Source organism: Pseudomonas sp. JAI111, from assembly GCF_024809425.1.
In the GTDB taxonomy this organism is placed as follows: Bacteria; Pseudomonadota; Gammaproteobacteria; order Pseudomonadales; family Pseudomonadaceae; genus Aquipseudomonas.
In genome coordinates, this window is record NZ_JANUCB010000004.1 from 58,496 (window position 1) to 113,751 (window position 55,256).

General features: G+C 60.5%; 58 protein-coding genes (2 of these 58 running past the window's edge). 24 read left to right on the top strand and 34 right to left on the bottom strand.

Features of this window, described 5'->3' with window-relative positions; translation table 11 throughout:
* The 3 genes from HNR03_RS14290 to HNR03_RS14300 all read right to left on the bottom strand — a co-directional run.
* Positions 1-300: the 5' end (the start) of a VOC family protein gene (locus HNR03_RS14290; RefSeq protein WP_259154224.1), read on the bottom strand. 1,077 nt of this gene lie to the left of the window's left edge; the window shows 300 of its 1,377 coding nt (coding positions 1-300); the start codon lies at positions 298-300; its stop codon lies off the left edge, out of view.
* Positions 301-444: 144 nt separating this feature from the next.
* Complete coding sequence (locus tag HNR03_RS14295; RefSeq protein ID WP_259154226.1) at positions 445-1,392, bottom strand: alpha/beta fold hydrolase; 948 nt, start codon at positions 1,390-1,392, stop codon at positions 445-447.
* A gap of 22 nt (positions 1,393-1,414) precedes the next feature.
* Positions 1,415-2,869: an NAD(P)/FAD-dependent oxidoreductase gene (locus tag HNR03_RS14300; RefSeq protein WP_259154227.1), complete on the bottom strand. Its 1,455-nt coding sequence runs from the start codon at positions 2,867-2,869 to the stop codon at positions 1,415-1,417.
* Between the two features lie 182 nt (positions 2,870-3,051).
* Between HNR03_RS14300 and HNR03_RS14305 the strand changes: the two genes are divergently transcribed.
* From HNR03_RS14305 to HNR03_RS14315, 3 genes are all read left to right on the top strand, one after another.
* Positions 3,052-4,125, top strand: a complete 1,074-nt coding sequence (locus HNR03_RS14305) for a diguanylate cyclase (protein ID WP_259154228.1) — start codon at positions 3,052-3,054, stop codon at positions 4,123-4,125.
* A 216-nt stretch (positions 4,126-4,341) separates the two neighbouring features.
* Complete coding sequence (locus HNR03_RS14310) at positions 4,342-5,583, top strand: M20/M25/M40 family metallo-hydrolase (protein ID WP_222585975.1); 1,242 nt, start codon at positions 4,342-4,344, stop codon at positions 5,581-5,583.
* 666 nt (positions 5,584-6,249) lie between these two features.
* Complete coding sequence (locus HNR03_RS14315) at positions 6,250-6,552, top strand: hypothetical protein (protein ID WP_259154229.1); 303 nt, start codon at positions 6,250-6,252, stop codon at positions 6,550-6,552.
* Between the two features lie 150 nt (positions 6,553-6,702).
* On the opposite strand, the gene HNR03_RS14320 is transcribed toward HNR03_RS14315, so the two are convergent.
* The 11 genes from HNR03_RS14320 to HNR03_RS14370 form a co-directional block, all read right to left on the bottom strand.
* A complete protein-coding gene (locus HNR03_RS14320) occupies positions 6,703-7,572 on the bottom strand; it encodes an oxaloacetate decarboxylase (protein ID WP_222585976.1) in 870 nt (289 codons plus the stop codon).
* 207 nt (positions 7,573-7,779) lie between these two features.
* Positions 7,780-7,956, bottom strand: coding sequence for a hypothetical protein (locus HNR03_RS14325; RefSeq protein WP_222585977.1), 177 nt, complete (start codon positions 7,954-7,956; stop codon positions 7,780-7,782).
* A 37-nt stretch (positions 7,957-7,993) separates the two neighbouring features.
* Complete coding sequence (locus tag HNR03_RS14330) at positions 7,994-8,632, bottom strand: transposase (RefSeq protein ID WP_259154230.1); 639 nt, start codon at positions 8,630-8,632, stop codon at positions 7,994-7,996.
* Positions 8,629-9,405: a hypothetical protein gene (locus HNR03_RS14335; protein ID WP_259154231.1), complete on the bottom strand. Its 777-nt coding sequence runs from the start codon at positions 9,403-9,405 to the stop codon at positions 8,629-8,631. The genes HNR03_RS14330 and HNR03_RS14335 overlap by 4 nt, the downstream gene beginning before the upstream one ends.
* Before the next feature lie 300 nt (positions 9,406-9,705).
* Positions 9,706-10,740 carry an arginine N-succinyltransferase gene (astA, locus tag HNR03_RS14340; protein ID WP_259154232.1) on the bottom strand — a complete coding sequence of 345 codons (1,035 nt, stop codon included), beginning with the start codon at positions 10,738-10,740 and terminating at the stop codon, positions 9,706-9,708.
* 61 nt (positions 10,741-10,801) lie between these two features.
* Positions 10,802-11,818 (bottom strand): arginine N-succinyltransferase, encoded by a 1,017-nt coding sequence (locus HNR03_RS14345; protein WP_259154233.1) that lies wholly within the window; start codon positions 11,816-11,818, stop codon positions 10,802-10,804.
* Positions 11,819-11,937: 119 nt separating this feature from the next.
* Positions 11,938-13,287 carry an APC family permease gene (locus HNR03_RS14350; RefSeq protein ID WP_259154234.1) on the bottom strand — a complete coding sequence of 450 codons (1,350 nt, stop codon included), beginning with the start codon at positions 13,285-13,287 and terminating at the stop codon, positions 11,938-11,940.
* A gap of 57 nt (positions 13,288-13,344) precedes the next feature.
* Positions 13,345-14,097, bottom strand: a complete 753-nt coding sequence (locus HNR03_RS14355) for an N-formylglutamate amidohydrolase (RefSeq protein ID WP_259154236.1) — start codon at positions 14,095-14,097, stop codon at positions 13,345-13,347.
* Positions 14,081-15,412: a glutamine synthetase family protein gene (locus tag HNR03_RS14360; RefSeq protein WP_259154237.1), complete on the bottom strand. Its 1,332-nt coding sequence runs from the start codon at positions 15,410-15,412 to the stop codon at positions 14,081-14,083. The genes HNR03_RS14355 and HNR03_RS14360 overlap by 17 nt, the downstream gene beginning before the upstream one ends.
* Complete coding sequence (locus tag HNR03_RS14365; RefSeq protein WP_222585984.1) at positions 15,409-16,053, bottom strand: isochorismatase family cysteine hydrolase; 645 nt, start codon at positions 16,051-16,053, stop codon at positions 15,409-15,411. The genes HNR03_RS14360 and HNR03_RS14365 overlap by 4 nt, the downstream gene beginning before the upstream one ends.
* Before the next feature lie 2 nt (positions 16,054-16,055).
* Positions 16,056-16,910 (bottom strand): MurR/RpiR family transcriptional regulator, encoded by an 855-nt coding sequence (locus HNR03_RS14370; protein ID WP_259154239.1) that lies wholly within the window; start codon positions 16,908-16,910, stop codon positions 16,056-16,058.
* A gap of 341 nt (positions 16,911-17,251) precedes the next feature.
* On the opposite strand from HNR03_RS14370, the gene HNR03_RS14375 reads away from it, so the two are divergent.
* Both HNR03_RS14375 and cobF read left to right on the top strand, forming a co-directional pair.
* Entirely contained in the window at positions 17,252-17,824 is a 573-nt protein-coding gene (locus HNR03_RS14375) for a histidine phosphatase family protein (protein WP_259154241.1), read from the top strand.
* Positions 17,824-18,579: a precorrin-6A synthase (deacetylating) gene (cobF, locus tag HNR03_RS14380; protein ID WP_259154242.1), complete on the top strand. Its 756-nt coding sequence runs from the start codon at positions 17,824-17,826 to the stop codon at positions 18,577-18,579. The genes HNR03_RS14375 and cobF overlap by 1 nt, the downstream gene beginning before the upstream one ends.
* A gap of 41 nt (positions 18,580-18,620) precedes the next feature.
* Here cobF and ftrA read toward each other — a convergent pair whose 3' ends face one another.
* Positions 18,621-19,595: a transcriptional regulator FtrA gene (ftrA, locus tag HNR03_RS14385; protein ID WP_259154244.1), complete on the bottom strand. Its 975-nt coding sequence runs from the start codon at positions 19,593-19,595 to the stop codon at positions 18,621-18,623.
* A gap of 101 nt (positions 19,596-19,696) precedes the next feature.
* On the opposite strand from ftrA, the gene HNR03_RS14390 reads away from it, so the two are divergent.
* Positions 19,697-20,131: a rhodanese-like domain-containing protein gene (locus HNR03_RS14390; RefSeq protein ID WP_259154246.1), complete on the top strand. Its 435-nt coding sequence runs from the start codon at positions 19,697-19,699 to the stop codon at positions 20,129-20,131.
* Here HNR03_RS14390 and HNR03_RS14395 read toward each other — a convergent pair whose 3' ends face one another.
* Positions 20,132-20,782: a type 1 glutamine amidotransferase gene (locus tag HNR03_RS14395; protein WP_259154248.1), complete on the bottom strand. Its 651-nt coding sequence runs from the start codon at positions 20,780-20,782 to the stop codon at positions 20,132-20,134. It lies immediately after the preceding gene.
* A 247-nt stretch (positions 20,783-21,029) separates the two neighbouring features.
* Between HNR03_RS14395 and HNR03_RS14400 the strand changes: the two genes are divergently transcribed.
* The 3 genes from HNR03_RS14400 (at position 21,030) to HNR03_RS14410 (ending at position 24,021) form a co-directional block, all read left to right on the top strand.
* Positions 21,030-21,809 carry an ABC transporter substrate-binding protein gene (locus HNR03_RS14400; protein WP_208667786.1) on the top strand — a complete coding sequence of 260 codons (780 nt, stop codon included), beginning with the start codon at positions 21,030-21,032 and terminating at the stop codon, positions 21,807-21,809.
* A 202-nt stretch (positions 21,810-22,011) separates the two neighbouring features.
* Positions 22,012-23,124 carry a succinylglutamate desuccinylase/aspartoacylase family protein gene (locus tag HNR03_RS14405; RefSeq protein WP_259154251.1) on the top strand — a complete coding sequence of 371 codons (1,113 nt, stop codon included), beginning with the start codon at positions 22,012-22,014 and terminating at the stop codon, positions 23,122-23,124.
* Positions 23,125-23,304: 180 nt separating this feature from the next.
* Positions 23,305-24,021: an alpha/beta hydrolase gene (locus tag HNR03_RS14410; protein WP_259154252.1), complete on the top strand. Its 717-nt coding sequence runs from the start codon at positions 23,305-23,307 to the stop codon at positions 24,019-24,021.
* 2 nt (positions 24,022-24,023) lie between these two features.
* Here HNR03_RS14410 and HNR03_RS14415 read toward each other — a convergent pair whose 3' ends face one another.
* The 3 genes from HNR03_RS14415 to HNR03_RS14425 all read right to left on the bottom strand — a co-directional run bounded on the left by HNR03_RS14415 (position 24,024) and on the right by HNR03_RS14425 (position 26,476).
* Positions 24,024-24,611, bottom strand: a complete 588-nt coding sequence (locus tag HNR03_RS14415) for a hypothetical protein (protein ID WP_090182818.1) — start codon at positions 24,609-24,611, stop codon at positions 24,024-24,026.
* A 90-nt stretch (positions 24,612-24,701) separates the two neighbouring features.
* Complete coding sequence (locus HNR03_RS14420) at positions 24,702-25,625, bottom strand: DMT family transporter (protein WP_259154253.1); 924 nt, start codon at positions 25,623-25,625, stop codon at positions 24,702-24,704.
* 56 nt (positions 25,626-25,681) lie between these two features.
* Positions 25,682-26,476 carry a hypothetical protein gene (locus HNR03_RS14425; protein ID WP_259154254.1) on the bottom strand — a complete coding sequence of 265 codons (795 nt, stop codon included), beginning with the start codon at positions 26,474-26,476 and terminating at the stop codon, positions 25,682-25,684.
* 157 nt (positions 26,477-26,633) lie between these two features.
* Between HNR03_RS14425 and HNR03_RS14430 the strand changes: the two genes are divergently transcribed.
* Positions 26,634-27,953: an Nramp family divalent metal transporter gene (locus tag HNR03_RS14430; RefSeq protein WP_259154255.1), complete on the top strand. Its 1,320-nt coding sequence runs from the start codon at positions 26,634-26,636 to the stop codon at positions 27,951-27,953.
* 205 nt (positions 27,954-28,158) lie between these two features.
* Here the strand turns inward: HNR03_RS14430 and HNR03_RS14435 are convergent, their stop codons facing one another.
* From HNR03_RS14435 to HNR03_RS14445, 3 genes are read right to left on the bottom strand one after another with little or no spacing between them, the layout of a single operon-like run.
* Positions 28,159-29,340: an acetyl-CoA C-acetyltransferase gene (locus tag HNR03_RS14435; protein WP_222585996.1), complete on the bottom strand. Its 1,182-nt coding sequence runs from the start codon at positions 29,338-29,340 to the stop codon at positions 28,159-28,161.
* Positions 29,341-29,351: 11 nt separating this feature from the next.
* Positions 29,352-30,017 carry a CoA transferase subunit B gene (locus tag HNR03_RS14440; protein ID WP_090182831.1) on the bottom strand — a complete coding sequence of 222 codons (666 nt, stop codon included), beginning with the start codon at positions 30,015-30,017 and terminating at the stop codon, positions 29,352-29,354.
* 36 nt (positions 30,018-30,053) lie between these two features.
* Positions 30,054-30,752 (bottom strand): CoA transferase subunit A, encoded by a 699-nt coding sequence (locus tag HNR03_RS14445; RefSeq protein ID WP_017338017.1) that lies wholly within the window; start codon positions 30,750-30,752, stop codon positions 30,054-30,056.
* 177 nt (positions 30,753-30,929) lie between these two features.
* Here HNR03_RS14445 and HNR03_RS14450 point away from each other — a divergent pair, with 177 nt between their 5' ends.
* Entirely contained in the window at positions 30,930-31,823 is an 894-nt protein-coding gene (locus HNR03_RS14450) for a LysR family transcriptional regulator (RefSeq protein ID WP_259154259.1), read from the top strand.
* A 123-nt stretch (positions 31,824-31,946) separates the two neighbouring features.
* Here HNR03_RS14450 and HNR03_RS14455 read toward each other — a convergent pair whose 3' ends face one another.
* Together HNR03_RS14455 and HNR03_RS14460 are read right to left on the bottom strand one after the other, a co-directional pair.
* On the bottom strand, positions 31,947-32,789 hold the full coding sequence (locus HNR03_RS14455; RefSeq protein WP_259154260.1) for an NAD-dependent protein deacetylase: 843 nt from the start codon (positions 32,787-32,789) through the stop codon (positions 31,947-31,949).
* Positions 32,790-32,880: 91 nt separating this feature from the next.
* On the bottom strand, positions 32,881-33,927 hold the full coding sequence (locus HNR03_RS14460; RefSeq protein ID WP_259154263.1) for a class I SAM-dependent methyltransferase: 1,047 nt from the start codon (positions 33,925-33,927) through the stop codon (positions 32,881-32,883).
* A gap of 510 nt (positions 33,928-34,437) precedes the next feature.
* Between HNR03_RS14460 and HNR03_RS14465 the strand changes: the two genes are divergently transcribed.
* The 3 genes from HNR03_RS14465 (at position 34,438) to HNR03_RS14475 (ending at position 37,501) form a co-directional block, all read left to right on the top strand.
* Positions 34,438-35,766, top strand: coding sequence for an acetamidase/formamidase family protein (locus tag HNR03_RS14465; protein WP_259154264.1), 1,329 nt, complete (start codon positions 34,438-34,440; stop codon positions 35,764-35,766).
* A 144-nt stretch (positions 35,767-35,910) separates the two neighbouring features.
* Entirely contained in the window at positions 35,911-36,750 is an 840-nt protein-coding gene (locus tag HNR03_RS14470) for a DUF692 domain-containing protein (protein ID WP_259154265.1), read from the top strand.
* A complete protein-coding gene (locus HNR03_RS14475; RefSeq protein ID WP_259154266.1) occupies positions 36,743-37,501 on the top strand; it encodes a DUF2063 domain-containing protein in 759 nt (252 codons plus the stop codon). The genes HNR03_RS14470 and HNR03_RS14475 overlap by 8 nt, the downstream gene beginning before the upstream one ends.
* Before the next feature lie 142 nt (positions 37,502-37,643).
* Here the strand turns inward: HNR03_RS14475 and HNR03_RS14480 are convergent, their stop codons facing one another.
* The 5 genes from HNR03_RS14480 to HNR03_RS14500 form a co-directional block, all read right to left on the bottom strand.
* Complete coding sequence (locus HNR03_RS14480) at positions 37,644-38,591, bottom strand: phosphatidate cytidylyltransferase (protein ID WP_222586003.1); 948 nt, start codon at positions 38,589-38,591, stop codon at positions 37,644-37,646.
* Positions 38,588-39,187, bottom strand: a complete 600-nt coding sequence (locus tag HNR03_RS14485; protein ID WP_259154267.1) for a 1-acyl-sn-glycerol-3-phosphate acyltransferase — start codon at positions 39,185-39,187, stop codon at positions 38,588-38,590. The genes HNR03_RS14480 and HNR03_RS14485 overlap by 4 nt, the downstream gene beginning before the upstream one ends.
* Positions 39,174-39,806: a CDP-alcohol phosphatidyltransferase family protein gene (locus HNR03_RS14490; RefSeq protein ID WP_310504505.1), complete on the bottom strand. Its 633-nt coding sequence runs from the start codon at positions 39,804-39,806 to the stop codon at positions 39,174-39,176. Before HNR03_RS14490 ends, HNR03_RS14485 begins: the two co-directional genes overlap by 14 nt.
* Positions 39,807-39,911: 105 nt before the next feature.
* Positions 39,912-41,222, bottom strand: a complete 1,311-nt coding sequence (locus HNR03_RS14495; protein ID WP_222586006.1) for a HAMP domain-containing sensor histidine kinase — start codon at positions 41,220-41,222, stop codon at positions 39,912-39,914.
* Positions 41,219-41,959, bottom strand: a complete 741-nt coding sequence (locus HNR03_RS14500) for a response regulator (protein ID WP_222586007.1) — start codon at positions 41,957-41,959, stop codon at positions 41,219-41,221. The genes HNR03_RS14495 and HNR03_RS14500 overlap by 4 nt, the downstream gene beginning before the upstream one ends.
* 306 nt (positions 41,960-42,265) lie before the next feature.
* On the opposite strand from HNR03_RS14500, the gene HNR03_RS14505 reads away from it, so the two are divergent.
* The 3 genes from HNR03_RS14505 (at position 42,266) to HNR03_RS14515 (ending at position 44,166) form a co-directional block, all read left to right on the top strand.
* Positions 42,266-42,532, top strand: a complete 267-nt coding sequence (locus tag HNR03_RS14505; protein ID WP_222586008.1) for a DUF2790 domain-containing protein — start codon at positions 42,266-42,268, stop codon at positions 42,530-42,532.
* Positions 42,533-42,569: 37 nt separating this feature from the next.
* A complete protein-coding gene (locus HNR03_RS14510) occupies positions 42,570-42,782 on the top strand; it encodes a hypothetical protein (RefSeq protein ID WP_259154269.1) in 213 nt (70 codons plus the stop codon).
* A gap of 172 nt (positions 42,783-42,954) precedes the next feature.
* Positions 42,955-44,166 carry a cytochrome c biogenesis protein DipZ gene (locus HNR03_RS14515; protein ID WP_259154270.1) on the top strand — a complete coding sequence of 404 codons (1,212 nt, stop codon included), beginning with the start codon at positions 42,955-42,957 and terminating at the stop codon, positions 44,164-44,166.
* Between the two features lie 9 nt (positions 44,167-44,175).
* On the opposite strand, the gene HNR03_RS14520 is transcribed toward HNR03_RS14515, so the two are convergent.
* On the bottom strand, positions 44,176-45,168 hold the full coding sequence (locus tag HNR03_RS14520) for an AraC family transcriptional regulator (RefSeq protein ID WP_259154271.1): 993 nt from the start codon (positions 45,166-45,168) through the stop codon (positions 44,176-44,178).
* 181 nt (positions 45,169-45,349) lie between these two features.
* Here HNR03_RS14520 and HNR03_RS14525 point away from each other — a divergent pair, with 181 nt between their 5' ends.
* On the top strand, positions 45,350-45,619 hold the full coding sequence (locus HNR03_RS14525) for a DUF4242 domain-containing protein (protein ID WP_222586012.1): 270 nt from the start codon (positions 45,350-45,352) through the stop codon (positions 45,617-45,619).
* Positions 45,620-45,649: 30 nt separating this feature from the next.
* Complete coding sequence (locus HNR03_RS14530; protein ID WP_259154273.1) at positions 45,650-46,462, top strand: class I SAM-dependent methyltransferase; 813 nt, start codon at positions 45,650-45,652, stop codon at positions 46,460-46,462.
* Between the two features lie 1,017 nt (positions 46,463-47,479).
* On the opposite strand, the gene HNR03_RS14535 is transcribed toward HNR03_RS14530, so the two are convergent.
* The 3 genes from HNR03_RS14535 to pcsA all read right to left on the bottom strand — a co-directional run bounded on the left by HNR03_RS14535 (position 47,480) and on the right by pcsA (position 49,749).
* Positions 47,480-48,406 (bottom strand): universal stress protein, encoded by a 927-nt coding sequence (locus HNR03_RS14535; RefSeq protein ID WP_259154275.1) that lies wholly within the window; start codon positions 48,404-48,406, stop codon positions 47,480-47,482.
* 229 nt (positions 48,407-48,635) lie between these two features.
* Entirely contained in the window at positions 48,636-49,022 is a 387-nt protein-coding gene (locus HNR03_RS14540) for a DUF488 domain-containing protein (protein ID WP_259154276.1), read from the bottom strand.
* Positions 49,023-49,026: 4 nt separating this feature from the next.
* Positions 49,027-49,749: a phosphatidylcholine synthase gene (gene pcsA, locus HNR03_RS14545; protein WP_259154277.1), complete on the bottom strand. Its 723-nt coding sequence runs from the start codon at positions 49,747-49,749 to the stop codon at positions 49,027-49,029.
* Between the two features lie 297 nt (positions 49,750-50,046).
* Between pcsA and HNR03_RS14550 the strand changes: the two genes are divergently transcribed.
* Positions 50,047-50,763 (top strand): tellurite resistance TerB family protein, encoded by a 717-nt coding sequence (locus HNR03_RS14550; RefSeq protein ID WP_259154278.1) that lies wholly within the window; start codon positions 50,047-50,049, stop codon positions 50,761-50,763.
* A gap of 114 nt (positions 50,764-50,877) precedes the next feature.
* Positions 50,878-51,321 (top strand): hypothetical protein, encoded by a 444-nt coding sequence (locus tag HNR03_RS14555; RefSeq protein ID WP_259154279.1) that lies wholly within the window; start codon positions 50,878-50,880, stop codon positions 51,319-51,321.
* A 33-nt stretch (positions 51,322-51,354) separates the two neighbouring features.
* On the opposite strand, the gene HNR03_RS14560 is transcribed toward HNR03_RS14555, so the two are convergent.
* Positions 51,355-51,801 carry a cupin domain-containing protein gene (locus tag HNR03_RS14560; RefSeq protein ID WP_259154280.1) on the bottom strand — a complete coding sequence of 149 codons (447 nt, stop codon included), beginning with the start codon at positions 51,799-51,801 and terminating at the stop codon, positions 51,355-51,357.
* A 195-nt stretch (positions 51,802-51,996) separates the two neighbouring features.
* Between HNR03_RS14560 and HNR03_RS14565 the strand changes: the two genes are divergently transcribed.
* The 3 genes in view from HNR03_RS14565 to ligD are tightly spaced (at most 10 nt apart) and all read left to right on the top strand, a layout consistent with a single transcriptional unit that may run on beyond the window.
* Positions 51,997-53,382 carry an iron-containing redox enzyme family protein gene (locus HNR03_RS14565; RefSeq protein WP_259154281.1) on the top strand — a complete coding sequence of 462 codons (1,386 nt, stop codon included), beginning with the start codon at positions 51,997-51,999 and terminating at the stop codon, positions 53,380-53,382.
* A 10-nt stretch (positions 53,383-53,392) separates the two neighbouring features.
* Positions 53,393-54,385, top strand: a complete 993-nt coding sequence (locus tag HNR03_RS14570) for a class I SAM-dependent methyltransferase (RefSeq protein WP_259154282.1) — start codon at positions 53,393-53,395, stop codon at positions 54,383-54,385.
* On the top strand, positions 54,382-55,256 hold the start of the coding sequence (gene ligD, locus HNR03_RS14575) for a DNA ligase D (protein WP_259154283.1). Its footprint extends 1,705 nt past the window's final position; 875 of the gene's 2,580 nt are visible here — the first part of the coding sequence; the start codon lies at positions 54,382-54,384; the stop codon falls past the right edge of the window. Before HNR03_RS14570 ends, ligD begins: the two co-directional genes overlap by 4 nt.

Here is a 55,256-nt window from a genome sequence, read left to right on the forward strand (position 1 = left end):
GTCGTAGTAACCGACAGGTTGCATGCCCATCACCGCGAACAGGCGGGCGAGGGTGGCCAGTTCACCGGCGGTGCCGACGCGGATGGCGCCGTGTCGCTCAAGGTCCAATCGCTCGATTTCGCCGGTGCTGTTCAATTGCCGGGCGATCTGCGGATCGCTGTCCAGCACGTGGCGGTTGGTCTGCTCTACCAATTCCATCAGCGCGCCGTATAGCGGCACTTCTTCGCGGTACATGTCGGACATCGCTTTGGAGAAGCGTTGGCGGATCAGGTCAGGGCTGACGAAGCTTGGGTGGCTCATGAAAAAAATTCCTGGCGCGGTGACGTGAAGGATGTGGGAAAAGATCGCAGCCTTCTGCGGCGCCGACAAACGAAGAATCTTACGGACTTCATTCTGCCAAGGACTGCATGCACCCGTCCGGTGTAGCCGCTACCGAGCCAGTGGTTACAGGTGAGAACGGCTTTCCGAACGCAGCGATCCCAAGAACTCTCGGTACAAGCGCGCGGTATTGCTCGGCTGTTCGACCATTGGCATATGGCCGCTGTGGTCCCAGATGACCACTCGCAAATCAGCGATGCCTTTACTCCACACGGCCACGCTGCTGACATCGATCAAGCGGTCCTTGTGGCCCCATAGCAACAGGGCCGGGCATTTGATGTCGGGCAGTTTGGGCTCCATCGGCGGGCTGGCACGGAAATCGTTGAAGATTTCCTCCAGCTCCTCGCGACTCTGTTCATAGCGCTGCGCAATGGCGTCCAGCACCACGCCCGGCACCCACGGTGGTTCGGCCATGGTCATGGCGTAGAAGCGTCGGAATTCTTCCCGCGAATGAATCAGGAACGGGTTATGTCCCTTGGCCAGGTGTCGCTCCAGGTCGCTGGCTTCGGGGGCGGTCACGCCGGCCGGATCGATCAGCGCGACCGAGGCAATCCGCTCCGGATACGTCGCCGCCAGCCACGCCGCCATGTAGCCGCCCATCGAGTTGCCGATCACATGGACCTTGTCGACCCCGCAGACGTCCAGCAGCTGGATCATTCGTTTGGCCTGCAGGGGGATGTCGTAGCCGCCCCCGGCCTTGAAGCCGGTTTCGCCATGACCGGCGATGTCGGGGATGATCACGCGATAGTTGCCGACAAAATGCCGGGCGAAACGTAGCCAGATGTTCTTGTCGGCGCTGAAGCCATGCAGCATCAGTACGCTGCTGGACGCTTCGTAGGGCCCGCCTTGCCAGGTCGACACGGTCATTTCGGCGATCGGCACAACGATCTTATGCAGCCGATACAGCTTGGCCTCCAGGGCGGTGTCCAAGTCATACAGCCAGTAACCGATGGCCGGGTAGCTCAACCAGCTCCAGGCTACGAAAACGGCGATCGCGACAACTAAAACAAGCATCAGGCGTTTTCCTTGGCAGTGATCAGGACAAAATGTGGTCGGCGGGTTTCAGTGCCCGCGTCAACCGGTGATAGCTGAAACTGAACCCCGGAAACATGGCAACGACGTGACCGCTCCTGCTTTGATACCAACTGTGGCAGCCGCCGGACTTCCAGACGGTGCGTTCCATTTCCCGGTGGATCATCTCAGTGTAGGTACGTTCTGCCTCGGGGCGAACTTCGATGCTGCGCAAACCGCGTTCTTTGAGCGTGCGGATGCAGTCGAGGATGTAGTTCATCTGCGATTCGATGATGAACAGCGCCGAGGTGTGGCCGATGCCGGTGTTGGGGCCGGTGACGATAAACAGGTTGGGAAAGTCCGGCAGGCTGGTGCCCAGGTACGCCCGTGGATACTGCGCCCAGACGTCTTTGAGCCGGGTGCCGTGCTTGCCGGTGACCGGGTAGGAAATCACCCCGTCGGTGGCGTCGTACCCGGTGGACCAGACGATCAGGTCCAGATCGATGTGCTGGCCGTCCTGGGTGACGATGCCGGTTTCGTCGATGGACGCGATGCCTTGCTCGCGGCTATGCAGCGTCACGTTGCTGCGCCCCAGCGCCGGGTACAGGGTGCTTGAGATAATCACGCGCTTGCAGCCGATGGTGAAGTCCGGGGTCAACTTGCGGCGCAATTCGGGGTCGGGCACCTGGCGCTTGAGGAAACGCAAGGCATGTTGCTGGACCATGCGAATCGCCGGTTTTGAGTATTTGAAGGCAATCACTCGGGTTTCGAACTGCCAGTAGAGCCTCCAGCGCAGCAGCTTGTACGCCGGTTTGAAGCCCAGTAACCAACGCTGGAAGGGGCCGAAGGCGCGGTCGGCGCGTGGCAGTACCCAGTGCGGCGTGCGCTGGAACACATGCAGGTGCTCGACGTCGGGAGCAATCGTCGGGATGACCTGAGCGGCACTGGCGCCGCTGCCGACGATGGCAACGCGTTTGTGCCGGTAGTCGAAGGCGTGATCCCAATTGTTGGTGTGAAAGGTCTTGCCTTGAAAACGTTCCTGGCCTTCGAAATGCGGGATGACCGGTTGGCTCAACGGCCCCGTGGCATTGATCAGGAACTGCGCGTAAAAAGTGCCTTTGGTGCCGGTGTGGACGGCCCAGCGCTGATTATCGGCGTCCCATTCGACGGATTCGACATTGGCTTGCAACTCGACCCTGTCCCGCAGGCCGAAGAGGTCCACCACGTACTCGGTGTAGTGGTGCAGTTCAGCCTGTTCGGCGAACATTTGCGTCCAGCGGTAAGGGGCGAAGGACAATGAATAAAGCGGCGAGGGCACGTCGACGGCGGCGCCGGGGTAGGTGTTCTGGCACCAGGTGCCGCCGAAAAAGTCCCGTCGTTCCAACAGGCGAAAATCGTCGATGCCTGCCTTGAGCAAATTGATCGCCGCGCACTGACCGCCAAAACCGCTGCCGATGATCAACACCTGAAAGGTCTGCATGGGCCTCCTTGGTAATGGTTGCTGACCGAACCCTCTCTTCATGTATAGCCAAACATTGGCCGGTCGACCTGCATAAACCGGGTTGCCCACCGGTGATGGCTATTTAACGTTGCCCTGATAGACTCCCAGCACACCCGCTACCCTGGTGTTATCCGCTTTCGTTCAGTGGCGCAGAGGCCCTTATGGGAAAAACGGGAGGAAAAGGGCTTTCTCTGGCCAGGAGGCTCTACACATCGCGAACCCTGGGCCTGGTGCTTGGGTTGTTGTGCGTCGGCGCGGCGATGTATCCACTCGATCCGGCGCCGTGGGTGTGGGGGCTGATGGTATTCAATGGCGTGCTTTGGCCGCATGTCGCCTATCAATGGGCGCGTCGGGCGAAGGTTCCCTTTCACGCCGAACATCGCAACATCCTGGTCGACGCCTGCCTGGGCGGATTCTGGGTCGCGGCGATGCACTTCAATCCACTGGCGAGCGCAGCGACTCTTTCGATGATGGCCATGAATAACGTGGCCATTGGCGGATTGCGTTTCCTGCTGGTGGGAACGGTCGCGCAGATTCTCGGCATCGGTGTCGGCATGCTGGTGTTCACACCGACCTTCATCGCGCAAACCAGTCCGTTGCAGCTTTATGCCTGTTTGCCTCTGCTGATCGTGTACCCACTGGCGCTGGGCTGGATCTGCTTTCGGCAGGCCACCACCCTCGGCCGGCACAAACGTGAACTGCTGGCCCTGAGCCGCACCGACAGCCTCACCGGCCTGCTGAACCACGGGGCCTGGAAGGATCAGCTGGAAGTTGAATTCCAGCGTTGCCAGCGCCAGCAACAGGGCGGCGCGATTGCGCTGATCGACATCGATCATTTCAAAGCCATCAATGACACCTACGGCCACGTCGCCGGGGATATTGTGTTGCGTCAGCTGAGCAAAATGCTCAAGCAGAACTTGCGGGCAACTGACGTGGCGGGGCGTTATGGCGGTGATGAATTCTGCGTTTTACTGCCGGACTTGCCCCTCGACAGCGCCGCGGCCGCCATGGATGCCTTGCGTGATCGCTTCGTCACGTTAGGTTACGAGCAGACCCCGGCGCTCAACGTCAGCCTGAGCATTGGTCTTGCAGCATTCAGCCCGGCCCACACCGACGCTACCCTGTGGCTCAAAGACGCCGATCAAGCGCTCTACGAAGCCAAGACCACCGGCCGCAACCGCGTGATCTGCCGCATTGGCGGCCAGTCCGAGCACGAACTGCTCGACCCGGTCTGATATTCACCGTAGATCCCCCTGTGGGAGCGAGCCTGCTCGCGATGGCGGCAGTTCATTCAATATCAATGCAAGCTGACCCACCGTCATCGCGAGCAGGCTCACTCCCACAAGGGGATTGCGGCGTGGCAGGTCTATGGGTGTCGCATTCGGTCTAGAGCCTTGCGCCGTAGTCAGGTAGGGTGTTTTTGACCCCCGACACGAAACAAGGACCGATTCATGACGCTCAAGCTCCCTCGCTCTCTGCTGGCCACTAGCCTTGGCCTGACCCTCGCCCTCGGCGTTTTGGCCCCTGCAGCCTTCGCCGAACCGCACAAACAAGTCCTCGCCGATTCCGAGCAATACAAGGCTGAAGCCCTGAAACTCCTGGAACGGCTGGTGAACATCGACTCCGGTTCCGGCTATGAGCCCGGCCTGACACAAGTGCGCGACATCGCCATCGATGAGCTGAAAAAGCTCGGTGCCACCATCGAACTCGTGCCGAACACGCCGGACAAGAGCAGCCATGTGATCGCCACGCTCAAAGGCACCGGCAAGGCAAAAATCCTGCTGATGGCGCACATGGACACCGTGTTCAAGGAAGGCTCGGCCGCCGAGCGCCCGTTCCACATCAAGGATGGCCGCGCCTATGGGCCGGGCGTGATGGATGACAAGGGCGGCATCGTTGCCGGGATCTATGCGCTGAAAGTTCTGAAGAATCTCGACTTCAAGGACTATGCGCAGATCACTTTCCTGCTCGACGCCAGTGAGGAGACCGGCTCGGACATCGCCACCGACCTGATCAAGAAAACCGCCAAGACCCACGACGTAACCCTCAACCTTGAACCGGGCCGCCCGGCGGATGGCCTGGTGGTGTGGCGCAAAGGCAGCGCCACCGCCGTGGTCGAAGTCAAAGGCAAAGCGGCTCATGCCGGTGTCGCGCCGGAGCTGGGGCGCAACGCGGCGATGGAAGCCGCGCACCAGATTTTGCAGCTCGGCAAACTGGGCGACGAAGCGAAGAAAACCACCATCAACTTCACCGTGCTCAAGGCCGGCGACCGCACAAACGTGATTCCAGACCAGGCCACCGCCAAGGCGGACGTGCGGGCGGCGGTGCCGGAAGAGTTTGACCGGATCGAGAAGGACCTGGCGCGGGTGTCCCAGGACAAGCTGATTGCGGATACCCAAGTCACGACCACGCTCCAACGCGGCCTGCCACCGATGCCGCAGACGGCGGAATCGGATCGACTGATGGCAATGGCGCAAGGGATTTACGGTGAGATCGGTCGCAAGTTGACCGAAGAAGGCAGTGGCGGGGCGGCGGACGCCAGTCTATCGGCCGGTGTGGGCACGCCGACGCTGGACGGGTTCGGAATTGTGGGCGGCAATATCCATACGCCCGAGGAGTACGCGGAGGTCGAAAGCGTGGCTCCGCGGATTTATCTGTTGTCGCGGATGATTATGGAGTTGGCCAAGCACTGATTCATGCCGCTGATCGTTCCCACGTCGAGGCGTCGAACCGTCTGCGTGGGAATGCAGCCCGGGACGCTCCGCGTCCCTTCCAAAGCCGAACGCGGAGCGTCCGTTGAGGCATTCCCACGCAGAGCGTGGGAACGATCATTTATCTCCATACGGCCGAAGGATTACGCGGAGGTCGACGGATTTACCTGTAGTCGAGGACGATTATGGAGTTGGCCAGCACTGATTCACGCCACTGATCGTTCCCACGCTCTGCGTGGGAATGCAGCCCGGGACGCTCCGCGTCCCTTCCAGAGCCGAACGCGGAGCGTCCGTTGAGGCATTCCCACGCAGACGGTTCGACGCCTCGACGTGGGAACGATCGACTTGTGGCGCACAACTTTCCAAGACGTTTCCTACAACGTACCCTGTTGCCGCGTTTCGGTATCGACCCCTATAGTTCGGGCTCGCGGAAAACTCTGCGAACGACCTTGGCCGGTCGGATACAGGAACGCCAGCTACCAAATACCGTTCAGGCGATTTATGTCTGAAAAATCGTGTTATGGCGGCTGTGCGTGGGACACCTCCGGGTGTGCCGGATTCCTGTGACCGGTCGGCCAACCCGCGTACGGCTGCCACCTTTTCGCTTGGCCGCGAATGGTGGTTGCTTTAACTACAGGAGTTTCATCTATGTTCGACCAAGTCATGCCGCGCTACCTCCCCATCGACACCTACGACGCCGAAAACCCGGTGCTCTTCATCAATACCCACAAAGAACTCAGCGACCTCGCCGCCTGCGCGGCGCATCGTTTCACCGTTGTTCGCGATCTGGCGGACACCTTGTCCACTCTGGGTCTCAAAGGCATTTCCGACTGTGATTTGACGCGAGTGACGAGCGCCGTGCATCTGTTGATGCGCGAGGGCTGTGCGATTCTGGATGTGATTCAGGCGCGGGCGTTGCAGCGGGAGGAGGGGTTCAAAGCCGCCGTTTAGCGGTGTGACATCTGGCCCCATCGCGGGCAAGCCCGCTCCCACAGGGGATTTTTAGTGGACACATTATTTGTGTACGCCATCGATCAATGTGGGAGCGGGCTTGCCCGCGAAGGGGCCATTGCAATCACTACAACAATACCTGCTAAACCGTTATTCCTTCACACTCATAAACTCTTCCGCCCAACGAATATATTCCTCGGGCTGCGTATAAGTATGAGTCAGCTCGGTGGCGCTCAAATCCGCCGCCTGTGTGAAGATCTGCCGCTGCTCGCGCAAGCTGTCGTAAGTCGCCTTGATCGCCGCAAAGTACGCACCGTGACCGTCGATGGTCACCCGCACACCCAGTTCAGCCAGGCGTTTGTCATCGCGCAGCGCCGGGTTGCCGTAAGTGACCAGCATCAACGGTACGCTCAGGTGCTCGGCAATTTGTTCGAGGTGATCGAAGTCACGCACGCCGACCATGCAAATACCGTCGGCACCGGCTTTCTGGTACTGCTGGGTGCGGCTGATGACTTCCTGTACAGGCAGTATCCCGGCATTGGTGCGCGCAATGATTGCCATCTCTGTATCGACCCGCGCTTCCAAGGCTGCGCGAATCTTGCCGACGCCTTCCGCGACCCCGATCAGGTCGGTGGATTTGCGGCCGAATTGTGCCGGCAGCAGGGTGTCTTCGATGGTCAGCGCAGCGATGCCGGCGCGTTCGAGTTCGACGATGGTACGCATCACGTTGAGTGCGTTGCCGTAGCCGTGGTCGGCGTCGGCGATCACCGGTAATTGCGCCACACGGCCAATGCGCGTGGCCTGTTCGGCGAACTCGCTGAGGGTGATCAAGGCGAAGTCAGGGGCGCCCAGCACCTGCAATGACGCAACCGATCCCCCCAGGATGCCCACTTCAAAACCCAGGTCAGCGGCAATGCGGGCCGACATCGGGTCGAAGACCGACGCCGTGTGATAGCAAGCGTTGGACGCAAACAGCTCGCGAAAGCTACGGCGCAAATCTTGATGAGAGAGCCTGGACATATGAGTTCCACCAATACAAAGGAATGGAAAGGCTTGAGCAAAGGTGTCAACGCCGAAGGAACAAAAGGCTATCACGCGGGGGAGGTGAAGATGATGACGAATTTTGCACTGACTTGAGTCAATTGATCAGCGCCTTAACGTCGAAGCCAAAAAAGGCCGCAGACCTTGTCAGTCTGCAGCCTCGGTGGAGCGTTTAACGAAAGCGATTTAGCCGTGTGCTGGCACGCTCCAGATTTTCTTGATTTCGTGGATATTGCCTACGTTATAGCGAGGCATGAAACTGGCGCACGGAGATAGTGCAGTGGTCTTGACCGGTGTATTGATCACGTTGGTGGCAGCGTGCATCAGAGGAGTTTGGTTCCATTGGGTCATAGGCTTGTTCATACGGTTGTTCCTTTTTTATTTATGGGTGCAGGTATAACTACCCGCGTTCGAGCATTGACAGTGTTTCTTCATAGAAAGCTGTTTCGTGCATGGCAATGCCGGGATAAGTCGGCACATAGTTCTCGTCGAAGCACCAGGCTTCTTCTGTTTTAACGGACCGTTGAGGATGAATAAGCAAACTCAACGAGGCGGACATCGTTTTAGGTGGAAGCTGCTTATGCACGTCGTACAGTGGGCGCATGTGCAGGATTTCCCCTGGCGCCAGTTTGAGTACTCTTTCTTCGCCAAGAAGTGGTCTTCTTCCGACTCTGATGGGGGCATCAAGGATTTCTCGTGTAACAGTCGTATACCCGTCTCCGCTGTAACCCACTGCATAAATTTCAAAGTCGTGGGTGTGGTTCAGGTCATAGATGAACGTTTCACTTTCATCTTTCGATGAGACCGGAGACCAAAACCCCAATCGGACAGTAAACAGGTCGTTGTAATGCAATACAAAGGCATAAGCGTTGTAGAGACTGTTTCGCGTGCTGAAACCTTCTTGTTGAATAACGGTGTAAAGATGTTCACTCAATAATGTACGGTTAGTCGCGAGTTGGCGCAGGTCTTCCATGATCTTGGGCTTGTCTCGGTCCAGATCGTAAGACGTCATGCGCTCAATAAACGTATTGAGTTTCATGCTGCTTCACTCTGTTGGTCGAGCAAGACGTTCAGGTGGTTGTTTTGCAGGTTTCTCAGCAAAGGCACGTAATCCAGTGCGGCCTGCTGGTCCGTTTGCTGAATGGTCTGAAAGGCCTTCCAGGCAACAGCGGGGTGGTAGTGATAAATCAATTCTTCGGCCACCTTACGTGCCTCTGGATCCTGTGCAGTCTCCAGCAACTCAAGGCTTTCCAGATAGCGTGCGGCGCTATCGTCGTGGGGGAACCAGGCGATCTTGTCCAATGAGGCGCGGTCAAACACGCCTATGTCTGCGCTTCGGTCTGGCAGGTTGATGCTGCCGATGAACGCCTCATGTCCATGGCCTGTCGGATTGCTGTCGAACAGGACCTTTGTGCCGTCGATGAACAGCGGATTGTCGGCGTCGACGATGATCCATTGTCCCAGCGTCAACTTGTCGTCCTGTATTTCATAAAGCTGGACCGGGAATGACTGATTATTGATAGCGAAAAGAATACTGTTTCCCGGAACGGTATAAAGCAGTTCCGAGGCACCGGCGTTGTCAGGTGCCTTGAGGCCGATATTGCCATCGCCATTACAGTGCAATATCAGTGTTCTGGTATGGATGTTTGTTGACTTCATGATCTCTGCACTTCTAGAGGTTTGCTGAGTGTGTGCAGTGTTTTTGTTCAACTGATTGGCGAGCCTTTCGATGTGTCTGGTGATGTCCAGGGCTTCAAGGCTTTTTATGATTTGGCTTGGCGATAGGCCTTTGTCTAAAAGTGTCTCGATCATGAAGTGGCCTGCTTTGCTGGATTTTAAAGTGGGACGTATCAAGAAATAGAGTGGTTCAACTATGCCAGTTATTTGTGGGCTGTCGCATGGTTGATTCTGTGGGTGTAGTTGTTGTGTGTTTTAAGTATGGTGATGACAGTGATTGAAGGCAAATCGTTAGTTGTTAGTTGATGTTGTGAGTTGTTATTGGATGTTTTGGAAGGGTGTAACAAGTCACGCAGAACACTTCGATAGTTAATGGAAGTGCCCAGCGATCAGGTTAGCGAGTGCCACGCGGCCATGCCTTCAAACCGGGTTGAATCACGCTGCAACAGCCTGCTGCTGTTGCTTGCGCAGCAACACGGCACGTACCGAGTCGCCGGGTTGCAGTTGCAGGCGTTTGGCCGTGAGGCGGTCGACGATCAGGCTGTTGCCCACCCGTCTGGCCTGGGCGGCGGTGATGCGGCAGTTTTCCAGGCGACGATTGTGGATCAGCCACACCGGCGCCTGCTCGTCCGGCGTACCGATGGTCAACAGCAGTGGCTGGCTGTCGCGTACGGTGCGGATTTTCGCGATCGGGGCTTCGATCACCGGGCCGGCATCGAAGATGTCGATGTACCCCTGGTGGGCAAACCCTTCGGCGCAGAGGATCTTCATCGCCGGTTCGGTGTTGGGGTGCGCCTTGCCAATGACGGCCTGGGCCTGTTCGGTGAGCAGGCAGGTGTAGAGCGGTTGGCGGGGCATCAGTTCGGCGATGAACGATTTGCTGCCCAGGCCCGACAGATGATCGGCGTGGCTGAAATCCATCTTGAAGAAATGCCGGCCCAGGCTGTCCCAGAACGGGGAGCAGCCATGTTCATCGGCGCTGCCACGCAGTTCGGCGATGAGCTTGTCACCGAACAGGTGTGGGAACTCGGCAACAAACAGCAAGCGTGCCAGCGATAGCAATCGGCCGTTACTGCCGTGGCGTTGATCGTGTCGCAGGAACAGCGAGCAGATTTCCGATTGGCCGGTCATTTCGTTGTTCAGGAACAGCGTCGGAATCTGCCGCTGGATACCCAGGTCCGGCGACGAACTGACCGTCAGCCCGACCCGATAGTTGTACCAGGGCTCACGCAGGCCGACGGCGCCGGCCAAGGCGCTGATACCGACCACTTGCTGATCGTCGTCTTCAAGGACGAACAAATAATCGGCATCCGCACGCTCGACCTGTTCGGCGAAGGTCCGTTGGGCCCAGCGGACCCGATGCGCCAGGCGTTCCTCGTTGGCCGGCAGGGTGGTGAACCCGGGGCCGGCCTGTTGCACCAGATCCATCAAGGCGGGCAGGTCGGTGACGCGAACCGGGCGGACGATCATGATGCAGCTCCTTCTTCGCGCCTGCTCGGGCGCTGTCGTTGGCCACGCGGGCGAGTGAGGCTCACAGGGCGATCAGCCGGATCGGGCTGCCCTCGGTCACGTTCAGCGCGGCGCACATCGGCGCGCTCAATTGCACCGGTTGTCCGGCCAGGACATCCAGCTCGGCGACGATGGCCCGATAGTCCTTCAGCGAATCGTTGCTCACCAGATAACTGCCGCGTGCATCAACATTCGAACCGGTTTGCACCACGCCGGTCTGGCTCTGGGCGATGGAAAGGACGTTCGAGGTGCGCGCATACAGGGTCGGGCCACCGTCGAAAAGATCGATGTAGCTGTTGGTTTCAAAGCCTTCGCGCTCAAGGATATCGAAGGCTTCCTGGCCATCGGGGTGGATGCGGCCAATGCACGCCTGCGCTGCTTGCGGCAGCATTGGCACGTAGATCGGGTATTGCGGCATCAACTCGGCAAGAAAGGTCCGGCTCTCCAGACCGCAAAGCCGTTCGGCCTCGGCATAAGGCAGGTCAAAGAAGTGCTTGCCCACCGCATCCCAGAACGGCGATTGCCCTTCATCGGTGCTGAAGCCGACAATTTCGGTGATCACTGTGTCGGCAAAGCGCTGCGCATGGGCGGCAATGAACAGCAGTCGGGCCCGCGACAGCAACTCTGAAAAAGCGGTTCGCACCAGCGCGGCGTCGATGTGAAAGCCGCGCAGCAACGTGTGGCCGTTGAGGTCGTGACATAACGACAGCGCCGGCACGCCATGCTCGATGTTCAGTTCCCGGGAAGCGCTGGTGAAGTGGCGATTGCGCAGGCTGTAGAACGGCTCGTTAAAACCGGCGGTGGCCAGGATTTCCGAGCAGCCCACCAGCCGTTGGGCCTGCAGATCCTCGAGCACGAAGAAATAATTCTCCGGGCCATGTGCCGCAATGTCTTTGTCGAACGAGGCGCAGGAATCGAGAATCCTCATGCGCAGGCGTTCGGTGTCGTCCGGCAGGGACGTGACGCCGACCAGGCTGTCGCGCGCCAGTTGCTGCAACTGGGGCAGGTCGGTTAGTTCGACTGGGCGTAAGACCAGCATGGACGCACTCCTGTATCAAAGGGTTCAGCGGTTGGCACCGAACCTGACTATCACTGTCAATTTCCACGCGTTAAAGCGGCGATCGCCTGAATTCTTGTCAGACGCCGCCCTTTTTCTTGTCAGCCGTTGCTCGGATCAGGCAACGCTGTGTTGACGCCGAGCTTGTTCAGGAAAAACAGGTACACCAGACCCAAGGCAATCCAGATCAAGCCGAGTTTTTGTGCATCGACGCCCATGTTGTACATGATGGCCGCGACGATGATGAAGCCAACGACCGGGCAGATCAGGTGGCGAATCACCTGACCAGACTTTTGCCGACGCCAGTAATAATTGATGACGGTCAGGTGCAGCAACATGAATCCGCTCAGTGCGCCAAAGTTCACCAGCGAGGTGAGGGTGTCCACTGCGTTGATGAACAGGTAGCAGATCACCAGCGACAACAGCGCCACCAGATAGATACTCAGGTAAGGGGTGTTGTGTTTGGGATGGACCCTGGCCAGTACTTTCGGCAGCTTGCCGTCTCGGGCCATACCGAATAACAGGCGCGAAACCGCCGCTTGCGAAGTGATTGCCACTGCTACACCCCAGGCCAGGGCCGTGGCCACGCCGGTCAGGGTCGCCAGCCAACTGCCGGCAGCCAGTTCGGCGATTTCATAGAACGCGGTGTCCGCCGAGGTGAAGCCCATGCCGGCGGCCAGGTCCGTGGCAATCCAGGTCTGCACGATAAAGATCACGCCCATCACGAACAGCGTGATCAACGCAGCCTTGCCGACGCTGCGGCCCGGGTCAGTCTTGATTTCTTCAGCGAGGGTGGAGATCGCATCGAATCCGAGGAACGACAGCACCGCAATCGACACGGCTTGCATCAGCAGGGCGAATTTGAACGTCTCGGGGTTGTACACCGGCGCCAGGGTCAACTGGCCGTGGCCGCCGTCGTTGTGCAGGGCATTCCAGGCGTAGAACAGGAAAATCCCCAGCACCACGAGTTGCGCGAGCAGAAAGAGGATGTTTAGGCGCGCGGTGAAGGTGATGCCGCGCAGGTTGACGAAGGTCGCACTGACCAGAAAGGCGAGGATGAAGCCAACCTTGGGAATGTCCGGGTAAAGATGATTCAGTGCCATGGCCGCGTAAACGTAGAGCAGCGGCGGAATCAGCAGGTAATCGAGCAACATCAGCCAGCCGGCGATAAACCCGACGTGCGGGTTAAGGCCGCGTTGTGCGTAGGAATACACCGAGCCGGCTACCGGAAAGGCCCGCGCCATGCTGCCGTAACTCAGCGCCGTGAACAGCATCGCCAACATGCCGATGAGGTAGGCCAGCGGCACCATCCCCGGTGCTTCGGCGTTGACGTAGCCATACACGCCAAAGGGCGCGATGGGGATCATGAAGATCATCCCGTACACCACCAGGTCGGTCAGCGTCAGGCTACGTTTCAACTCTTGCTTGTAGCCGAATTCTTCTATTTCCATAAGACCCTTCTCCTTGGGATGAACGCAGCTGCACGCTGCGGGTTTGACGCTATTCCTTTACAACAACGGCCGCAGGTAATCGGCCCATCGATCGATGGCTTCTGGTGTGCGCAGCAGGTCGTTGCGCACCTCGATCAGCACCGCTTCCAGTCCTCTTGCATCGCCGTGGACCGGCACGGTCATGTCGCCCAGCGGGTTGATCTTGTACGGCTCATTACCGGCCACCTTCAAGGGATGTTGGCTCAGTCCGTCAAGCAATCGTTGGGCGTAGCCCGTGGCTTCGCCAAACAGCACGCCAGCTTCCAGCGTGCGCGGCTGGCCGTGGTAAACCGGGGTGAAGCTGTGGATGCCCACGATTCGAACCGGCCGGCGTTGGGCCAGACGCTGGTCGATCAGGATTTGCAGCCGGTCATGAAAGGGTTTGAACAGGCATTCGCGACGATATTCGCGGGTCGCTTCATCCAGATCTTGATTGCCTGGAATGTGATAAATCTCGCTCTTCGCCGGAATACTATCCGGGGCACCGAGAGGCCGGTTCAGGTCGATCAGCAGTCGCGAGTAATTGGCGGCCAGCAAGGTGGCGCCCAGCGCTTCGGACAAGCGCTCGGCCAGCGCCAGGGCACCGATGTCCCAGGCGATATGCTCACGAGCCGCTTCGTGACTCAGGCCAAGGTCCGTTAACCCGGACGGGATGAAACGACTGGCGTGTTCGCACACCAGCAACAGCGGGTGCTCGGAGGCTTCCCGATGCAGGGTGTAGGCGGGCTCGGTAAACAGACCGAGTTCAGCGGATTCAGTAGAGGCGCGCATAGTGCTCACAGCATTCGGCGGGCGACAGCTGTTCCGTCAGCGTCAGCTCCTGGGTTTTTAGGGCGAACCAGGTGTCCAGTAACGCGTTCGGCAGGTTTTCGATCAGTGCCTCGCTGTTGCGCAGGCAGTCCAGTGCCTGGGCAAGGGACGCGGGCAGGGCGACGATGCCGCGAGCGTGGCGTTGTTCTTCGTTGAGGGAGTCGGGCACTTCATCGGTGATCGCATTCAGGGCCAGGCGCTGCTCGATGCCCAGGCGGCCGGCGATCAGTAGCGCGGCCATCGCCAGGTGCGGCGAAGCCGTGGCGTCCATTGCGCGAAATTCCAGGTTGAATTGCGCCGCCGGCGATTTACCGCCGAGGCTGACGGTCGGGCAAATCCGCAGCGCCGCTTCGCGGTTTTGCTGGCCGAGGCAAGCGTACGACGCGCTCCAGTGATGCGGCTGTAAACGCTGGTAAGACACCGGCGTCGGCGCGGTAAAGGCGCAAAGTGCCGGCAAATAATGCAGGACGCCGGCGGCCCAGTGCTGGCCGAGGGTCGACAGGCCGTTGGTGGTGCCGGCGTCGTACAAGAGCGGTTGGCCGTCCAGGTCCAGCAGGCTGACATGCAGGTGTACGCCGTTGCACACTGCCTGCTCTGACGTCTTGGGGGCGAAGCTCACGTCCAGGCCCATCTGCCGGGCGATCTCGCGGGTGATTTCACGCACGTTTACCGCGCGGTCGGCGGCGGCCACGCCGAGGGTCGGGCGGCAGGTGATTTCGTATTGATGCTTGCCGTATTCGGGCAGGAACATTTCCGGTTCGACGCCGCCTGCGCGCAAGGCACTGAGCAGCCAGCCACCGAACTCGGCGCCTTGACGCTGGGCCTCAAGGGAGAATGCCAAGTGTTCAGCCGCGCCTGTGTCCAGGTTGAATTCATGTTCGAACGCGGCGTTGACCTGCACGCCCAGCTCGGCGCGATAACGTTCCACTTCATTGCGCAACACGGTCCGTGGGCAGGCGCCCCACGGACGCCCATCGGTTTCGCGAAGGTCGCCGTGGATGAAATCCAGCGCCGGGGCCCTGGCATCCGGGCCATTGTTGACTGTCACGCGGCTGCTCAAATCGGGAATCAGCCGCAAGTCGCCATACGCGCCCCACGGGTTGGTGGCGGCGATGATGTCTTGCGGGGTCAGGGCGCTGTTGGCCGGCACCCAGCCGCAGCCCGCCACCCGGTAGTGTTCAAGTTCGTCGGTGGGAAACGAGCGACCGCGCGTCACGCCGATCAGGTCGGTGGTGACGAGGGTGGTCATCGGCAGCGGCGACAGGCGTTCGCTCATGGTTGCAGCTCCTGCAACCGGCCGAGCACGGTCTGGGTGTCGGTGATCCAGCAGTAACCCTTGATTGCGTTCAGGCAGGCTTGATGCCGTTGTGGCGTGTAGGTCGCGCAGGCATCTTCCACCAGCGTTACCAGGTAGCCACGGTCCGCGGCGTCACGCACGGCCATGTCCACGCATTGGTCGGTGACGATGCCGGCGATGATCAGGTGCCGGGTTTCGAGATTGCGCAGCACGTAATCGATGTTGGTGGAGTTGAAGACCCCGGATGAGGTCTTGGGCAGGACGATTTCGTTCTCGGTCGGTGTCAGGTCTTCGATGATGCGCGCTTGCTCGCTGCCCTTGGGCAAGTGCATGTCCGAGAGCTTGTGGTCGAGCGAGCGATCGCGGCCATCGGCGGTCAGGCTCTCGATGATCGTGTGCAGCACGTTTTGCCGTGCGCAGCGAAAGGCGCTGAGCAGCCGGCGTTGGTTGGGCACCACCTGCATGTGCGTGCGCGTCAGGAAATATTCAGCGTCCGGCCCGTTGAGGTGCGGGTCGAACTGCGGCTCGAGCCAGGCCCGCTGCATGTCCACCAGTAACAGTGCGGTGTGGTCGGCAGTGAACGGCAAGTCCCTGGGTGAATGGTGGGGGAGCGTAAACATCCTTATTTTTCCTCCAGCAAGTGGGTGTCGAATTCGCTGCGCAGCGCGTCGATGCCTTCCAGACGATCGGCCAGGTCCGGGCTGCGCAAGGTCAGGCAGGCGATCAGCGCCTCGACCTGAGCCAGTGCCGGGACGAAGGTGTCAAACGCTGACACTGATTCCACCGGCGCACTGATGATCAGGTCCGCCATCTCGCGCAAGGGTGAAGCATAGATGTCGGTGAACAGCACCACTCGCGCATAGCGATTCTTGGCGGCGCTCGCCACCCGCAGCGCTTGAGACTCGTAGCGGCGATAGTCGAACACCAGCACCACGTCCTGACGCTGCACGTCGAACAGTCGGTCCGGCAACTGCGCGTTGTCTTCCAGGGCGAAACAGCCGGGTCGCAGCAGGCGTAAATGGTTGAGCAGGTATTGGGCGAGGAAACTGCTGAAACGCCCGCCGAAGCAATGCACTTGATGACGAGTGTCGAGCAGCCACTCCAGCAGAATCCGTACATCTTCGGGCTGGGTCAGCGCATGGGTTTCCACCAGCGCCCGATGGCTGTCCGCCAGATACTGGCTCCAGACGTCGCCTTTTTGCAGATGAGAACGCGGCTGTAACTGTGCGCTGGGAGACCGCAAGCGATGGTCCATGTCGCTGAGCAATGCCTCCTGGAAATCGGCATAACCGCTGAACCCGAGTTTTTTCACCAGCCGCACGATGGTCGGATCGCTGACACCGGCATGTTCGGCCAGGCGCGACATCGGGCCGAGCCCATTACGCGGATACTGGTCCAGCAAGGCACGGATGACCTTGCGTTCCGATGGCGTCAGTTCCAGGCCAGGATCGGTGATCAGGTCTCTAAGAGAGGGCATCCGGGCTCCTTGCTGGATGAGGTGTCGGTTTCGTTTCATAAATTGCTAAAACAGTATTTATGTAGCGCTCTCTACATGTCTAGTGAATTTTCCCGTGGTTTTTTAACGCCCCGAAATGGGGCGAAAACCGCGTGCGCCGTGGGCTACACGGAAGTCGACTGAGTGTGTAGTCCATCGCCCTTAAAGTTGTCAGAGATTGCCGAAATGCAACGATCAGCTCAGGCGGTGAGTGTGCGGCGCCGGACGAAACGAAACGCCCTGGATCGCACGTCTTGCGGCACAATTGAACAAATACCCACGGCGTCGAGCCGTTCTTCGTTACATCGACAGGGTGATTATCCGTGCAGGCGACCCGTTTGACCCTGATGTGCCACGCTCGAACCGTCGCACAAAAATTAGCGATCTTTCCTACGAACGAACCCCTGGAAACGGAGTGGATATCGGCGAGGGGAACGCGCTGTCGCTCGTTCAAGGGAACGCCGCGTCTGCTCTGTGCGCCGGAGTTGCGGACGCAGCAGACGGCCGAGCTGTTTGGCGACAACGTTGAAATTGTCCCGGCGCTGAGGGATTGCGACTTCGGACGCTGGAAAGGTGTACGGATTGACGACCTGCAAAAAACCGAACCCGAGGCACTTGAAGCGTGGCTCGATGACCCGGCCTCGGCACCGCATGGCGGTGAGTCGGTGGCGCAACTCGGTACGCGTGTGGCGCAGTGGCTCCAGTCCCTGGAGGCCACACCGGGGCATATCGTTGCGATCACCCATCCCTTTGTCATTCGCGCGGCATTGACGCAAGTGCTGCAGGCAGCGGCCTTCAACCTGATCGACGTTGAACCGTTGTCGACCGTCGAGTTGCGGTTCACCGGCCGCTGGCGATTGCGCTTGCTCGGCACAGATACCGAAGGAGCACGTTGATGAAAAAGCTGCTGGTCATCGGCATCGGCGCCGGCAACCCCGACTACATCACGATGCAGGCCGTGAAGGCGCTGAACCTGGTCGACGTGTTTTTCCTGATGGACAAGGGCCCGGCCAAAGACAAACTGATCGACCTGCGTCGGGAGATCTGCGAGCGCTACATCACTGACCGCGACTACCGTTTCGTCGAAGCCCTCAGCCCGGAGCGCGAGCTTGGGGAAGTGGACTACACGAGCAGCGTGGACGATCTGAATCTTGCCAAGCAAATGACCTTCGAACGGCTGATCAATGAGCAAATGGCCGACGATCAGTGTGCAGGTTTCCTGGTGTGGGGCGATCCAGCGCTGTACGACAGCACGATTCGGATATTGCAGGCGATTCTGGCCTCGGGCCGTTGCGTATTCGAGTTTGAAGTGATCCCCGGCATCACCAGCGTTCAGGCGCTGGCGGCGCAGCATAAAGTGCCGCTCAATCGCATTGGCCAATCGATTGAAGTCACCACCGGCCGGCGGCTTGCGGCAGGGCAGGTGAGCGATGCCGACAGCCTGGTGGTGATGCTCGATGCACAGGATGCCTACCATCAGGTGGCCGATCAGGAGACCGAGATTTACTGGGGAGCTTACTTGGGGACGCCGGATGAGATCTTGATCAGTGGCAAGCTCAAGGATGTGGCGGATGAGATTGAACGGGTGCGCAAGGCAGCGCGGCTGGCCAATGGCTGGATTATGGATACCTATCTTTTGCGCAAGCCTTGAAGGTGTTGGTGTCTGCTCGCGATGAGGGCCTCAAAAACGCCTCAAAAAACGGCCTTGCCCCCACGCCCAAACCGCTCCCGATACACCGACGGCGGCACGCCCACCACCCCGCGAAACGCCACCCGAAAACTTTCCACCGACCGATACCCGCACTGCTCGGCAATCTGATCGGTGTTCTGCCCGGTGCTCTCCAGCAACTCCCGCGCCCGCGCCAGCCGCTCATGCTGCAGCCACGCTTTGGGCGGCATGCCCGTGGCTTCAGTAAACCGGCGCAGAAAGGTGCGTTCGCTCATCGCCGCCTCGCTGGCCAGTTCGCGAACTTCCAGCGGTTCGTGCAAACGCTCGCGTGCCCATTGCATGACGCGTGACAAATCGCTGCGCGGCGTCGGGCTGACCGGTGTGGGAATGAATTGCGCCTGACCGCCGGTACGCTGCGGCGACATCACCAGTCGCCGAGCCACCGAGTTCGCCACCTGCGTGCCGAAATCCCGCGCAACCAGGTGCAGGCACGCATCAATCCCCGCCGCGCTGCCGGCCGAGGTGATCAGTTGACCGGAATCGACGTAAAGCACGTCCGGGTCCACCAGGATGTTTGGAAAACGCTCGGCCAGCTCCGTGGTGTAACGCCAATGCGTGGTGGCGCTGTGGCCGTCGAGCAAACCGGTCGCCGCCAGCACAAACACGCCAGAGCAGATCGACAGCAACCGCGCCCCGCGTGCGTGGGCCTGGCGCAGGGCCACGAGCACGTGTTCAGGCACCGCTGCCTGGCGGTCGCGCCAACCGGGAATGATGATCGTGCGGGCGTCTTCGAGCAGTTCCATGCCGCCATCGGCCAGCACCTGAATGCCGCCCATGGCGCGCATCGGGCCCTGGTCCACGGCGACGATACGGTGCTCGTACCAAGGAAAATCAAACTCCGGCCGCGCCAGGCCAAAGATCTCCACGGCGATGCCGAATTCGAACGTACAGAGGCCGTCGTAGGCCAGAATCGCGACCAATCCAGGGGCAGGCAGCATTTGGCGGAAAGTTCCCGGTGAGTGTCTTGTGCGCCACTGTAGCGGCAAGTGTCGGGCGGATAAAGTCCTCTCACACCCACTGAGACTTTGGAGTACAGCCCATGACCAGCCTGGTCCGCGAGATCCCCGCCGCCCCGTCGGCCATTGCCCTGATGCATTTCAGCAACCGCCTGACCTTTGAAACCGATTGTTCCGACGTCTTTGCGAGCCAGCAGGCCGGCGAGGTGGATTTTGTCCTTGTGGACGTGCGCGGACCGCTGGCGTTCGAGCGTGGGCATGTGCCAGGCGCGATCAACATTGCGGGACGATTGCTGACCGCCGAGCGCCTGGCGGATTACCCGAAATCCACTTTGTTTGTGGTCTATTGCGCCGGGCCGCACTGTAACGGTGTCCACAAGGCCGCGGTGAAACTGGCGGCGTTGGGTTACCCGGTCAAGGAAATGATCGGCGGCGTGACCGGGTGGCTGGATGAAGGGTTGGCGTTGAGCGTTGCGGTACAACGCCTGGCCACCGAAGCCGTGAAGTGTGAGTGCTGATCAACCGTGACGAGTCGCTGACGAAGCCGCCCACCACCCATCCAGCGTCGCCTGCAACCACTCGAACACGGCTGCATGGGCGGCGCTGTCCTGTGTTTCCCGAGGCAGCGGCGATTCATCGCCAAAATGCGCATTGAGCGTCGTTACCGACTCGGCATTCCACTCAGGATGAAACTGCAACCCCACCCGGGTCTGACCCACGCGATACATCTGCTGCACGCATCGATCGCTGCTGGCCAGCAATTGTGCGTCGGGCGGCAGGTCGATCGCATCTTCGTGCCACTCCAGCACCTTCAGCACCTGGCCATCGATGAACGTCACCGGCGTCCAGCCAGTCTCGCTGCGGTCCATGCGCCGCACGTCCCCGCCCAGACTCAGCGCCAACAACTGCGCTCCCAGGCAAATCGCGAACACTGCCGCGCCCTGATCCAGGCTCGCCATTAGCCACTGGCGCTCGGCCTCCAGCCATGCCGGCCCGGCGTTGGATTCATAAGGCCCGCCCAGCACAATCACGGGCGCCGCACTCGCCGGCGGCAGTTCCCCCAAGTCGGCGCGGAATACCTTGAGCAGGATGTCCCGGGACTTGGCCCAGTCGGCAATGGCACCGGGGCCTTCGGCGGGGTGGTGCTGGATCAGATTCAACGTGGGCATCAGCGCTCTCTGTGGTTTTTGTGTGTGGCTTTTGTCTGAAACAAAGGTTTGTCCTACAGTCTTTGCACCGCCTTAGCGCAGGCTTCAAGTGACATGAATCCAGGCGCTGTTTTTCTGTAAGTATTTGTCGCTTAAACACAATTTGCCCGCGCGAAGCCACTCTAGACTGCCGGCCACTTCGGTTTTCACTGACCGAAAGATGCTAATCGAACGCTGCCAATAAAGTCTCCGCACACAGGAGTTATAAATGAAGAAGCTAGTGATGTTCGGTGCCCTGGCACTGTCGATGTTGTCCCTGACCGCTGTGGCCGAAGACGCCAAGCCGATCCGCATCGGTATTGAAGCCGGTTACCCGCCATTCTCGATGAAAACCCCTGACGGCAAACTCACCGGTTTCGACGTGGATATCGGCGACGCGCTGTGTGAGCAGATGAAAGTGAAGTGCACCTGGGTCGAGCAAGAATTCGACGGTCTGATCCCGGCGCTGAAAGTGAAGAAAATCGACGCGATCCTGTCGTCCATGACCATCACTGACGACCGCAAGAAGAACGTCGATTTCACCATCAAGTACTACCACACCCCGGCGCGCTTCGTGATGAAGGCCGGCACCGACATCAAAGACCCGCTGACCGAGCTCAAAGGCAAGAAAGTCGGCGTGCTGCGTGCCAGTACCCACGACCGTTTCGCCACCGAAGTACTGGTGCCGGCCGGCATCGAGCTGGTGCGTTATGGCTCACAGCAGGAAGCCAACCTGGACATGGTCTCTGGCCGCGTTGACGCGCTGCTGGCCGACTCGGTCAACCTGGACGACGGTTTCCTGAAAACCGACGCCGGTAAAGGCTTTGCCTTCGTTGGCCCGACCTACGAAGACGCCAAGTACTTCGGCGGCGGCGCCGGTATTGCGGTGCGTAAAGGTGATAAAGAACTGGCGGACAAATTCAACACCGCCATCACCGAAATCCGCGCCAACGGCAAGTACAAGCAAGTGCAGGACAAGTACTTCGCGTTTGACGTTTACGGCCAGTAATCACACCGTTTGAAAAAGTGGCAACCGTTGACGCGGTTGCCACTTTTTTTCGCTTTCACTATTGAAATGAGATCCCTGTGGGAGTGAGCCTGCTCGCGATAGCGGAGTATCAGTCAAGCATTCATTGTCTGATACTCCGCTATCGCGAGCAGGCTCACTCCCACAGGTGATTTTCGTCGTTCAGGCTATTCAGGAGTTCCCCATGCAACGCATCGACCATTCATTGCCCTGGAGCCACCTGGGCACCGAGCGCACCCTCAGCGTGTTTCGTTACGGCGCGGGCGCTCGCAAGGTCTACATCCAGGCCAGCCTGCACGCCGATGAACTGCCGGGCATGCGCACGGCATGGGAGCTGAAAAAGCGCCTGACCGAACTCGAAGCCCAGGGCCAGTTGCAGGGCGTGATCGAACTGGTGCCGGTGGCCAATCCGATTGGCCTCGATCAGCATCTGCAAGGCAGCCACATGGGCCGCTTTGAACTGGGCAGCGGCAAGAACTTCAACCGCTCCTTCGTGGAACTCAGCGGCCCAGTGGCGGCGTTGATCGGCGATCAGTTGGGGCACGATGCGCAAGCCAACATTGCGTTGATTCGCCAAGCCATGGGTCAGGTCCTTGACGGCTTGCCAGCACCGGCCTCGCAACTGGAAGCCATGCACCGCTTGCTGCTGCGTCACGCGTGCGATGCCGACATCACCCTGGATCTGCATTGCGATTTCGATGCGGCAATTCACCTCTATGCCTTGCCGCAACACTGGCCGCAGTGGCAGTCCCTGGCGGCGCGTCTGAAGGCCAGCGTGGCGTTGCTCTGTGAAGATTCCGGCGGCAGTTCATTCGATGAGTCCTGTTCCTCGCCGTGGTTGCGCCTGGCGCGGGTCTTTCCCGAGGCGAACATTCCGCCGGCGAACCTGGCGACCACGCTGGAACTGGGCAGTATGGGCGACACCCAGGTCGATCAGGCCCAGGCCAATTGCGAGGCGATTCTCGGTTTCCTCGCCGAGCAGGGTTTCATCCAGGGCGCCTGGCCGGCGGCACCGAGCGAATGCTGTGAGGGCATGCCGTTCGAGGGCACTGAGTACCTGTTCGCGCCGCATCACGGGGTGGTGAGTTTCCTGCGTGATTCGGGTGAATGGGTAGAGCAGGGCGATGCGCTGTTTGAAGTGGTCGATCCGCTGAATGATCGCGTGACCACCGTGCGCGCCGGCACCAGTGGCGTGTTGTTCGCGATTGATCGTGGACGGTATACGCAGCCGGGGACGTGGCAGGCGAAAGTGGCGGGGCGGGAGCCGATTCGGGTTGGCAAGTTGATTAACGACTGATTCGATCGTTCCCACGCTCTGCGTGGGAATGCCTCAACGGACGCTCCGCGTTCGGCTTCTGGGACGCGGAGCGTCCCGGGCTGCATTCCCACGCAGAGCGTGGGAACGATCATCAAACACCTGACATCCTTCACGGTGTTAGGCTCTGCCCCGAATCCTGCGCGCTGTGAAGGAAGGTTTATGTTGAAGATTCTCGCTCTGCTGACGCTGCTGGCATCCGCCACCGTCCAGGCTCAAACCCCGCTGCTCAACGATCTGCCGCTCAAGTACCTGGAGCAGGCCAACCCCGAATCCCGCCATCAGCCCCTGGTGATTTTTCTCCACGGTTACGGCAGTAACGAGCAGGACCTGTTCGGCATAAAGGATGAGTTGCCGGCACAGTACAACTTTCTGTCGGTTCAGGCGCCAGTGAGGCTGGATGAAGACAGTTATCAGTGGTTTCGCAAGAAAGGCGAAGGCGCCTACAACGGTGAAACCGATGACTTGAAGACCAGCGCCAAGGTGCTGCTGGATTTCATCGCCCAGGCGGCGAAGAAATATCAGACCGAACCCGACAAGGTGTTCCTCGTCGGTTTCAGTCAGGGGGCAATCATGTCCTATGAGCTGGCGTTGCGTCATCCCGAGGCCGTGGGCGGGATTGCCGCGCTGAGCGGGCGGATTCTGCCGGTGCTCAAATCCGAGCTCAAACCGGATGAAAAACGCCAGAAGCTGGCGATTTTCATTGGTCATGGCACCGCGGACAAACGCCTGCCCTACAAAGACGGCACCGACGCCGACAGCCTGTTGCAGCGCCTGTCACTCAAGCCTGAGTTCCATGGCTACGAAGGTCTCGGCCACAATATCAATGAGGCCGAGCTTGCAGATTTGAACTCATGGTTAAAGCGTCTCAACCCCTGACCTTACTTGCCGGAGACGATCTGCTTGACCAGCGTTTCGTGGCCGGCATTGTCGCTCAGACGGGAAATCACCTGAACGATTGCCATGCGGGTGTTGGACGCGGCCATCACCGTGGTGTCGAGGGTCTTGCCGCCGCCTTGGGTGGCGGTGCTGTCGATCTGCCGCAGACCCAACCCGGTGCCTTTCTGGGTCAGGCTTTTTTCGCTGAGCTTGGTGAAGTCCGGCAGCGCATGGGCTTGCTCGGTGGCGAAGTCGGACGCGGCGGAGTCGAGAAACTGACTGTCGTTGTCTTTGACATTGGCGCCGCCGGGGATGGTGTTTTCAGCGGCGATCACCACGGTTTTCGTGGCCTGGTTGGTGTACATGGTGCCGGTGGCCCCAGCGGTCCCGGCGGCTGCATCGCCGGCGGGCAGCGGGTTGGCGATGAAACCCTTGGGCAGGCTGAACTTGAACTTGCCGCCGAGCATCGAGACCTCTTGGGCAGGCGCTTTATCGCTGGCGGTGGCCTTGGCGGCATGGGCATTCAACGCCCCAAGGCTGGCGGCCGCGGTCAACAACAGGACAACGGCTTTTTTACTCAACAATGACATTCGAAAACTCCAGGGATGGTCGCGCTTAGCCGGCGATCATCCCATGGAGGCTGTTATGCATTCCACTCCCTGCGGTCAGGTGGGGTAGCTTTACTCGTTCGGAATGATCGAACGTGTTGCGCTGACCTTTTCTGTTGATCGCGTCGTGGCGATCACCGCCCCGGCGATAATCAATATCGCCGGAACGATCAGGATCGGTCCGGCCTGGCTGCGGCCTGTGGCGATCAGCAATAAGGTCGAGATCAGCGGCGCCAGGTAGGACAGCGCTCCCAGCGTCGCCAGACTGCCGTGTTTGGTGGCGTGGTCCCAGGCAAGAAATGCCATGCCCACCGGCCCGAGGCCAAGCACAACGATGGCGGCCCATTGGTTGAAATCGGGCCTTACCGTGGTTTCGAACGCCAGGTGACAGATCAGGCCGCAGACTGCCGACAAGCCGCAAATCCCGCCGATGATGCTGCTCGGCACTTCGCTGAACCGTCGATTGATCACCGAATACCCGGCCCAGATCAGCGCACAGCCAAACGCTGCGAGGTAACCGGCCACCGGCATCGCCGCCCCCGTCACCGGGGTGTGTTGTTGCATGATGAACGCGGTGCCGGCCAGACCGAGCAGGGCGCCGAGCATTTGCCGCTTTTGCAGCTTTTCTCCAGCGGCGAACGCCGAGAGCAACACCAGCAACAGCGGCCACAGATAATTGATCAGGCTGGCTTCGGCGGCGGGCGCGGCTTTGAGTGCGAAAAAATACAGCCCGTGATAAACGAAAATGCCGACGAAACCGGTTGCCCACACGGCCCACGGTTGTCGCCAGCTACTGAAACCGGCGATGCCGCGTCGACCGAGGATCACCAGGCTTGCCGCAAACGCTATCCCGAAACTCAGCGTCAGCAGTTCAAACGGTGGAATGCCTTCGGTGAGGGTGGTCAACAGCGCCAGGCAGGACCAGAGCGCTATCGCGATCACGCCAATGGTTGTGGCGGTTTGGGAACGGCGGGCGAGGGGCGTTGCGCAGCTCATGTCTGTTCCTTCAGCACGTAGCGGGCAACATCCTGGCCCTTTGGGTGTGAAGGAGCTTAGCGTTTGATTGCTGAACGTCCAGCCGCGACGGTCGGATTGACCGGTCGTGCGAGCAAACGTCGAGTGATGCCCAGCATTCCCACGGACACCGCCACCCCCGGGGCAAATGCATTCATGCCCATAGTGGGCAAGGCCAGCGCCAACACCAGGCAAAACGCCGCGAAGGAATACATGCCGGTGGCGGTAGCGCGCAGCAGGGCGGCCGTAAATGCCGGGCCGCGGGTCTGCTGGGAAAATACCGCCATCACGCTGCCCAACACCGGGAACACCGCGAGCAGACCGCTCCAGCCTTCGCCGACTGTGCGGGCCAGCAGCGTGACCGCCAGTGTCAGCAAGGCGCCGGCAATCATGCGCAGCAGCAGTTTGTCGGATTTGGGCGCAGGACCCGACACGATGGGCTGTACCTTTGGAAACAGGTACGGCGCCGCCAACAGTGCGGTGCTGGCCGCGATCACCGAAAACAGCAGCGACGGCGGAACCTGCGAGAGCACCACCGCCACGCCGGCCCAGACCAGTAGTGAAATCGTCAGCGCCCACGGCCAGCCCTTCTGTTGAGCGACCTGGGCATAGGTCACGCAGAAGGCAATCATCGCGAACATCGCGGATAACGCCGCCATCGCGGACTGAGCGGCGAATGCCTCGCCTTGTTCAATGGCGAGGAAGAACAGAATCGGCCCCACCACCACCGGCAATCCCGACAGCCAACCGGCCACGCTGGGGCCCCAGCGTTTGCCCGCGAGGGAAATCAGCAAGAGAAATCCGGGAATCACCAGCAGTTTGAGCATCAGCACGCACGCGTCTCCGACCTGAGTGAGGCGGCAACGTTAGCATTGCGGGCGACAGATTGCTCTATAGATTGTCGTATTTTGTATACAAAGTTGCTGGCCCTTGGGTGTGTCGGGCGAAACGTCTAAGCTGCTTGCCTCCCACCTGTTTCTGGATGTTTGTGTGAAATTCAGTTTGCCCAAAGTCGCCACCGCGCCGTTTTGCCCGCCGGAAGTGGCCGGCAGCGTTGCGGTTGACCCGAACGCGTCATTCTTTAAACGGGTCCTGCGCTTTGCCGGGCCTGGCTTGCTGGTGTCCATCGGCTACATGGACCCGGGCAACTGGGCCACGGCCATCGAGGCCGGCTCGCGATTTGGCTACAGCCTGTTGTTCGTGGTGCTGCTGGCGAGTCTGGCGGGGATGGTGGTGCAGTGTTTGTGCTCGCGCCTGGGCATCGCCACCGGTCGAGATCTGGCGCAACTGTGCCGCGAGCGCTACAGCACGCGCACGGCGCGGACTCAATGGCTGTTGGCGGAAATCTCGATCATCGCCACCGACCTGGCCGAAGTGCTCGGCTGCGCGCTGGCGTTCCATCTGCTGCTGGGCTGTTCGCTGACCTTCGGCATCGCGCTCACCGCGTTTGACACGCTACTGGTGCTGGCCCTGCAAAACCGTGGTTTCCGTCGCCTGGAGGCGATCATGCTGGTGCTGGTGAGCACCATCGGCGTGTGTTTCTTCGTCGAGTTGCTGCTGATCAAGCCGTACTGGCCGGACGTCGCCCGTGGCTTTACGCCGTCACTGTCGGCCATTGCCGACGCTGCGCCGCTGTACCTGGCCATCGGCATTCTCGGCGCCACGGTGATGCCGCATAACTTGTACCTGCACACCTCGATCGTGCAGACCCGAATGATCGGCAAGGACCTGGCCAGCAAGCAGGACGCGGTCAAACTGGCGCGCATTGACACCATCGGTTCGCTGGCGTTGGCGCTGCTGGTGAATGCGGCGATTCTGATCCTGGCGGCGGCCGCGTTTCACCAGAGCGGGCACACCGATGTGGTGGACATTCAGGACGCCTATCACTTGCTCGATCCGTTGGTGGGTGGGGCGCTGGCCAGCGTGTTGTTCGGCGTGGCGTTGCTGGCGTCGGGGCAGAGTTCGACCTTTACCGGGACCATCGCCGGGCAGGTGATCATGGAGGGGTTTCTGAACCTGCGGATTCCCTGCTATCAGCGCCGGCTGATTACCCGGGGACTGGCACTGATCCCGGCGTTTATCGGCGTCTGGCTGATGGGCGATAACGCAATCGGCAAGCTGCTGGTGTTGAGTCAGGTGGTGTTGAGTCTGCAGTTGCCATTTGCGCTGTATCCGCTGATACGCATGACCAACGACCACAAGCTCATGGGGCCGTTGGTGAATCAATGGCCGACGCGGGTGTTGTCGTGGGGGTTGTTCGTTGTGATCAGCGGGGCGAACAGCTGGTTGATCCTGCAGTTTTTGGCTTGACCGAACGGGCCTGCCCCGGCAATGGATCTAAATGCCAAACAAAAAAACCGATGCGAGGTGAATCGCACCGATCATTCCCACGCTCTGCGTGGGAATGCCTCAACGGACGCTCCGCGTTCGGCTGTAAAGGGGACGCGGAGCGTCCCGGGCGGCATTCCCACGCGGAGCGTGGGAACGATCTGGCGCTGTCACCCGATCAAAAGGCTTACGCTCTTTCAATCGCCAGGGCCACGCCCTGACCACCGCCGATGCACAGTGTGGCGAGGCCTTTCTTGGCGTCGCGCTTGATCATTTCATGCAGCAGGGTCACCAGCACCCGGCAACCCGATGCACCAATCGGATGGCCCAAAGCGATGGCGCCGCCGTTGACGTTGACCTTGTTCAAGTCCCATTCCAGGTCCTTGGCCACGGCCAGCGATTGCGCGGCGAACGCTTCGTTGGCTTCGATCAGGTCCAGTTGGTCGATGGACCAGCCGGCCTTGCTCAGGCAGCGGCGAGTGGCCGACACCGGGCCGATGCCCATGATCGCCGGGTCAACGCCCGCGTTGGCGTAAGCGGCGATTTTCGCCAGCACCGGCAGGCCGAGTGCCTTGGCTTTTTCCGCGCTCATCAGGATCACGGCGGCGGCGCCGTCATTCAGCGACGAAGCGTTACCGGCGGTCACCGAACCGTCCTTCTTGAAGGCCGGTTTCAGTTTGCCCAGCGCTTCGGCCGTGGTGCCGGCGCGTGGTTGTTCATCGGTGGCGAAGGACAGCGGATCGCCCTTGCGCTGCGGGATCAGGATCGGCGTGATTTCATCAACAAAACGCCCGGCTTCGATGGCGGCCGTGGCTTTCTGCTGCGAGGCCGCGGCGAAGGCGTCCTGTTGCTCGCGCGTCAGGCTGTACTTCTCGGCCAGGTTCTCGGCGGTGATGCCCATGTGGTAATCGTTGAACGCATCCCACAGGCCGTCGCTGATCATGGTGTCGACGATTTGCGCATTACCCATGCGCAGGCCGGTGCGTGCGCCGGGCATAACGTAATTGGACAGGCTCATGTTTTCCTGGCCGCCGGCAATGATCACGTCAGCGTCGCCGCAGCGAATCGCCTGAGTGGCCAGGTGCAGCGCCTTGAGGCCCGAACCGCAGACCTTGTTCAGGGTCATGGCCGGTACGGTGAACGGCAGGCCGGCCTTGATCGCGGACTGGCGTGCAGGGTTTTGCCCGGCACCGGCGGTCAACACCTGGCCCATGATCACTTCATCGACTTGCGCCGGGTCGAGCCCGGTCTGCGCCAGCAACTGACGGATCACCGCAGCGCCCAGGTCAACGGCGGACACACCGGCCAGCGAACCCTGGAAACTACCGATGGCGGTACGGGTGGCGGCAACAATAACGACGTCTTGCATGGAATGATTCCTCACTGGGCAGCGAACTGCATTTCCGGAACGTGATCCGGCACGATCAGTTTACCGGCAGTCTTGGCGACGATCTCTTCAACGCTGACACCCGGTGCACGTTCCTTGAGAATGAACGCGCCGTCCTTGATTTCAAGGTAAGCCAGGTCGGTCAGCACACGTTTGATGCAGCCGGCGCCGGTCAGTGGCAGGCTGCATTTGGACAAGAGCTTGGATTCACCGTCTTTCGAGGCGTGGGTCATGATGACGATGATGTTGTCCGCGCCGGCCACCAGGTCCATGGCGCCGCCCATGCCCTTGACCAGCTTGCCGGGGATCATCCACGAGGCGATGTTGCCTTCGACGTCTACTTCGAAGGCGCCCAGCACGGTCAGGTCGACATGACCACCGCGAATCATCGCGAAGGATTCGGCCGAGGAAAAGATCGACGCGCCAATGCGTGCGGTCACGGTTTGTTTGCCGGCGTTGATCATGTCGGCATCGATGGTTTCTTCAGTCGGGAACGGACCCATGCCGAGCAGGCCGTTTTCCGACTGCAGCATGACTTCCATGCCTTCGGGAATGTAGTTGGCGACCAGGGTCGGAATGCCGATGCCCAGGTTCACGTAGAAGCCGTCCTGCATTTCGCGGGCGACGCGTTGAGCCATTTGTTCGCGGGAAAGTGCCATTGTTGTTATTCCTTCATTCGGTCCGGGGGCAGGGGATCACTTACGCACGGTGCGCTGTTCGATGCGCTTCTCGAACGTGCCGCAAATGACCCGATCGACGTAGATGCCAGGGGTATGGATCTGCGACGGCTCCAGCTCGCCGGGTTCGACGATTTCTTCGACTTCGACCACGGTGATCTTGCCGGCGGTGGCGGCCAGCGGGTTGAAGTTTTGGGCGGTGTGGCGGTAGATGACGTTGCCGAAATGGTCGGCTTTCCAGCCTTTGACGATGGCGAAGTCACCGGTGATGGATTCTTCCATCAGGTACTTGCGGCCATGGAATTCGCGCACTTCCTTGCCTTCGGCGACCGGGGTGCCGACGCCGGTGGCGGTGAAGAACGCCGGGATGCCGGCACCGCCTGCGCGCATTTTTTCGGCCAGGGTGCCTTGCGGGGTCAAGACGACTTCAATTTCGCCTTTGAGCAGTTGGTCTTCGAACAGTTTGTTCTCGCCGACGTAGGAGGCCACCACTTTGCGGATCTGCCGGTCTTCCAGCAGCACACCGAGGCCGAAACCGTCGACGCCGCAGTTGTTGGAAACCACGGTGAGGTCACGGGTGCCCTTGCGCTTGATCTCGGCGATCAGGTTTTCCGGAATGCCGCACAGGCCGAAGCCGCCAGCGATCACGGTCATGCCGTCTTCAAGACCTGCCAGAGCTTCCTCGTAGGAACTCACGCGCTTGTCGAAACCTGCCATATGCACCTCTTTTATTCTTGATGGGCGGCTGGCTAGCCGTATGGGGTAGGAGTGTCTCGCCGAAGGATTTATTTGTTAAGTTGATTTTTAAGGTTGATTGATTCATAAAACTCAACAAATAACTGCCTTTCAACTTACAGCTTAGAGCTTGTAGCTTACAACTGGAGCGAAGCGACTATGACCGCCAAGCAGATCCGCGCATTCCTGGCCGTGGCCCAGAGCCTGAGCTTTGCCGTGGCGTGCGAGCGGTTGCACCTGTCGCAATCGGCGTTGAGCCTGACCATCAAGGCGCTGGAAGAAGGCCTGGGCGGACGGCTGTTCACCCGCAACACGCGCAACGTGGCGCTGACCGCCGAAGGCGAATCCCTGGTGCCCCTGGCGCGCCGGTTGATCGCCGACTGGGACAATGCCGAGGATGAGCTGCGCCAGCGTTTCACCTTACAGCGCGGTCGCGTCACGCTGGCGGCGATGCCGTCGTTTGCCGGAAACCTGCTGCCGCCGATCCTCAAGACCTTTCGTGCGCGGTATCCGAAGGTCAACGTCACGGTAAACGATGTGATCAACGAGCAGGTGCTGGAAATGGTGCGCGACCGGCAGGTGGAACTGGGGGTGGCGTTCGAGCCGACGCAGAGTTCATCGCTGGCCTTCACTCCGTTGTACATGGACCGCTTCGTGGCCGTCGTGCCGCAGGATTCGCCTTTTGCCGATATGGAAGATATCGACTGGCAGACCTTGCTCAAGGAGCCGTTTATTACCTTGCAGCGACCGTCGACGGTGCGGGTGATGCTGGAAGAACACTTGCAGGCGCGGGGCATGAAGTTGCCGGTGGAGTTTGAAAGCCATCAGTTGGCGACGGTGGGGCGGATGGTGGCCAGCGGGTTGGGCGTGAGCGCGGTGCCGGCGTTGTGTGCCGGGCAGATGCGCGAACTGGGCGCACGCTGCATCACCTTGCGCGACCCGGTGGTGGAGCGGGCGATCGGGGTGCTGACCAAACCGGGGATCGAGCTGTCGGCGGCGGCGCAGGCGTTGTTCGATATCCTTAAAGCTGAAAATCTGGGCGCGCGCCCGTAACTGATCGTTCCCACGCTCTGCGTGGGAATGCAGCCCGTGACGCTCCGCGTCACATCAAGAGCCGAACGCGGAGCGTCCGTTGAGGCATTCCCACGCGGAGCGTGGGAACGATCAGAGGTTGAATCAGGAGGCGAGGCGCTGGGCCAAGAGCGGGAGTAGCTGTTCGCACGATCCTTCAATCTTCATATCCAGAAGATCATCCGCCCGGGTCTTGCCCAGATTGATCGCAATCAACGGCTTCCCCTGATCCGCCACCGCCCGGCACAACCGGAACGCCGAATACGCCATCAGCGATGACCCCACCACCAACAATCCCGCCGCCTGTTCAACCGCCGCCATTGCCTTGGCCGCTGTCGCTTGCGCGACGTTCTCGCCAAAAAACACCACGTCCGGCTTCATCCGCTCGCCTGCGCATTGCGGACAATGCGGCACCTGGAACCGCGCCTCGAACGCCGCATCCAGCAGCGTGTCGCCGTCCGGCGCCTGAACTGCATCGACCCCGGCCAGATAGGGGTTTTGTGCCTCCATCAGTTGCTGAATCGAATCCCGCTCGCTGCGTTGCCCACAATCCAGGCACAGCACCCGGTGCAGGCTGCCGTGTAACTCGATCACGTCATGGCTGCCGGCCTGGTCATGCAAGGTGTCGACGTTCTGGGTGATCAAGCCGCTGATCTGCCGGGTGTTCTGCAAACTGGCCAAGGCTTCGTGGGCCACGTTCGGCTGCGCCTGGCGCACGCGCGGCCAGCCGAGCATCGCCCGCGCCCAATAGCGTCGCCGCGACTCCGGGGCCGACAGGAATTCCTGATACATCATCGGTTGCCGGCCACGCCGTACGCCCTGATTGTCGCGGTAATCCGGAATGCCCGAGGGAGTGCTGATGCCGGCGCCGGTCAGGACCATAAACGGCTGGTCGACCATCCATTGCTGGAGTCGGTCGAGTTGTTCGCGGATGGGGCGGTCGAGCATGTTCAACACTCCGGGGGGCTTGAGTGTCTGCAGGGTAGCATTTGCCGATCATCGCCCGGACAGGTTGCCTGTCCGGGCGATGATCGGTTCTTTATTTACGCGCCTCCAGAATCAGGTTGAACGGCGTTTCCGTGGCTCGCCGGAAGTGCTTGAACCCCGCGTCGGTGAAGACCTTGCGCAACCGTGCCTCGCCGGCCTGGGCGCCGAGCCCCAGGCCGACTTCTTGCGACAGCGAGTTCGGTGTGCAAATGAACGTCGAGGCGGCATAGAACAGCCGGCCGACCGGGTTGATATTGTCGTCGAGCTTGTCGTTGGCGAACGGTTCCACCAGCAGCACCGTGCCGTCCGGTTTCAGCGCGTCATAGGCGTGTTTCGCTGCGCCGACCGGGTCGCCCATGTCGTGCAGGCAGTCGAAATAGCAGACCAGGTCATAGTCGTTGCCGGGAAAGCTTTTTGCCGTGCCCTGGAAGAACCGCGCACGTCCGCCCACGCCACCTTCTTCGGCGCGCTGGGTGGCGACGGTGACGGAGGGCGCGTGGTAGTCGAAACCGACGAACCGCGAGTTCGGGAACGCCTGGGCCATGATCACCGTGGAAGCGCCGTGGCCACAGCCGATGTCAGCGACTTTGGCACCGGCCTCCAGTTTGGCAACGACGCCTTCGAGGGCCGGCAGCCACTCGTCGACCAGGTGTGCTTTGTAGCCGGGACGGAAGAACCGTTCGGTGCCGCTGAACATGCACGGATGGTGATCGCCCCAGGCCAGGGCGCCATTGCCACGCATGGCGTTGACCAGTTTGTCCTTGTCATGGAAAAACGATGCAACCACCCCGACACCGCCCGCGATATAGACCGGCGAGTCCTCGATGGCCAGCGCCAGCGCTTGTTCTTCGGGCAGGCGGAACTGGCCGCCTTGATGCTCCATGTAACCGGATGCGGCGTGGGCGCTGAGCCATTCGCGCAGCAGGCGGGTGTTGCAGCCGGTTTTGTCGGCAAGTGCTTCGGGGGTGATGGGCTGACTGTCGGCCATCGCGCGGTACAGGCCGAGTTCTTCGCCGAGGATGACGTTGGCGAGCATTGCCGCGCCGCCCATGTCACCCACCAGTTTGCCCATAAAATCATTGAGTCTGGCCTCGTCCATCACATGTGCTCCTTCAACAGGATCACGGTCCAGAGGCAAGGCGGGTAGAGGCATTCACCTCTGGGCGGTGGTCGTGGGATTGAACAGGGCGAGCAAGCTCGTCCTGCGTGCAGTAAGTTTAGTTCGCGGGCCGCGCGCCGCCGCCTTGAGCGACGAAAGCTCACATTCCCCCGCAACTTCGGCTTGACGCTGAACCCTGTGGGAGCGGGCTTGCCCGCGATGAGGCCAATGCATCCAACATATTTTTCGCCAGACACACCGCCATCGCGGGCAAGCCCGCTCCCACAGGGTTCATTGGTGACCTGAAGGGGCGTGTGTATCGCACTGTATCCAGCCGCCGCCCCGATACATTCCGCTGCATTCCCCGCTACCTCCGAACACAGACCAGATACAAACCCGCGATGAACTGTAAAGGCTGTTCAGCGCCCGAGAAACGGGGCTGTCGAGGCACTTTCATGGTCGTCGCATCAGGCGACCGTCTTCGCTCGTGACTCCGTCAAGGGGACAATAATGACCACGCTCCTGCCTGAAACCGAACAGAAACCCGTCCATCGCCTGCGCGTCGATCAGTACACCAACGGCCTTATAGGCCCCAGCCAGCCGATGCTCGGCCCTCTGGCTGACGGCGGCACCTTGATCACCGGCACGCCGCCGGGCTGCTGGGGGCCGATGATTACGCCGGCCTTTGAGGGCGGCCACGAAGTGACCCAACCGGTGGCCATCGCCGGCGCCGAGATCGGCGACGCCGTGGCGATCAAGATCAAACGCATGCGCGTCACGTCCTTGGCGACCTCGTCCGGGGTCATGAGCTTCGTCGAGGGCCGTTACAACGGCGACCCGTTTGTCTCGAAATTCTGCGCCAAATGCGGCACCGAGCACCCGGCCAGCCATGTCGAAGGCATCGGTGAGGACTCGATTCGCTGTAACCACTGCGGCGCCGAAGTCAGCGCGTTTCGCTTCAGCCACGGTTATGTGATCGTCTTCGACGCGCAAAACCAGGTCAGCCTGACCGTCAACCAGGACATCGCCAATCAACTGGCCGGCAACGCGTCCGAAATGTCGGCGTTGCCGGAGTTCGCCGCCCAACACTCGATCCTGTCCCTGGCCCGCGCCGACATCCCCGGCGTCGCCGCCCACATGCGCCCGTTCCTCGGCAACATCGGCACCACGCCGTCGCGTGATTTGCCCGACTCGCACAACTGCGCCGATTTCGGCCAATACCTGATCAATGCACCGCACCGTTTCGGCATGACCCGCGAAGAACTGCACGCGGCCAAGACCGACGGCCACATGGACACCAACTCGATCCGCGAAGGCTGTGTGCTGATCTGCCCGGTAAAAGTGCCGGGTGCCGGCGTTTACATGGGCGACATGCACGCCCAGCAAGGCAACGGCGAGATCGCCGGACACGCCACCGATTGCTCCGGGGAAACCGAAGTGGTGGTGGAGGTGGTGAAGAATCTGACGCTGGAAGGGCCGATCCTCCTGCAAAACCTCGACGACCTGCCACCGATGGCCCGGCCGATGAACGCCGAGCAACGGCAGAAAGTCCGCGAACTGGGCGAGCGTTGGGGCCAGCACGACATAGAGCAGAGCGGCCCGATTACTTTCATCGGCAGCGGCGAGAACCTCAACGTCGCTGTCGAGAACGGTTTGAAGCGCGCAGCGTCGGTCACCGGCTTGCCGTACGACGAAGTGCTCAACCGCGCGACCATCACCGGCTCCATCGACATCAGCCGCTTGCCCGGCACCGTCCGCGTGACGTTCCTGTGCCCGATGCACGTCCTCGACCGCATCGGCATCGGCCATCTGGTGCGCGAGAAATACGACCTGGCGTAATGCCTATCGACGGGTCTGTACCGAAGTGTGTACAGACCCGTCCTCGATACATCCGCCACGATTTTCTGCCGCACCGGAACACAGTGCCGATACACCGCTTCGGTTAACTGTGAATCCGTTCCGGCCACCCGTGAGATCGACAGCATGCAAACCCCCATCACCTCAGCGAAAGCGACCGTCGGGCTGGGCCTGCGTCGCGGATTAATGAAGGACCTACAGGCAGCCCGGGCCGGCGATTTCGATTTTCTGGAAGTCGCGCCAGAGAACTGGATCGGCATTGGCGGCGCCCACGGTCATGCACTGCGAGCCTTGGCCGAGCGCTTTCCATTGTCCTGTCACGGTTTGTCCTTGTCCCTGGGCGGGCCGGCGCCGCTGGACGTCGGGTTTCTTCAGGAAGTGCGAGTGTTCCTCGATCACTACAACGTGCCGCTGTACAGCGAGCACCTGAGTTATTGCGGCGACGACGGTCACCTGTATGACCTGTTGCCATTGCCGTTCACCGAAGAAGCGGTGCACCACGTTGCCGCGCGGATTCGCCAGGCCCAGGACATTCTCGGTCGGCGCCTGGCGGTGGAAAACGTCTCCTATTACGCCGCGCCGCAGCAGGACATGGACGAGGTGACGTTCACCAACGCGGTGTTGCGCGAAGCCGATTGCGACCTGCTGCTCGACGTCAACAACGTGTACGTCAACTCGATCAATCATGGCTTTGATCCGCAGGCCTTTCTGGCCGGCATCGATTCGGGGCGGGTGGTGGCGATGCACGTGGCCGGGCACTTCGATGAGTCGGACAGCTTGAAAATCGACACCCATGGCGCTTCGGTGAAACCGGCGGTCTGGTCGTTGCTGGCCGAGGCGTATGCCCGGTTTGGCGCGCAACCGACGTTGCTGGAGCGGGATTTCAATTTCCCGGCGTTCTCTGAACTGGTCGCCGAATTGCAGACCATTCGCCGCTTGCAAACAGAGGGGGTGAACCGTGGATAAGCCCAGTCTGTTTCAACAGCAAACGGCGATGGGGCTTTACCTGCGAGACCCCGATCACTGCGCGCCGCCCGGTGAAATGAACGCCGTACGGGCGCAGGTTTACCGTGAGCTGATCTTCGCCAACCTGTCGTCGCTGCTTAGCGGCACGTTTCCGGTGCTGATCAAGATTCTCGGTGATGAACACTGGCGCACGCTGGTTCGGATCTTCCTGCGGGACCACCGCGCACGCACGCCGAAGTTCGGCGAAATCGCCCAGGAGTTCGTCGAGTTCCTGGCCTCTGGACCGCAGGCATTGAGAGAGGACGAGTGGCCGCCATTTATGGTCGAGCTGGCGCATTACGAGTGGGTCGAAATGGCGTTGCAGCAGTCCGAAGCCGAGCCATTGGCGCCGAGCGACGTCGGTCAGCTCCTGGAGCGGCCATTGCAAGTGTCGCCGCTGGCCTGGCCGTTGGCCTATGCGTGGCCGGTGCAATTGGTGGGGCCGGATCATCAGCCAGACATTGCACCGCCTCAGCCAACGTTATTGTTGGTGCGTCGGGCAGAAGACTGGAGTGTGAAGTTTTCCGAACTGAGCCCGTTGGCATGGCGCTTGTTGCAGCGGATCGAAGAATTTCCCGAGCTGGATGGGCGGGCGCAGCTGGAAGGTCTGGCGGCAGAGGCGGGGGCCGCTGGATCACAGGCTTTCATGGAGAGTGGCGCGGCGTTGTTGCGGCAGATGCATGGGGAAGGAGTCGTGGGCGTGACTGCCTGAATGAACACAATCCCCCAAACACCCGAGAACCCCTGTGGGAGCGGGCTTGCCCGCGATGGCGGATTATCAGCCAACATCAATGTTGGATGTGCCAGCCTCATCGCGGGCAAGCCCGCTCCCACAGGGATTGGTGGTGTCTGTTTTATTGAGCGGAGAAAAAATACCGCGTCAGGTGAAAGAAGATCGGTGCCGCAAAGCAGATCGAATCCATCCGGTCCAGCATGCCGCCATGCCCCTTGATCATGGTTCCCCAGTCCTTGGCGCTAAGGCTGCGCTTGATTGCCGACATGACCAGTCCGCCCAGAAACCCCATCACCACAATCACCAACGACATCAACAGAGACTGCCAAAAGTTGAATGGTGTCATCCAGAACATGCACCCGCCAATCAGCGTCGCTGACAGTCCGCCGCCCACCAGGCCTTCCACGGTTTTCGACGGACTCACCAGCGGCGCAACCTTGTGCTTGCCAAAGAGCTTGCCGAATACGTACTGCAGCACGTCACTCATCTGCACGACAAACACCAGGTAGAACAGCAGCAGCGCGTTCTGGCCCTTGAAGCCCTCCAGGTCCAGCAGCAACAGGGCCGGCGCGTGACTGATGCAATACACGCAAATCATCACCCCCCACTGAATCTTGGCCGCCCGTTCCAAGAAGGCGTCGGTGTCCTGGCTCAGCACCGCAATCGCCGGCAACAGCAGGAAGGCGTACACCGGAATCAACAGCGTGAACAGCGAATACCAGTGCGTGCCGATCAACACGTATTGCAGCGGAATCAGAATGAAAAACGCCGAGAACAACGCGTTGTGGTCGCCCAGCCGTGTCGGTGTCAGGGTGATGAATTCCCTGAGTGCGAACAGGGAAATGAAGCCGAACAGAATGACCGTCGCGTTCCCGCCCAGCAGGTAGGATACGAAGAAGATGATGACCATTCCCCACCAGGCGTTGACCCGCTGGTTGAGGTTCTCGATGGTCGACATCGAGCTTTCTGATTTAGCGCGGCTGGCCAGGATCCGGCCGATGATCGAGGCGATCGCCAACAGGCCGGCGATGGCGCCGAAGAACCACAAAAACTTTTGGTCAAGATTCATTCTGCCAACCTCACAATCGCATCACGCGCCCGGTCCAGAAACTGCTGTTTTTCCTCACCGTCGATCCGTTGCATCGGGTCGCCGATGCGGATCGTGCAGATGATGGGCAACGGCACGTGTTTGCCTTTTGGCATGGAGCGATGCAGGTTTTCCAGGTAGATGGGCACCAGGTCGACCTCGGGGAACGTCTCGGCCAAGCGGTACAGACCCGATTTGAAAGGGCCGGGCAACGGCTGGTTGCCGCGCGTGCCTTCCGGAAAAATGATGATCGAATGACCGGCGCGCACCACATCGAAAATCGGCTCGAGCACGTTGACGCCGGGCGCTGGATTTCGCTCGATCAACACCGCATTCAGGCCTTTCTGCGAGATGTACGACAGAAACGCGTTCTTGCCCCAATAGTCGGCGGCTGCCACGGGTTTCACGTTTATCCGGGCTTCGGGCGGCAGGGCCGCGATGATTGCCAGGGTGTCCATGTGGCTGGTGTGGTTGGCGAAGTAGATGCGCTGGCGCGTCAGGTCCGGCGGGCTTTCCCATCGGGCCGTGACGCCGATGAGGAATCGAAGGACCGAAATCAGTGCGTTACTGATCCACATGGGCGTTCTCCTTGAGCTGACGGGAGATGGCCAGGGTGCGCGTGACACAGGTCGCGGCCGATCCGGCGGCGATCACGATCAGTGCGATCAACAGGCTGTAGTGAGTGCCATAGAGGCTGGTTTCGATTGCATTGAGCACCAGCGCGCCGGTCATCACGGCCATTCGATGCTGCTTGGCCATCGGCCCCATGAAGCTCTGTTTCAAACCGATCGAGCCACCAAATACCCGCACGTACGCCGTCAGCGCAGCGGCCAACGCTGCGAACCAGCCCAGGTCGGCATGCCCGATGGCATACCCGAGGGCGATGATCAGCAGGCTGTCGGCAATGCGGTCGGGGAATTCGTTGTAGAGGCTGCCGATGTCGGATTTCCTGCCGCCCTCGATCGCCACCATCCCGTCGAAGAGGTTGCACAGCAAGCGCAATTGAATGCCCACCGCGCAAATGATCGAGCCGACAAGGCCGTTATCGATGTTCAGCGCCACTGCGCCAGCGAGCGCAAAGGCGATGCTGGCGACGGAGATCTGATTGGGGGATATGTCTCGTTTCACCAAAAGGTCGGTGAGGTGTTTTGCCCAGCCCGCAGAGCGCGTCTTGATGGGCCTTCTGTTGTCGTCCATTTGCCAATATCCATATAGGTGTCAGTTGCTATCGGGAGCAGCACAGCGGCGCGTTGCGCGACTGTGTCCGACACTATAGAGGCTATCCTTCGCCCTTGTGCCTGTTTACTGACTGACAGGTCGAAGCGGCAACTTCAACTCCGCACACAATCCGCCGCCCTCACGCTGACTCAAGGTCAACGATCCGCCGATGGCCAATGCCAACTGCTGGGCAATCGCCAGGCCCAAACCGGTGCCGCCTGTGCTGCGATTGCGTGAATTCTCCACCCGGTAAAAAGGCTCCATCACATGGGCCAGTTCCTCTTTGGCAATGCCGGGACCGCGGTCCATGACCTTGACCGACAGGTTGCCGTTTTTTGTTTCTACCCACAGTTCAGCCGCCCCGGCAAACTTCAGCGCGTTGTCCGTGAGGTTCACCAGGACCCGGCGCAATGCATGGGGCCGGGTGTCGATCACCGCGCCACTTTTGCCATTGAGCTGCACGTCCTTGCCCATGTCCTGATAGTCGAACACCAGGCTGTCGAGGAACGAATCGAGGTCGGTGCGGCGGCTTTCTTCGGTGGCGCCGTGAACGCTGCGGGCATAGGCCACGCCTTCGCGCACCAAGTGTTCCATTTCACCGAGGTCGTTCCACAGTTTGTCTTTCTCGCTGGAGTCGTCCATGAACTCGGCGCGCAGTTTCATGCGGGTGATCGGGGTTTGCAGGTCGTGGGAAATCGCCGCCAGCAGTTGCATGCGCTCCTTGAGGTACGCCGCGATACGCGCCTGCATCGAATTGAAGGCGATGGCGGCATGGGCGACTTCGGTCGGGCCGTTTTCATCCAGCAGCACCGCGTGGGTGTTGGGGTCGAGGTTGTCCACGGCCTGGGCGAGGCGGGTGAGGGGACGGATAGCGATTTTCACGGCCAGCCAGGTGCAGAGAATCATCAGTGCCAACTGGCCCAGCAGCACGACGGGCAGCCACGGCGACAGCGGCACCATGGATGGCCGGACGTCGATGGTGACCGGGCTGCCGTCCGCCAGTTTCAGGTGGACCTGAAAGTGCTTTTGCGGACCCGGGATGTCAGTCACGTTCATCGGGTAATCCTTACCGATGGCGTCCTTGATCGATGTCATTGCCATGGGCGTGTCGCGCATGCTGGTGCCCGGCGAGCCTTCATTGAGCAAATAACGGTAATTGCGCCGATCCAGTTGTTTCAGCCAGCTCGCCCGTTCTTCGGCGGGCAAGCGGTCCAGGATGGCGATGGACGTTGAGACGTCGGTTTCCAGATTGCCCAGCATGGTGTTTTTCGCGCTTTCGTAGCGCTCGTAATACTGCGCGCCGAAGGACAGCGCCTGCGCGAGGATCAAGCCGATCAGGAAGATCAGCGACAGTCGCGAGGCGAGGGTGCGTGGCCAACGAATTGCCAGCTTCATGAAGGCGCCCCGAGCACTTCCACCGGCAGCGAAAACACATAGCCTTCGCTGCGCACGGTCTTGATGTACGCCGGTTCGCGGGCATCGTCGAGCAAGCGCTGGCGCAAGCGGCTGACCAGCAAGTCGATGGAGCGGTCGAACAAGTCGGCGTCGCGGCCTTGGGTCAGGTTGAGGAGCTGGTCACGATTGAGCACCCGTTGCGGGTGATCGAGAAACACCCGCAGCAAACGGTATTCGGCACCGCTGAGCGCAACCATGGTGCCGTCTTCGTCGAGCAGGTGGCGGGCCGAGGTGTCCAGGCGCCAGCGTCCGAAAGCCAGCAGACGGCCGCTTTCAGTGACCACCAGGTTCGGCGGCAGCATCCGCGTGCGGCGCAGCACGGCGTTGATACGCGCGAGCAGTTCACGGGCGGCGAACGGCTTGACCAGGTAATCGTCAGCACCCATTTCCAGGCCGATGATGCGGTCGGTTTCATCGTTGCGCGCGGTCAGCATCAGCACTGGCGTGGCCTTGTGTTTACCGGCGCGCAATTCGCGGCAGAGCAGCAGGCCATCGTCGCCCGGCATCATGATGTCGAGCACGATCAGGTCAACCGGCGTGGTTTCGAGAAAGGCGCGCATCTGGCGCCCGTCGGCGACGACGGTGGTGCGCAAGCCGTTCTTCTTCAGGTAGTTGCCCACCAGCTCGCGGATCTCGCGGTCATCGTCGACGATGAGAATGTGATCGACATGTTCCATGGAGCCAAGCCTCTATCAATGGGGGATGTCACGCAGTCTATCGAGCCTTTGCCCGCTCGCCCGCAGCCCTTTGTATTGCAGTGTATCTGCCGTGGCGACGGATACACGCAGACGCAAAAACGCTCGTTTTCAGTGGTTTTGTATCGCTCTGTATCAGGGGCGGGCTTTGATACGCAACGATTTACACGCGCCTGTTTTCGACACAGACGAGATACCTCGCAGGCTTCTAATAGGTTCCATCGAGGCACTCCAGACCGCCTCGGCCCAGATGAACGACCTATCCATTGAAGCCATGAGGAAACCATCATGAATACCAAAGCCATCTACGCCGCTTGCCTGTTTGCCGCCCTGAACATCTGCACTTTGGCGGCCCGCGCCGAAGCTGCCGATGTCACCGCTAAAACCTACACCTACGGCACCCACCTGGACATCAAGAAAGTGCTGTCGTTGAAACAGGACGCCACGCCTTCCTGCGGGATCGTCAATGCCCAGATGACCTACCTGGATTCCCACGACAAAACCCAGGTACTCGATTACAGCAAATTTGCCGATGGTTGCACCACCGACAACTGAGTCCTTTGCCAATCCCCTTTGAAACAGGAAGAACATCATGATCAACGTCACTCGCTATTTGACCGCTGTTGCCTTCTCCATTGCCGGTGCGGCGGCCCATGCCAATGTCGCTGTCGAACAGAAAACCTGTGGCAGTGCCACGTGCTTCCAGCTGACGCCGGTGGCGGAGCAGGCCGGTAATGCCTTCCTGGCACAGGACGGTTCGAGCCGTACGCCGCAGGGTCAACAGCTGGATGACCAGACGGCTTGAGGCCCGGTCACTGTTTTGCGCCCACCGCCAATCCCCTGTGGGAGCGGGCTTGCTCGCGAAGAGGCCAGTACATTCAACATTGATGTCGACTGACACTCCGCCTTCGCGGTCAAGCCCGCTCCCACAAGGATCGGTGGGAATCGGCACCCCCCCCACATGTTTAGGTGATCCCATGTTTCTCATCGCGTTCCTGGGCGGCATATTGACCGTCCTCAGCCCCTGCATCCTGCCGGTCGTGCCGTTCCTGTTCGCCGGTGTCAAACGCACACGCTCATCGATCTTGCTCACGCTTGGCGGCATGGTCCTGACCTTCGCCCTGATCTCCAGCCTGGCCGTGGTCAGCAGCGAATGGGTGGTGCGAGCCAACAACACCGGCCGCCACATCGCCCTGATCGTGATGGGATTGTTCGCCCTGTCGCTGATTTCCGCCCGTGTCGGTGACTGGCTGGCCCGTCCGTTCGTGGCGTTGGGCAATCGCCTCGACCCGGACACCCGCAAAATGTCCGGCCCCTTGAGATCGGTGATGATTGGCGTGGCCACCGGGCTGCTCTGGGCACCCTGTGCCGGGCCGATCCTTGGGGTGATTCTTACCGGTGCCATGCTGCAAGGCGCCAATGCGCAGACCAGTCTGTTGCTGCTGGCGTACGGCCTGGGCAGCGCGCTGTCCCTGGGCACCTTGATCTTCGCCGGTCGCGGCCTGGTCAATCGCTTGAAAGCATCGATCCCGGTCACCGGTTGGCTGCGTCGGGGTGCCGGTGTGGCGGTGTTGGCCGCTGCCGCGGTGATTTCCACCGGCGCCGACAAAACGCTGCTGGCCGGCACCTCGTCCGAAGGCGTCAGCAGCCTGGAGAAAGGTGTACTGGAAAACGTGCCGAAAGTGGTCGACTACTTCGTCAGCAAGGTCAAGGCCGATACGTCCATGGACAACGCCCAAGGCGCCATGCCGTCGCTGTCCGGCGCGGTCCAATGGCTCAACTCGCCAGCCCTGAGCAACGATTCCCTGAAAGGCAAAGTGGTGCTGGTGGACTTCTGGACCTTCGACTGCATCAACTGCCAGCACACCTTGCCGTACGTGAAGGACTGGGCGAAGAAATACGAGAAGGATGGCCTGGTGGTGATTGGCGTCCACACCCCCGAATACGGTTTCGAACGCATCATCGATAACGTCAAGGATCAGGTGAAAAAGCTCGGCATCACCTACCCGGTGGCCATCGACAACAACTACGCGATCTGGCGTGCATTCGACAACCAGTACTGGCCCGCTCACTACCTGATCGACGCCAAGGGCCAGGTGCGTTACACCCACTTTGGCGAAGGCAGCTACGAGACTCAGGAAAAGATGATTCAGCAACTGCTGGAAGAGGCCAAGGCACCTGCCGCGTAACCCTCGATATCAATGGCTCACAGGCAGCACGCCGTGGGCCATTGGTTTTTTCTCCTGACTGCGGCGCCATGCCGCCGGTGGCGCGCCGTACTCACGACGAAAGGCCCGGCTGAACGCCGTGTCGGTCTGGTAACCCACTTCTTCGGCAATCCGCATCAACGAACTGTTACTGCTGCGTAACAGGTTGGCCGCCAGCAACATGCGCCATTGCGTCAGGTACTGCATTGGCGAGCTCCCCACCAGACAGGCAAAGCGCTCCGCCAACACCGACCTGGACGTGCCGGCGGTGCGCGCCAGCTCCTCCAGGGTCCAGGCGTGACAGGGCTTTTTGTGCAACGCGTTGAGGGCAGCGCCGACGATCCGGTCGCTGACACCCGCCAGCCATCCGGTCCGACCTTCACCGTGTTCGTTCATGTACAGGCGCAACACCTCGATGAACAGCACCTCGGCCAGTTTGGCCAACACGCCTTCACCACCGGGCCTGGGCGAACGCGCTTCGGCCAGCGCATAACGCACCGAAGATTCGAGCCAGATACCCGCATTCGAGCCGCGCACATTGACCCGTACAACCGTCGGCAACCCCGTCAGCATCAAGCCCGCCAGCCGCTTGTCGCACGCCAGGTAGCCGCACACCAGGCGTGTCACCGCGCCGCCACCGCCATAACTCAGTTGCCGGGGACGGCGCGCCAGCACCACGTCCAGCCGCGCACCCGTGGCCGGTGCAAGCCCGGGTTTGGAGCTCATGCGATGTGCGTCCCCTTGGGGAAACACCACCACATCGCCGGCCGTCAGCAGCAGCGGCGGCTGATCATCGAGCTCGACGTAGCACTCGCCTTCAGTGATCAAGTGAAAGATCACCACGCGCTCGGCGCCGGGCTCCAGAAACGGCGCGGCCGTGTCGGCGCTGGGCGACTGATAGCACCAGGGCGCAGTGAACCTGGCATTGATGAAAATCGCGCCGACCAGGCGCACGACACGCAGGGTCTGGGACAGGGCATCCATGACGGTTTCCGTGCTGGCGAATGCTTTCGATTGTGAACGTGTGGTGCCGCTGTGCGAAATCTCCGGACGATCGGACAGTGTTGGCCGACGATCGGGCAGGACGTCGCAAGTCGGCAGAGCGATAGTTTGCGCACAGGGCCACTGCCGACCCTGTCATCAATAACAACAGTGAGAGGTTGCCATGCCTAAGTTCGTTATAGAACGCGATATTCCAGGTGCTGGAACACTGTCAGAAAGGGATTTGAAAGCGGCATCGCAGAAGTCCTGCCGGACATTGCGCGATTTGCCTGAAGTGCAGTGGGTTCAGAGTTATGTCACGGGTGACAGGCTGTACTGCGTGTACATCTCGCCAAGCGAAGAGCTGATCAAGGAGCACGCCCGGCAGAGTGGTTTTCCAGCCAATCGCATTTCCCAGGTCATGAACATCATCGATCCGACCACGGCGGAATAAGCCGAGGCAGACCCGTACGGAGCAGACTTGATGAGTACCCCCATTGATCTTACTGCCTTGAAAAACCGCCAGATGGCCGCGTGGGCCAGCGGCGACTATGCCGTGATCGGCACCACGTTGCAGATTGTCGGCGAGCAACTGGCCGAAGCCTGCGACCTGCTGTGTGATGAGCTGGTGCTGGACGTGGCCGCTGGCAACGGCAATGCGACCCTCGCCGCCGCACGCCGTGGCTGCTACGTGACCTCGACCGACTATGTTGCGGCGCTGCTGGAACGCGGGGAAGACCGCGCCCGGGCCGAACGCCTGGAGGTGACCTTCCAGGTGGCCGACGCCGAGGCGCTGCCGTTTGCCGACGGCAGTTTCGATGCCGTGCTGTCGACGTTTGGTGTGATGTTTACCCCGGATCAGGCCAAAGCCGCGTCAGAACTGGCCAGGGTGTGTCGCCCTGGTGGGCGTATCGGCTTGGCCAACTGGACGCCTGAGGGTTTTGTCGGCCAGATGTTCAAGACCCTGGGTCAGCACTTGCCACCGCCGGCAGGGGCGCCATCTCCTTCGAATTGGGGGGCGGAACCCTGGTTGCATGAGCATTTCGATGAGCGCGACTTTCTGGTCCAGGTTACGCGGCGGACTTTCAATTTTCGTTATCGCTCGGCGGCGCACTTCATTGATGTGTTCCGTAACTGGTACGGGCCGCTGCACAAGGCGTTTGCGGTGTTGCCTGCTGATGGTGCCAGGGCTCTTGAAAGTGATCTGACGGAGCTGATCAATCGGATGAATCGGGCGGGTGAAAAATCGTTGGTGGTGCCTAGTGAATATCTGGAGGTTGTCATTACGCGACGGTGAACTTTCAACATGCCAACCTCCTGTGGGAACGTGATGCTGTTTACTTTGGGGTTGTGGTTGGGGGCATATCCGTTACTTGGGTAACGGCGGCTATTGGTTCCGCTTTTACAGCGGGTCACTTGGAAAAGCGCCAAGTAACCAAGCGCTTTTGCCCCTGACGTTCGGTGCCTCGCCAAGGCTCGGCATGCCCTCGCTCCGGTCCTGCTCCGTGGGCCCGCCGCCATCGGCCATCCATGGCCGGGGGCGGCTAACCCGGCATCCATGCCGGGTTGCCCACTGCGCAGAACCTGCGCTCGGCCTCTCGAGGCGGCGTGCAGTGCCAAAGCAAAACGAGGCGGCCTACCGGCCGACCTGTTTGCTCAACGCTTACGCGTCCTGATCGTTCCCACGCTCCGCGTGGGAATGCCGCCGGGGACGCTCTGCGTTCCGCTGTCGACACCAGACTTGAGTCCTGCGCGATGGTGACGCGGAGCGTCACGGGATGCATTCCCACGCGGAGCGTGGGAACGATCAACATCAAACCGCGAGGAGGCCTTCCGGCCAACGTTGCTTTGGCCGATGTACTCAATATCTGTGGGAGCGAGCTTGCTCGCGATGGCGGCATTACAGGCAACATCACAGCCGACTGACAGGGCCTCATCGCGAGCAAGCTCGCTCCCACATTTGACGGTGTACCCCCGTCGCTTCTCACCACTCATCAGGCCGAGCGTTAGCTCGCCTTCAGCTTTTGATCTTGATCTTGATCTGCCCCGTCGGGAGGCCGAACGCAGGTTCTGCGCAGTGGGCAACCCGGCATGGATGCCGGGTTAGCCGCCCCCGGCCATGGATGGCCGATGGCGGCGGGCCCACGGAGCAGGACCGGAGTGAGGGCATGCCGAGCCTAGGCGAGGCACCGTACGTCAGGGGCGCGAGCGCTTGGTTACTTGGCGCTCTTCCAAGTAACCCGCCGTCAGGGCGGAACCAATAGCCGCCGTTACCAAAAAAACGGATATGTACCCAATCCTGGTTGTGGGGCAATCACTCATCCAGCCGCTCGGTATACACCACCCAAACGCTGCACGGCATTTTGTACAGCAGGTGCTCCACCGTACTGCCAACAAACCGCCCCAGCCCGCGATGGCCGATGCGGCCCATAACGAGCACATCAATGTCAAAGGCATCAGCATAACGGGTCAGGACTTTGGTCGGACTGCCCATGATCATGTGCCGTTGCTCGAGCCCAATGCCATTGCGTTCGGCCAATTCGTTAAAGGCCTCTTCCTGACAGTCGAACAAGGTCTTGGCCTTGCTCGATGAGAAATACCCCGAGCCTTTGTCAAAGCCGAATTCGTCGGAAGTGATGGAGGAAAGGTCATAGGCGTAGACCACGTCCAGCTCGGCGTTACAGGCACTGGCCAGTTTCGAGGCTTCGTGAAGGATCCGGTCGTTGAAGGTTTTATAGTGATCATCACGGTGGAAGGGATCGATCGCAGCGACGATCTTGCGTGGCAGGGCGTTAACGGCGTGGCTGACGAAATGCAGCGGCACCGGACACTCGCGCAGCAGGTGCACGTCGAGCGGGGTAAACATCAGCCGCGACAGCAGCGATTGGTGCTCCAGTGCCTTGATCAGCACATCCATCGGCTGCTCTTTGAGGTGAATCAGAATCTCCTCCAGCGGGCGTTCCACCCATGCCACCTCGGTGGTGACGTGCACGCCGATCTTGCGCAGGGGGCGAGCCTGATCTTCAAGCCACTGGCGGTGGCGATCGACGTAGCCCAGGCGCATCTGCTCCAGGGCCTTTTCGTTGACCATGCTGGCGGTGGCCAGGCCTTCCAGATAGTCGAACGCCACGATGTGCAGCGCCGCGCCTTCGGCCTTGGCCAGCGCTGCAGCCCGGTCGAAGGCGGGGCTGTGCTCCATCAGGGGCGAGGCGACCAGCATGAAGCGTGATTGTTCGGACATGACGAACCTCCCGGAGTAAGGAGACAGCGGTCACTGGTTGAACATCTGATCTTTAGTATTGACCAAGATCGCCAGCAAGCTCGTTGGCCTGCCTCAATCTCTGAAAACACTAAATCCCTGTGGGAGTGAGCCTGCTCGCGATAGCGGAGTGTCAGTCAACACTCATGCTGAATGATAAATCGCTATCGCGAGCAGGCTCGCTCCCACAGGGATTTGGGTGTTGTTTTAGCTAGACAACCTTGGCGCCCCGCGCCTCCAGCAGCTCGCGCAACACCGAACGGTGACAATGCGCCTCTTCCTCGCAATAGCAGCCGACGGCCAGCGAGGTTTGATGGGAGAGGGCGGCCAGCAGGTCCAGCAGCTGGTGGGGGGCGGGGTGGTTCATTTCGGCCTTGAACTTGCGTCGGAAGGCCTCCCAGTCTTTTGCATCGACCGCCGCCTTGGCCTCGGCGACCAGTTCCGCGCTGGGCGACAGCAGCGGTTGCCAGACGTCGTAAAAATCACGACTGGCAAACTCGGCCTTGGGCACGCCCCGGGGTGGGCGGCGTACCGTGCCGATGCGCAGGCCTTCGTCAGGCGAGCGGGGCGAACCGAGTCGAACGATGTGGATGGCCATGGCGTTACTTGTTTCGCGATCCGTCAAACCACTCCAGCGCCGTGCGCCAGATGCAGATGCCAAGGAAATACGCCGACATCAGCAACCACAGGCCCATCACCATTGGGTTGATGACCGGATGGTTGACCACCAGCGACAAACTGCAAAGCAACCAGATGGCGGTGACGGCGATGTTGATCGGCATAAATTTGCGCACGCGGAACGGATGCAGGAACTTCATGCGCGTCACGGTCAATAAAGCCAGGCCAATGACCGTGAGGAAAGTGATCCACGGCGACGGGGCGATGATGTACAGGCACAGGGCAACCACGTTCCAGGCGGCGGGGAAGCCCTGGAAGTAATTGTCTTTGCTTTTCATGTTGACGTTGCAGAAGCAGAACAGCGACGAGACCAGGATCAGTGACACGGTCAGCAGCAGCGTGTAGTCCGGCAACGGGATGTAGCGATAGATGAACAGGGCGGGAATAAACACATACGTCAGGTAATCGATGACCAGATCGAGGATCGAGCCATCGAAACTCGGCAGCACCGACTGCACATTGACCTTGCGCGCCAACGCACCGTCCAGCCCATCGACGATCAAGGCGACGCCCAGCCACAGCAGGCAGTTGGTGGCCTGGTTTTCCAGCAGCGCGAGGGTGGCGAGGAAGGCAGTGACTACGCCGGTGGCGGTAAAACCATGGGCGCCCCATGCTTTGAGCCTGGCGATGTGTAGGGTGGATATCACGGGGGCGTTCTCCAAAAAGTGAAGCAAGCCAGTCATCACCCTCATCACAGAGGGCGGCGGCAAACCGGTTCGGTTGCAGGTATCGACCGGAAATCCGGGAATAAGGTTCACCGTCTGTGAATCTTAGCTGGATGGCAAAAAAATACCCCGGATAAATCCAGGGTATTAACGAAGCAGGCGTCTGTGCGTTTGATTACCTGTTCTGCCGATTTCATGTCGGCCAAACGGCATTGGCGCATTCACAGGCGAGGACTATCGTTGCCTGACTGAATCACGCCTATCAAAGAGGGCATCATCATGAACACCAGCGATCTGCTCGAACAATTACTGCGGGCCGGCCAGGGCTCGATGTCACAACAGGGCGGCGGTGGCGCGGCGCCTCAAGGCGGGCTCGGCGGATTGCTGGGTGGTCTGCTGGGCGGCGGAGCCGGATCAGGCATGGGCGGTGGTGGCCTGGGTGGTTTGCTCGGTGGTTTGCTGGGCGGCGGCTCACCGATGGGCGGCTCGCCTCAGCGTCGATCCGGTGGTGGCACCAATTATGCTGCGCTGGCGTCCCTGGGGATGATGGCTTTTCAGGCGTATCAAGCGTGGCAGCGTAACCAGGCCGCTGCGCCGCAGCAGGCACCGCGCACGGTCGATTTGTTGTCGGGCCCGGAAGTCGAGGACCACAGTCACGCGATCCTGCGCGCGTTGATTGCGGCAGCGAAGGCTGACGGTCGGATCGATGATGCCGAGAAGCAGCTGATCAGCACCGAAATCGGCCGCCATACCGATGACCCGCAGTTGCAGCAATGGCTGGATGACGAAGTGGCCCGTCCACTGGATGCCGCGGATGTGGCGCAATCGGCCACTGATCCTGGCATGGCGGCGGAGATGTACCTGGCCAGCGTGATGCTGGTGGACGATCAGCAGGATGCCGAGCGCAATTACCTGGATGAGCTGGCGGCGGCGCTGAAAATTGATCCCGAGCTGCAAGTGCATCTGGAGCAACAGGCCAAGGGCGGCGCGGCCTGACCGATCATTCCCGAATTCGGACCGACCATCCGAAGAAATGCCCGCTTTGCCCTGAACGCTAGAATTTACAGGGGGGATCACTTCAACGTGTCCTAACCAAGCGGGAGTACCACGATGAAAATCGTATCTTCGCTGGCGTTGGTGGTAGCAGTCGGGTGGATCTCTGGATGCTCAACCGTACCGGACAACCAGATCAGCAATGTTCCCCTGAACGCTACGCCCGTCAATGCCGGTAAAATCGCCCGACCCATCATGATGCCCGACGGCAATGCGACCGCATTCTGGTTCGCCGTCAGTGGCGAACCTAAGGGCAGCGCTTTACCCGGTCGTTTATTGGCCTACATCTATCAAGGAAGCTGTTCAAACCTGGGCGAGAAACCGGCGTATGACCTGAACGACGGTCCGAACGCCCGGTTCTACTCACAGGCGTCACTCCAGTACTTCTGGAAAAGCGCACCGGTCGCCATCGACACCCTTCGGTCCGGCGACTATGTGCTGGTGGTGCGTGAGAGCCCGGCCGATGGTCACCAGAATATTTTCTGCGGGGCCCTGAGCTGAGCTGACAGGAGCTGCCGCACCTCGCGGCAGCTTCTACCGCGATTGCCCGGGCTTGGGCATCAGGAAGATGACGCCGTACTCTTCGCCAATCTGCAGTATCCGGGGCAGATCCTGCGGCACCTTCAACCGATCCACCGCGGCAAAGAACTGACCGCCTCGCGGATCGGACACCACACCGATCATTCTCGCGGTGGGGCTGATGTTTTTGTAAGCATGAATCGACCCACCTGGAATATGCACGTAACCCCCGGACGAAATGGTGGTTGCCTTGCCCTCGACCGTCACTTCCACCTCCCCGTCGACGACGTAGAACGCCTCATCCCAGGGGTGATAGTGCAGCGGCGGCCCGCCTCCTTGCACGCCTTCCTGGATATGCATTTCAAAGGGCTTGCTCAGGTCCCCGCCTGCGAGAATGGTGATGGCTTCTCCGACGACAGACACCGGAGCGGGCGCCTTTTCGATGACATGGACCGTACGCATGATTGCTCTCCGAAAGGTGAGTCCCACACCCGCTGAGTATATTCACTGGCGTGCGCGCCCGGCACCTCGGGACAAGCCCGTCTGTCAGGGCGATTTCAACGTGGATTGAATTTTTCTCCGGGCCGATTGCTCTGCTGATGTAGAGACGTGTTGATTTAACGTCCTGCCACTGGCCTCAGACCGAGAGAAGCGCCCATGACTGCCCTGACACGACTCGACTCCCAGCCTGCCCACGAACACGCGATTTCCGTTGCCGGCAGCATGAAACAAACCTACGAACAGTTGTTGCTGAGCGACGATACCGAGCAGCAGCGCGCGCTCGCCCAGGACTTCCTGCAGGTGCAGTTGCAACGCGCTGCGGACGTGCCTGAAGCGATGCCCCACGAGCTGTCGGCGCTGCACGACTGGGTCGAGCAACACTGTGCCGACGTCGCTCGCCAATACGCCGACTACTTGCAACAACGCAAGGACGGCGGTCCTCGGCAGTTCTTCAGTAACAAGGCCCACGCACTGTTTTTCCTGCAAGCGGTGGCCCCGACCAAACTGGTTGATGGTGCATGGCTTTACGGCCTGTTGCGTCACTGGCGCGACCCGCGTTTCGAAGGGCTGATCTGCACCTATCTGGAAGAGCTGGGCGACGGTAATCCGGCGCAGAATCACGTGGTGATCTACCGCAAGCTGCTCGCCGAACATGGCTTGCAAGACACCGGCGTAATCGCTGACGAACACTACCTGCAAGGCGCGATACAACTGGCGTTGGGCGAATGCAGCGAGGAGTTTTTGCCCGAGGTGATCGGCTACAACCTGGGCTATGAACAGCTGCCGCTGCATTTGCTGATCAGCGCGTATGAACTCAGCGAGTTGGGCATCGATCCGTATTACTTCACGTTGCACGTGACCATCGACAATGCCAGCACCGGCCACGCGCACAAGGCGGTGCAAGCGGTGCTGGAGCTGTTGCCGCTGGAGGGCGATCGCGAAGACTTTCTGCGCCGGGTGGCGCTGGGTTATCGGCTCAACGATCTGGGGCAGGGCAGTGGCGCGATCATCAAATCGTTCGACCTCGACACCGAGTTGCTCAACATGCTTGAGCGCAAACGTCCCTTCGGTCAGCACATGCACTCCGACTATTGCCGGTTCGAAGGCCAGACCGTCAACCAATGGTTGTCCTCGCCGGAGCAGTTGCCAGGTTTCCTCGACGCCCTGCAAAACAAGGGCTGGATCAAACGTCACCAGGACCCGCAAGACAGCCGTTTCTGGCAGTTGATCGACGGTGACGGCGCGGCGATGTTCGGGGTGTTCAGCCCCTATGAAAAACAGCTGCTGCATGACTGGATCGCCGGCGACTGGACACCCGAGCGTTCAGGCGCTGCGGTTCGAGCGGGCAAAAGTGCCGTCAGCGAAGCGCCAGTGCCGGTTAACGACCCGGATGTGCAGAGCCTGCAAGATTCACTGGAGGGGCTTGATGCAGCCGAGCAGATGCAAGCGTTGATTACGTGGCTGTCGGCGCGCCGACATTCTCATCCTGCAGGATTGATGGCGACGCGGCGCTTCATCGAACTCAAATCCAGCCTTCGCTAGGGAGTTGCACATGAATCAGGAAGAACAACTGGACACGGCCGATCTGGCGCTGCTGCAATTGGGCCGGCGTTTGCAGGCGGATGGCTACCGCTTTATCACCCCGACACCGCTGACGCATCAGCGGGTCAATCAGCGTGCGGAAGGGCAAAATGCCCAGAACTTGCGCGACGTGTTCGGCTGGTCGCGCGCCTTCGAGCCCGGTCTGCTGTCGGCGGATGAGCAACGGCAATTGCAACAGGCCGGCGTGCTTGAAGAACACGAGGGCCGCTTGAAAAGCCGAGTGCGCTGGTCGAGCCTCGACGATCTGCTGTTTGTGCATTCGGGTTTCCCCACCGACGCGGCGGACGCGGTGTTCTTCGGCCCCGATACCTATCGCTTTGCGCAGTTGATTCATGCCCATCTGCAACAGAATTTCGCGCCGATCCGGCGCGCGGTGGACATCGGATGCGGTGCCGGTGTCGGTGCCATTGTGATTGCCCGCGCACGCCGCGAAGCCGAAGTATTGGCCGTGGACATCAACCCGGCGGCGCTGCGTCTGACGGCAGTCAATGCGGCGCTTGCCGAAGTAGCCAATGTCAGCGTCGAGACCAGCGATGTGTTGCAAGACGTCGACGGCCAATTCGACCTGATCGTCGCCAATCCACCCTATATGGCCGACCCCGCCGAACGGGCTTACCGGCATGGCGGCGGCGCGTTCGGCGCGCAACTGTCGCTGCGCATCGTCGAGCAAGCCTTGAATCGACTGGCGCCCGGTGGTTCCCTGGTGCTGTACACCGGGGTGGCGATGATCGATGGGCGCGATCCGTTTCTGCAAGCCCTGACCCCGTTCCTGGAATCGCCACGGTTCAGCTGGACCTACCGCGAACTCGATCCCGACGTCTTCGGCGAAGAGTTGTTGACGGCGGGTTATCAACGGGTAGAGCGCATCGCAGTGGTCGCGCTGATCGTCACCCGCAGTGGCCCCAGTATTGGGGGAAGCGTTGAAGCAGCAGGTGCGCCATGAGCAAGAACCTGGAAGATTACAACCGCATGCGCGACTTTTCGGCCACCTCGGAACCGGCCGCCGGTAAACGTTCGGGCAAGAAAGCGGGGAAAGATCATGCATTGCAGTTCTGCATCCAGAAGCACGACGCCTCGCGCCTGCATTACGACTTTCGCCTGGAACTCGATGGCGCGCTGAAGAGTTGGGCGGTGCCCAAAGGCCCGTCGCTGGATCCCAAGGTCAAGCGCCTGGCCGTGCATGTCGAAGACCATCCGATTGACTACGCAACGTTCGAGGGCAGCATCCCCGAAGGGCATTACGGCGCCGGGGATGTCATCGTCTGGGACCGTGGCGTGTGGATTCCGCAGGGTGACCCGGCTGAGTCATACGCCAAGGGCAAGCTCAAATTCGAGCTGCAAGGCGAGAAGCTCGGTGGGTTATGGAACCTGGTGCGCACGCACATGCCGGGCAAGCAGGAGCAATGGTTTCTGATCAAGCATCAGGACACCGCGGCAAAACCCGAAAGCGATTACGACGTGGTAGCCGCCGAGCCGGACAGCGTGCTCAGTGACCGGACCATCATCCCCAAAAAGTCAAAAGCGGCGGATAAACCCAAACCGGTCAAGAAGCCCACGCGCAAGGTCACGGCTAAAGCAGCCTCGGCGCAACTCACCGGTGCCCACAAAGCCAAACTGCCAGAGCTGCTCAAACCGGAGCTGGCGACGCTGGTGGAGAAAGCCCCTGGCGGCGAGTGGAGTTACGAGATCAAGTTCGACGGCTACCGGATCATGGCGCGCGTCGACCACGGCGAGGTAAAACTCCTCACCCGCAATGGCCACGACTGGACCCACAAGCTGCCCGCGCAAGCCGAGGCACTGGCGGCGCTGGGGCT

Excerpts from the sequence above, each read along its gene's own strand:
- HNR03_RS14305 (WP_259154228.1), top strand. The coding sequence starts at position 3,052 with ATGGGAAAAACGGGAGGAAAAGGGCTTTCTCTGGCCAGGAGGCTCTAC.
- HNR03_RS14495 (WP_222586006.1), bottom strand. The coding sequence starts at position 41,222 with ATGAAGCTGGCAATTCGTTGGCCACGCACCCTCGCCTCGCGACTGTCG.
- HNR03_RS14465 (WP_259154264.1), top strand. The coding sequence starts at position 34,438 with ATGACCACGCTCCTGCCTGAAACCGAACAGAAACCCGTCCATCGCCTG.
- HNR03_RS14455 (WP_259154260.1), bottom strand. The coding sequence starts at position 32,789 with ATGCTCGACCGCCCCATCCGCGAACAACTCGACCGACTCCAGCAATGG.
- HNR03_RS14535 (WP_259154275.1), bottom strand. The coding sequence starts at position 48,406 with ATGTCCGAACAATCACGCTTCATGCTGGTCGCCTCGCCCCTGATGGAG.
- astA (WP_259154232.1), bottom strand. The coding sequence starts at position 10,740 with ATGATCGTCCGCCCGGTTCGCGTCACCGACCTGCCCGCCTTGATGGAT.
- HNR03_RS14295 (WP_259154226.1), bottom strand. The coding sequence starts at position 1,392 with ATGCTTGTTTTAGTTGTCGCGATCGCCGTTTTCGTAGCCTGGAGCTGG.
- ftrA (WP_259154244.1), bottom strand. The coding sequence starts at position 19,595 with ATGCTGCCTGCCCCTGGATTGGTCGCGATTCTGGCCTACGACGGCCTC.
- HNR03_RS14570 (WP_259154282.1), top strand. The coding sequence starts at position 53,393 with ATGAATCAGGAAGAACAACTGGACACGGCCGATCTGGCGCTGCTGCAA.
- HNR03_RS14565 (WP_259154281.1), top strand. The coding sequence starts at position 51,997 with ATGACTGCCCTGACACGACTCGACTCCCAGCCTGCCCACGAACACGCG.
- HNR03_RS14520 (WP_259154271.1), bottom strand. The coding sequence starts at position 45,168 with ATGGATGCCCTGTCCCAGACCCTGCGTGTCGTGCGCCTGGTCGGCGCG.
- HNR03_RS14355 (WP_259154236.1), bottom strand. The coding sequence starts at position 14,097 with ATGCGCGCCTCTACTGAATCCGCTGAACTCGGTCTGTTTACCGAGCCC.
- HNR03_RS14410 (WP_259154252.1), top strand. The coding sequence starts at position 23,305 with ATGTTGAAGATTCTCGCTCTGCTGACGCTGCTGGCATCCGCCACCGTC.
- HNR03_RS14470 (WP_259154265.1), top strand. The coding sequence starts at position 35,911 with ATGCAAACCCCCATCACCTCAGCGAAAGCGACCGTCGGGCTGGGCCTG.
- HNR03_RS14445 (WP_017338017.1), bottom strand. The coding sequence starts at position 30,752 with ATGGCAGGTTTCGACAAGCGCGTGAGTTCCTACGAGGAAGCTCTGGCA.
- HNR03_RS14525 (WP_222586012.1), top strand. The coding sequence starts at position 45,350 with ATGCCTAAGTTCGTTATAGAACGCGATATTCCAGGTGCTGGAACACTG.
- HNR03_RS14345 (WP_259154233.1), bottom strand. The coding sequence starts at position 11,818 with ATGCTGGTCTTACGCCCAGTCGAACTAACCGACCTGCCCCAGTTGCAG.
- HNR03_RS14400 (WP_208667786.1), top strand. The coding sequence starts at position 21,030 with ATGAAGAAGCTAGTGATGTTCGGTGCCCTGGCACTGTCGATGTTGTCC.
- HNR03_RS14415 (WP_090182818.1), bottom strand. The coding sequence starts at position 24,611 with ATGTCATTGTTGAGTAAAAAAGCCGTTGTCCTGTTGTTGACCGCGGCC.
- HNR03_RS14500 (WP_222586007.1), bottom strand. The coding sequence starts at position 41,959 with ATGGAACATGTCGATCACATTCTCATCGTCGACGATGACCGCGAGATC.
- HNR03_RS14365 (WP_222585984.1), bottom strand. The coding sequence starts at position 16,053 with ATGTTTACGCTCCCCCACCATTCACCCAGGGACTTGCCGTTCACTGCC.
- HNR03_RS14530 (WP_259154273.1), top strand. The coding sequence starts at position 45,650 with ATGAGTACCCCCATTGATCTTACTGCCTTGAAAAACCGCCAGATGGCC.
- HNR03_RS14480 (WP_222586003.1), bottom strand. The coding sequence starts at position 38,591 with ATGAATCTTGACCAAAAGTTTTTGTGGTTCTTCGGCGCCATCGCCGGC.
- HNR03_RS14435 (WP_222585996.1), bottom strand. The coding sequence starts at position 29,340 with ATGCAAGACGTCGTTATTGTTGCCGCCACCCGTACCGCCATCGGTAGT.
- HNR03_RS14390 (WP_259154246.1), top strand. The coding sequence starts at position 19,697 with ATGACCAGCCTGGTCCGCGAGATCCCCGCCGCCCCGTCGGCCATTGCC.
- HNR03_RS14450 (WP_259154259.1), top strand. The coding sequence starts at position 30,930 with ATGACCGCCAAGCAGATCCGCGCATTCCTGGCCGTGGCCCAGAGCCTG.
- HNR03_RS14405 (WP_259154251.1), top strand. The coding sequence starts at position 22,012 with ATGCAACGCATCGACCATTCATTGCCCTGGAGCCACCTGGGCACCGAG.
- HNR03_RS14560 (WP_259154280.1), bottom strand. The coding sequence starts at position 51,801 with ATGCGTACGGTCCATGTCATCGAAAAGGCGCCCGCTCCGGTGTCTGTC.
- HNR03_RS14540 (WP_259154276.1), bottom strand. The coding sequence starts at position 49,022 with ATGGCCATCCACATCGTTCGACTCGGTTCGCCCCGCTCGCCTGACGAA.
- HNR03_RS14515 (WP_259154270.1), top strand. The coding sequence starts at position 42,955 with ATGTTTCTCATCGCGTTCCTGGGCGGCATATTGACCGTCCTCAGCCCC.
- HNR03_RS14370 (WP_259154239.1), bottom strand. The coding sequence starts at position 16,910 with ATGCCCTCTCTTAGAGACCTGATCACCGATCCTGGCCTGGAACTGACG.
- HNR03_RS14325 (WP_222585977.1), bottom strand. The coding sequence starts at position 7,956 with ATGAACAAGCCTATGACCCAATGGAACCAAACTCCTCTGATGCACGCT.
- HNR03_RS14555 (WP_259154279.1), top strand. The coding sequence starts at position 50,878 with ATGAAAATCGTATCTTCGCTGGCGTTGGTGGTAGCAGTCGGGTGGATC.
- HNR03_RS14350 (WP_259154234.1), bottom strand. The coding sequence starts at position 13,287 with ATGGAAATAGAAGAATTCGGCTACAAGCAAGAGTTGAAACGTAGCCTG.
- HNR03_RS14485 (WP_259154267.1), bottom strand. The coding sequence starts at position 39,187 with ATGTGGATCAGTAACGCACTGATTTCGGTCCTTCGATTCCTCATCGGC.
- HNR03_RS14490 (WP_310504505.1), bottom strand. The coding sequence starts at position 39,806 with ATGGACGACAACAGAAGGCCCATCAAGACGCGCTCTGCGGGCTGGGCA.
- HNR03_RS14300 (WP_259154227.1), bottom strand. The coding sequence starts at position 2,869 with ATGCAGACCTTTCAGGTGTTGATCATCGGCAGCGGTTTTGGCGGTCAG.
- HNR03_RS14360 (WP_259154237.1), bottom strand. The coding sequence starts at position 15,412 with ATGAGCGAACGCCTGTCGCCGCTGCCGATGACCACCCTCGTCACCACC.
- cobF (WP_259154242.1), top strand. The coding sequence starts at position 17,824 with ATGAAAAAGCTGCTGGTCATCGGCATCGGCGCCGGCAACCCCGACTAC.
- HNR03_RS14440 (WP_090182831.1), bottom strand. The coding sequence starts at position 30,017 with ATGGCACTTTCCCGCGAACAAATGGCTCAACGCGTCGCCCGCGAAATG.
- HNR03_RS14335 (WP_259154231.1), bottom strand. The coding sequence starts at position 9,405 with ATGATCGAGACACTTTTAGACAAAGGCCTATCGCCAAGCCAAATCATA.
- HNR03_RS14315 (WP_259154229.1), top strand. The coding sequence starts at position 6,250 with ATGTTCGACCAAGTCATGCCGCGCTACCTCCCCATCGACACCTACGAC.
- HNR03_RS14420 (WP_259154253.1), bottom strand. The coding sequence starts at position 25,625 with ATGAGCTGCGCAACGCCCCTCGCCCGCCGTTCCCAAACCGCCACAACC.
- HNR03_RS14310 (WP_222585975.1), top strand. The coding sequence starts at position 4,342 with ATGACGCTCAAGCTCCCTCGCTCTCTGCTGGCCACTAGCCTTGGCCTG.
- HNR03_RS14460 (WP_259154263.1), bottom strand. The coding sequence starts at position 33,927 with ATGGACGAGGCCAGACTCAATGATTTTATGGGCAAACTGGTGGGTGAC.
- HNR03_RS14330 (WP_259154230.1), bottom strand. The coding sequence starts at position 8,632 with ATGAAACTCAATACGTTTATTGAGCGCATGACGTCTTACGATCTGGAC.
- HNR03_RS14510 (WP_259154269.1), top strand. The coding sequence starts at position 42,570 with ATGATCAACGTCACTCGCTATTTGACCGCTGTTGCCTTCTCCATTGCC.
- HNR03_RS14320 (WP_222585976.1), bottom strand. The coding sequence starts at position 7,572 with ATGTCCAGGCTCTCTCATCAAGATTTGCGCCGTAGCTTTCGCGAGCTG.
- HNR03_RS14550 (WP_259154278.1), top strand. The coding sequence starts at position 50,047 with ATGAACACCAGCGATCTGCTCGAACAATTACTGCGGGCCGGCCAGGGC.
- HNR03_RS14395 (WP_259154248.1), bottom strand. The coding sequence starts at position 20,782 with ATGCCCACGTTGAATCTGATCCAGCACCACCCCGCCGAAGGCCCCGGT.
- HNR03_RS14505 (WP_222586008.1), top strand. The coding sequence starts at position 42,266 with ATGAATACCAAAGCCATCTACGCCGCTTGCCTGTTTGCCGCCCTGAAC.